The organism is Streptomyces sp. NPDC005931 (assembly GCF_042871235.1).
Classification (GTDB): Bacteria; Actinomycetota; Actinomycetes; order Streptomycetales; family Streptomycetaceae; genus Streptomyces.
Window position 1 is genome coordinate 57,442 of record NZ_JBIAIG010000018.1, and the last position, 57,671, is coordinate 115,112.

Sequence of the window (57,671 nt, forward strand, 5' to 3'; positions counted from 1 at the left end):
TGCTGGCAGGGGGAGCACAAGGACCGCAACTGCTGCCAGTGCGAGAAGTGCATCCGCACCATCCTCAACTTCAAGGTCAGCGACAGCCCGCTGCCACCGTCCTTCCCGCACGACGTCACCCCCGAGCAGATCCGCAGCCTGCGTGGCCTCGCCGAGGCGCACATCAACCCGCTGCGCCAGATCCTCGCCACGGCCCGCCGCCGCGAGGTGACGGCCGAGTGGGTGGCGGCTCTCGCCGACTGCATCGCCGCCAACGAGGACGAGCTCGCCCGGGGCGTCACCTACGAAGGCGGCTTCCCCCTGCTGGCATCCGCCCGGGGGGAACAGTGAGCGCGGCCCCGTACGCCGTCGTCGCCCGGTTCGACCTCAAGCCGGAGGGCGTCGAGGGCTTCGACGCACTTGCCGAGTGGCGCATCTCGCAGGCGGCGGCCAACGAACCCGGCCTGCTGGGCTACGCGGTGCACCGCATCGACGGCGAGCCGCTGGCCCGCGTGTTCTACGAGATCTACCGCGACGAGGCCGCCTTCAAGGAACACCGCGCCACGGAGCAGACCGCCGAGTTCGGGCGGCGCCACGTGCCCTTCGTTCAAGGCCCGCCCCGCATCGAGTTCCTGAACGTGCTGTTGAGCGCGAACGCGCTCGCCCCCCGCCCCTGACGGCCCGAAGCCCCTCGCAGACCATTCGAAAGCAGGACGCATGACCGCGCCCACGACCGTCTACCAGCCGCACCACACCGCCTTCTCCGTCGCCGACCTGGAGGCCTCCAAGGCCTTCTACGGCTACTTCGGATTCCGCCTGATCCTCGAGTGGACCAAGGAGGACAAGTCGCTGTCGATCACGCACCTCCAGCAGGAGGGCAGCGGCTACGTGCTGGAGCTGTTCCACTACGCCGCCAACGAGGACGGGCCGCGCCCGGCCTTCACCGTCGGCAACAACCTGCCGGAGGTCGGGGTGAAGCACCTCGGCTTCAGCGTCGCCGACCTGGCGGCGGCGCGCCAGGAGATCATCGACGCCGGCATCGGTGAAGTCACCGAGATCGCCCGCGGCCGCACGCTCGTCGACTACTTCTTCGTCATCGACCCGGACGGGATGTACCTGGAGTTCGTCAACGACTCCCGAGGTCTGGACCCGAGCGCGCCGCTGCTGCTCTCCGGCGCACAGAAGTAAGGAAGGGAACACCCGGACATGCCCGTCTCCTCGTTCATGGTGCCGCTCGGCACCCCCGCGCCCGACTTCGCGCTGCCCGCCCTGGACGGGCGGACCGTCTCGCTCGCCGACTACGCCGGCGCGCCCGCCCTGCTGGTCGCCTTCCTCTCCAACCACTGCCCGTTCGTGAAGCACCTGGAGAAGGCGCTCGGCGCCTTCGCGGAGGAGTTCCCCGAGCTCGCCGTCGTCGCGGTGTGCAGCAACGACACCTCCGTCGCACCCGACGACGGACCGGAGGGGCTGCGCGACCAGGTGGCCCGGACCGGCTGGTCGTTCCCCTACCTGATCGACACCGACCAGTCGACGGCACGGGCCTACCGTGCCGCGTGCACCCCGGACTTCTTCCTCTACGGGGCCGACGGCGCCCTCGCCTACCGCGGGTCCTTCGACGACTCGACGCCCGGCAACGGCCGGCCGGTGACGGGGGAGAGGCTGCGCGCCGCGGTCACCGAGACCCTGGCGGGCCGGCCCGTCCCCGAGCCGCACCACCCCAGCATGGGATGCTCCGTCAAGTGGACGCCCGGCAACGAGGCGGCCTGACCTTGAAGCCGAAGATTTCCGTGCTCGGTACGGGATACCTGGGCGCCACTCACGCCGCGGGCCTCGCCGAGATGGGATTCGAGGTCATCGGGTTGGACGTGGACGCGGCCAAGATCGACTCACTCGCCCGCGGCGAGGTCCCCTTCCACGAGCCCGGCCTCGACACCCTGATCCAGAAGCACACGGCCTCCGGCAGGCTGCGCTTCACCACCGCCTACGCCGAGGCGGCGGCCTTCGCCGACATCCACTTCCTCACCGTCGGCACCCCGCAGTCCGCAGGCGGCGCCGCCGACCTGCGGTACGTGGACGCGGCGGTGGACGCGCTGATCCCACACCTGACCCGGCCCTGTCTGGTCGTCGGCAAGTCCACGGTCCCGGTCGGCACAGCCGCCCGGCTCGCGGACCGGCTGGTCTCGCTCGCACCCGCCGGCGGTACCGTCGACCTGGCCTGGAACCCAGAGTTCCTGCAGGAGGGGCGCGCGGTGGCCGACACACTGTCCCCCGACCGGATCGTCGTCGGCGTGCGGACCGACGTCGCCGAGAAACTGCTCCGGGAGGTGTACGCGGGCATCCTGGAGCGGGGCACCCCGTTCCTCGTCACCGACCTGGCCACGGCGGAACTGGTGAAGGTGGCCGCCAACTCCTTCCTCGCCACGAAGATCTCCTTCATCAACGCCATGGCGGAACTGTGCGAGGCCACCGGCGCCGACGTCACGGCCCTGGCGCGGGCCATCGGCCACGACGCACGCATCGGTCCCCGCTTCCTGAACGCGGGCGTCGGCTTCGGCGGCGGCTGCCTCCCCAAGGACGTCAGGGCCTTCCAGGCCCGCGCACGTGAACTCGGGGGAGACGGTGCCGCCGGCCTGCTGGCCCAGGTGGATACCATCAACCTCCGGGCCCGGAGCAGGGTGCTGGACATGGCCCGCACCGCCCTGGGCGGCGGCCTGGCCGCGCGGCGGATCGCCGTCCTGGGCGCCGCCTTCAAACCGGACACGGACGACGTACGCGACTCGCCCGCCCTCGACGTCGCCACGGAGGCGGCGCGCGCGGGGGCGGAGGTGAGCGTCTACGACCCGATGGCCGCCGAGTCGGGCGCAGCCGCCCGGCCCGAGCTGGACTTCGCCCCCTCGCTGGAGGCCGCCGTCACCGGCGCCGACCTGGTCATGTTGCTGACCGAGTGGGAGGAGTTCCGGGCGGCCGATCCACGCCGGCTCGCCGCGCTGGTCGGCGCACGCCGGCTGGTCGACGGCCGCAACGCACTCGACCACAAGGCCTGGGCGGCGGCGGGATGGAGCGTACAGGCGCCAGGTCGAGCGCCGCTGGCCGGTGATCCCGCTCTGAACGATCTCGCTCTGAGCGATCGCGGGCCGTACGAACCCGGGGCCGCCTGACTCCGGAAGCGTTCCGATCCCCTTCCCGAACCCAAGGAGAACGACGATCCATGGCCGAGGCAGGCTTACCGCCCAGTGACCGGGTGCCTTCGATCGCCGAACGGATGAACGGGCTTACGCCCACGCGCCGTCACCGGCTGATCGTCGGCACGGTCGGGCTCGCGCTGTTCTTCGACATGTTCGAAATCTTCATGTCGGGTGTGCTGGGCGCCGTGCTCACTCAGCAGTTCGACCTCACCCGGACGCAGACCTCGGCCGTCCTGGCATCCGTCTTCGTCGGCATGTTCATCGGCGTGCTGGTCACAGGCCGGCTCGCCGACCGGTTCGGACGGCGTCGCGTCATGCTGGGCGCCGTGGCCGTCTACACCGTCTTCTCGGCGGTGGGCGCGATGAGCCCGGACGCCTCCATGGTGATCGGCGCCCGGTTCCTGGCCGGGCTCGGCATCGGCCCGGTGCTGCCGCTCGCCGATTCCTACCTCAGCGACATGCTCCCGGCCCGGTACCGGGGCAGATATACTGCCTGGGCCTACACTGTAGGCTTCGTGGGCGTGCCGACGGTGGGCTTGATGGCGCGCTGGGTCGTGCCCCTCAGCCCGCTGGGACTCGACGGCTGGCGCTGGCTCTTCCTCATCGGCTCGGTCGGCGGACTCCTGGTCCTGTCCTTACGGCGCACCCTCCTGGAGTCGCCGCGCTGGCTCGCCTCGTTGGGCCGCACCGCCGAAGCCGAGGCCGCCCTGCGGGAGTTGGGCGGGGCTCCGAAGTCCGCGGCGAGCCCCCCGACAGAGGAGAGCGCGGCGGGCGCCTCGCAGCACGCCGAGCCGGGCGCCGGGCGGGCGTTGGCCACGGGCGAGGCGGTTAGGGCCCTGCTGCGCAGCCCCGTCTACAGGCGCCGCGTCGGCATGATGACCGTCTTCCATCTCCTGCAGGCCTTCGGCGGCTACGGATTCGGCACGATGGCCCCCCTGGTGCTCGCCGCCAAGGGGTACTCCATCGTCCACTCGCTGCTGTTCAGCGCGGTGACCTTCCTCGGCTACCCGCTGGGATCGCTGCTCTCCCTGCCGCTGATCGAGCGGGTGGAGCGCAAGTACCTCATCGTCGGCGCGGCGCTGGCGATGGCGGCCTCCGGAGTGCTGTTCGGCAGCGCGGACAGTGAGCTCACCGTCGTGCTGGCCGGCCTTTGCTACACCGCCGTCAGCAACGTGTTCTCCAACTCGTACCACGTCTACCAGGCCGAGATCTTCCCGACCGCGCTCCGCGTCACCGCGGTGAGCTGGACGTACTCGCTCTCGCGGATCACCACCGCCGCGATGCCGTTCCTTCTCGTGCCGGTGCTGGACGACTTCGGGTCCGGCGTGCTCTTCACCCTGGTCGCCGTGACCCTCGGCATCATCGCGCTCGACATCGGGCTGCTGGGCCCCGCAACTACCGGGCGTGCGCTGGAGGCGGTGAACGAGTCCCTCGCTGCCTTCCATCCGGCCGCCGGCGCGCCCGGCGGGCGACGGAGAGCGAAATCGACGACCGGCCGATCCCCAGGAGATGAAGAAGGCCGTCATTCCTCCGAGAATGGTGTTGACGCGATGAAATCACCATGATGAACTCGTTCCACCGGGCGGGCTCCGCCCCCCGAGGATTCTCTTCAGGCTCCCTTCTTCATTGAGCGCTTCGCGCGCACCCTCCGAGCCTTCCCCGTGTGGGAAACACCCTCCTGAAACAGCATCACCCGATATTGCACGGGTGATTCCCCACGTGTTCCCCACGTCTGCCGCCAAGAAAGAGGAGAAATGAACCAGAGCACCGATACCAAGAAGTTCTCCCTCAATGCCGAGGAGCTCGAGAAGTTCCACCGGGACGGATACATCGGCCCCTTCGACCTCTACGAGAAGGAGGAGATGGAGGCCAATCTCCAAGCCCTCCGCCCGAAGCTGCTGAACACCAAGCGGGCCATCTACGGCGGCGGTCGGGCGGTGTCCGGCAACACAAATCTGGCGAATTACGACCGCCACCTGGACATCGACTTCCTCGCGGACCACATCACGCGTCCCGAGATCGTCGACCGGGTCTCCAGCATCCTGGGCCCCGACACCCTGTGCTGGCGCTCCGAGTTCTTCCCCAAGTACCCGGGCGACGAGGGCACCGACTGGCACCAGGCCGACAACTTCTCCAACGTCGCCGGCTCCAAGCACCCCCAGATCGTCTGGCCCGAGGACGCCGACTTCGGCGGCACGATCACCGTCTGGACCGCCTTCACCGAAGCCAGCGTCGAGAACGGCTGCCTCCAGTTCATCCCCGGCTCCCACCGGACGATGAACTACGACGAGTCCAAGACGATGGACTACAACCCCGAGGCCATCAACAACACGGAGAAGAACGGCATCCGCCGCGGCTTCTTCGGCCACGACTACCGCCAGCTCCAGAAGGACCCCGACTGGAGCCCGGACGAGTCCAAGGCCGTCTCCCAGGTCATGCGCCAGGGCCAGTTCATCGTCTTCTGGTCGACCCTGATGCACGCCTCCCACCCGCACAGCGGGCTCACGGACCAGATGCGCCTGGGTTTCGCCGGCCGCTACCTGCCGACGTCGGTGAAGGTCTACCCCTACTCCACCGAGCTGGAGGAGTTCGGCGGGCAGGCCAGCCTCGACCGGTTCGGCAACGTCCTCACCTCCGGTCGTGACACCTACGGGCACAACCGCTTCGTCGACCGCACGGTCAACGGCCACCCGTTCCGGACCAACTAGCAACCGAAAGGACCACCACCGTGTCGAACACCACGCAGAACACCCGGACACCCACCCGTGCGGATCTGGAGCAGTGGGTCGTCACTGCCTGCCGGGACCTCGGTCTCGCGGTGGAGACCGCTGCCGACGACTTCTTCGAGGCCGGCGGCAACTCATTGACCGCGATCCGGCTGATCGACCAGGCAGAAGAGACCTTCGGCGAGGACGCCCTGACTCCGGACGACCTCTTCGCCCGAAGCGGCGTCCAGGACATCGCCGCGTCGATCCTCCAGAACACCCGGCACTGAGGGAGACGGCCGTGCGGCCCGACAGCGACATATGGGCGCCGGTCCTGCGGCGCGCGGTGGGGACCCGCCGTATTCGGCTGATCTGCTTCCCGTACGCGGGAGGCGGCCCCGATCTCTTCAGAAGTTGGGCCGACGGCCTGGACCACGGGGTCGAACTGCTCGCTGTCAGGCTGCCCGGCCGTGGTCCCCGGCTGCGCGAGGCGATGTACGAAGACTGGGACTCCCTGATCTCGGACACCTTCGCCGCGCTCTCCGCGGCCGGACTGCTCGACGCACCCCACGCCTTCTACGGGCACAGCTTCGGAGGCCGGCTGGCCTACGAGATGGCTCATCTGGCGGCCGGCGTCCGCCCCGGCGCCACCCGGCGGCTGTTCGTGTCCGGCAGCCGCAGCCCCAATTCCCCGCAGGCCCGCCCCTATCTCCACGAGCTGCCACCCGACCGCTACCTCGACGCGGTGCGCGCCATGGGCGGTACACCGGCCGAGATCCTGGACGACAAGGCGATGATGCGGCTGTTCCTGCCGACGATGCGTGCCGACATGCGGCTCGCGGAGCTGTGGGACGACCGCCACGGCGCACCGGGGGTGGGCGTGCCCATCACCGCGCTGTACGGCCGCGACGACCCGGTCGACGGGTACGGCGGCATGCGCGACTGGGCGCTCTACAGCAGCCGCGACTGCGAACTTGTGGAGCTGCCCGGCGGTCACTTCTTCTTGGACACACACCGCGACCGACTGCTGGAAACGATCAACACGAGGCTGAAGGGATCCCGATGACCGCAGCGCACCGCCCGACGCCCACGGCACTGGCAGCCCACCGGACACTCAACCACGACACCACCAGCTCGTACCCCGAAGCCGGGGTCAAGGAGCTCTTCGAGGCCCAGGCGATCCGTCGGCCCACCGCCACCGCACTCGTCCACCCCGGCGGCCGCCTCGACTACCGCGGGCTGGACGGACTCGCCGACGGACTCGCCGCCCGGATGCGAGCGGCCGGCGTCCGCCCCGGCGACACCGTTACCGTGCTCATCGCCCGTTCCGCCGAACTGATCATCGCTCTGCTGGCCACGGTCAAGTGCGGGGCGGCCTATCTCCCGGCCGACCCCTCCTGGCCCGACGGACGCCTGCACACCCTGCTGGAGCAGACCGGAGGCCGGCACGTCCTGGTCCGGGCCTCCGAGGCCGACGCGGTCACCGCCCGGCTGCCGGGCCGGCACGTCGTCCCCGTGGGCATGGACCGGCTGACGGAGCGGCAGGAACCCTCGTCCCACCGGGGATCGCCCGACGACATCGCCTACATCAACTTCACCTCCGGCTCCACGGGCGCCCCCAAGGGCGTCCCCATCAGGCACCGGAGCATCGTCCGGCTCGTCCACGGGGCCCGCTACGCCCACCTGGACGAGAACACCGTCCTGCTCCAGCTGGCGCCGGCCTCCTTCGACGCGGCGACCTTCGAGATATGGGGCGCCCTGCTGAACGGCGGGACCTGCGTGCTCTATCCGGAGGCATTCATCCGGCTCAGCCGCCTGCGCAAGGTCCTGATCGAGCACCGGGTGAGCGTGCTCTTCCTCACCACCGCTCTGTTCAACACTGTTGTTGACGAAGCCCCGGACATCCTGGAGAGCGTCACCACCATCCTGACCGGCGGCGAGGCGCATTCCCTCACACATATGGCCGCAGCCCTGCGCGCGTACGGCCCCGACCGGATCGTCAGCGTCTACGGACCCACCGAGTGCACCACCTTCGCCACGTACCACCCGATCCGCACGCTCCACCCGGACGAGACCAGCCTCCCCATCGGCCGGCCCATCCAGAACACCCGCGCCTATGTGGTGCGCAACGGGCGGCTCTGCGAGCCCGGTGAGACCGGTGAGATCCTCCTCGCCGGCCCCGGCCTGTCTCCGGGCTACCTCGGGCCGGCGGGGACGAGCGCGCACCAGTTCACCGAGCTCGCCGTCGACGGCGTAACCGAGCGGGTCTACCGCACCGGCGACCGGGCCTACCTGTCCGAACGGGGCCACCTGGTGTTCCAGGGCCGCCTCGACGACCAGGTCAAGGTCAACGGCTTCCGTATCGAGCTCGGCGAGATCTCCTACCACCTCGACGCGCACGCCGCCGTGCGCCAGAGCTTCGTGACCACCCGGCCGAACGGGCACGGCGGACAGGAGGTCGTCGCCTTCGTCGTCCCGGACACGGCCGATCGCGAACCCGCCGAGTTCCGCGCCCACCTGCGCGACGCGCTGCCCGCCTACATGATCCCCTCCGTTCTGCGGCTGTGTGCGGAACTGCCCCTGACCTCGACGGGCAAGGTCGACCGCCGCGCGCTGCTCGCCACCCTGGACCCCCTTCCCACCCCTGCTGGAGTGGCGTCATGAGCACATCCCTCCCCGACCGGGAACTGGCACTCGAATTCCCCTTCCTCAGCTCCGCCCACGACGCGTTCCGCAGCGCGGTCCGGGAGCGGCTCGCCGAGAACGTCCTGCCGTGGGCCGACGCCTGGGAGGAACAGGGCCGCATCGGAGCCGACGGCTGGAAGGCGCTCGGCGCGGCAGGGCTGTTGGAGGCCGGCCATACGGGCGAGGACTTCCTCCGCAGCGCCATCCTCCTTGAAGAACTGGGGGCAACCGGCTACGCGGGCATCCGAGCCGCCGTCGGAGTCCACGCGTACATGGCGCTCTCCTACATCCTGCTGTTCGGCTCCGCCGAGCAACAGGCCGCCCACCTGCCGCCCGCCCACCGCGGCGAACGCGTCACCGCCCTGGCCATCACCGAGCCGGGCGCCGGCTCGGACCTACGTGACCTCAAGACATACGCCGCCCCGCGGGGCGACGACGCCGGTTTCGTCCTCGACGGCCACAAGAGCTACGTCGCCAACGGCACCGGCGCCGACCTGCTCGTCGTCCTGGCTCGGACACGCCCGCCGGCCTCCGGCCCCGCCGGCGGGCGGGGGCTGACGGGAGCGAGCATCCTGCTCGTCGACGCCGGGAGTCCAGGCATCACGCGGCGTCCTCAGCCGATGGCGGGCTGGCGCTCCGCCGACATGGCGACGATCACCTTCGACGGCGTCGAACTGCCAGCGGACGCCCTGCTCGGCCGCCGCGACCGGGCCCTCGGACAGCTGATGCGTGCCCTCGACTTCGAGCGCCTGGTCGCGGGCCTGCTGGCGGTCGGCGGCGCGCGCCACACCCTGCGCCTGGTCGACGCCCATGTCCGGACCCGCCGGGTCAAGGGCGTGCCGCTGGGGCAGCACCAGTCCGTGCGCCACAGGCTGGGCGAGTTGTACGGGGAGTTCGACATGGTGCGCCGGTACGCCTACCACGCGGCATGGCTGCACACGCGGGGACGGCTCGACACGCGCACCGCGTCGGTGCTGAAGCTGCGCTCCACCGAACTGGCCCTGTCCGCGGCCCAGGCCTGCGCCCAATACCACGGGGCCCAGGGCTACCTGGAGGGAGCAGAGACGGCCCGTGTGCATCGCGACGCGACAGCCGGCACGATCGCGGCCGGAGCCAGCGAGCTGATGCGCGACATGATCTTCGAGGCGTACTGAGATGGCCGGGGACCCCCCTGTGTCCGCGACCGGCACACCCTCCTCCACGGCTACGGTCACCTTCGCCGAGTCCGCCACCGGCACGGCCGCGGCCGACACGGCCACCGTCTCGCCCGAGGCCGGAGCCGGCGAGGCCCGCTCCGCGAGCGCGCCGCTGCTGAATGCCCGCCGGGCGGTACCGGTCGCGGTGACTGCCGTCGTCCCGCTCCTTGTCATCGCCGGCACCGTCCTGAACCTGCCCGGCGCCGGGGCGGCCTCCGCTGCCGCCTCGGGGCCGGCGCTCGGCGCCACCGGCCACTTCTTCCTCGCCGTCGCCGTCGTGCTGACCGCCGCCCATCTCGGCGGCGCGCTCGCCCGCCGCCTCGGTCAGCCTGCGGTGGTCGGGGAGATCTGCGCGGGCCTCGCCCTGGGACCCTCGCTCCTGGGCAACCTGGCACCCGGAGCCATGGCCTGGATCTTTCCGCAGAGCACGCTCGGCCCCATCGACGGGCTGGCCCAACTCGGCCTGGTTCTCTTCATGTTCGGGGTGGGCCAGGAGCTGTCCGGCATGCGGCTGCGCGGTGCGGCCACCCGGGCCCTCCTGGTCAGCCAGTCCTCTGTGCTGGTCCCGTTCGCCCTCGGCACGGTCATCGCCGTGCCCTTGGCGGAGCGTTACGCGGGGCCGAACGGCGGCGGCATCGTCTTCGTCCTCTTCATCGGCTGCGCCCTCAGCATCACCGCCTTCCCGGTGCTCGCCCGGATCCTCTCCGACCTCGGGATCTCCCGTACCGAGCCGGGACGCCTGAGCCTGTTCGCGGCGGCGGTCGGTGACGGGGCCGGCTGGCTGGTCCTCGCGGCGATCCTGGCCGCGGCGCACGGCTCCGACGCCACGCTGCTGCTGGTCAACGGTGTGGCCGCGATAGCGCTGGTGGCCGTGTTCCTCGGGCCCGTCAAGAGACTGCTGGCCCGCCGGGCCGCGCGTGACGGGGGCGGGGCCGGCACCGGCATCGGCCTCGTCGTCGGGGTCGCCGGCGCCGCGACGCTCACGGCAGCCCTCGGGGTGCACCAGCTGATCGGCGCCCTACTGGTCGGACTCGCCTGGCCGGTGGCCCGGACCGAGACCGCTGCGGACCGCCTGACGGGCACGGCCAAGACCGTCCTGCTGCCGTTTTTCTTCTTCGGCTTCGGCCTGACCGCGGACCTGAGCGCCCTGACGTGGGACGGCGGAACCGTCCTCGTCCTCCTAGGGCTGCTCGCCCTGGCCACCCTCGGCAAGGTCGCCGGACCCGGCCTGTGCGCCTGGCTCACCGGCATGCGGCGGCGCCCCGCGCTGGTCCTCGGCGTCCTGCTCAACTCCCGTGGCCTGACCGAGCTTATCGTCATCCAGATCGGCTACGACGCCGGGATCATCGACGGCCGGATGCTCGCCGTCCTCACCCTCGTCGCCCTCGGCACCACCGTGATGACCAGCCCCCTTCTGCGCCTGCTCAAGGCGGACGGACTCGCCGGCCGGACCACCTCTTCGCAGGCCGCGGAGGCCGGACCGCCGCCCGAGGGGTTCGCGTACCGGAGTTGAGCGGGGCCGGCGGTCGTCCGTACCCGCACCCTCACCGAGGTGCCGGCCACCCGGCACCGCAAATCGAAGAGACCGTTCCAGGAGAAGTCGTGAGATGCACCTTCGCGTCCGCCCTCGGCCAGATGTCGGACGATCTGGTGGCCAGCTACACGACACTCCCCGCGACACCTACCTCCGCCACGACCACTGCTTCCGGTTCCGCGCCTTCGGCGAGGCCCGCGTCAAGGGCGAGGCCTACCGGTGGGACGACGGGTCCGCGTCGTTCTTCCGGAGCGAGGCCGTCAACGGTTACGCGGGAGGTGTGGAACGCAGGTACGCCCCCTGCCCGAGGTCGGCCGTGCCTTCGCCGAGGCTCTGGTGAACTCCCCGGCGGCCCCCGCCCGGAGCTCTGCCCGGCAGAGTTGAACAGGCGCAACGTGACCGCCACCGGCACTCGGCCGACCGCATCACCGTCGAACACGCCCTCGCTGATCACAAACGCTGGAAGCATCTGACACGATGGACCCACCGCCGCGTCCGCCTGCCTGACACCTACCGCGCCATCGCCGGTGTCGTATTCGACTGCACCATCGACGTCTGAAGACGGGCCACGACCAGGCCAAACACGACCCACCCACTATCACGCACCAACTCGTAAGGCCGCCCCGCCCGCCCGTTCGAGAACCGCCTTCGAACCCTGCGTCGTGCTCGAAGAAGCAAGGAGCTCTTCGACGGCAAAGCCGACCTACGCGCCACGCTGATACACGCGGGCTACGGTCCGTGGTTGCACCCGTTTGAGCCTTGAGGTGTTGTCGACTGGCCATCCGGGCGGCGTTGTGAATGCTCCAATAGCCGAGGACCTGGCCCTGTCCCGTGTGGTCTCCCCCGTACGGATCGCCTCGGGGTGCGGCATATGACAGGTCTTGCAGATGCTGGTGGCGTCCGGAAGACGAGCGCGCGAGGCGGAGGAGGCGTCATGGCACCCCTGGCCCGGATCCCGCTGGACGGCGGGGGTTTCCTTCTGGTCGAGCAGCCGGCGGTAGGGGACGGTCCGGTGAAGGCCGGCCGCGTCGGCGATGCCGTGCAGGAGTTGCCGGTGACCCTGCAGGCGGCGCTGGAGCCGGTCACCGAGGCCGCGCGTGCCACTCTCGACCAGTTGCGCAAGGCCCGGCCGGATGCGGTCACCGTCGAGTTCGGTGTCGATCTCGCGTTGGAGGCCGGGGCCGTGATCACCAAGAGCCAGGCTAGCTGCCATCTGAAGGTGACCATGTCATGGCAGCACGACATTGCTGACCCGCCTGCGGGCGGGAGCACGGGCTGATTCCGGTGGTCGGCGGGGAGAGCAAGCCCGGCGGCGACATGGCAGCAGATCTGCCAGCTGCGGTGGCGCAGGTGCTCAGGCCGGACGGTGTGGTGGCGGGGGCGGGGTTCCTGGTGGCCGATGCGGTCGTGGTCACCTGCGCGCACGTCGTCACGGCGGCCGGAGCCGGGCCCGGGCAGAAGATCATGCTGGTCTTCCCTCACGTGAAGGGTGCGGGCCAGGTGGAGGGGCACGTGTTGGATGATCTGTGGCGCGGTGCCGAGGACGAAGATGTGGCCTTCATCCGGCTGAGTAGTAGGTCGGCGGGGATGCGGATGGTACCGCTGGGGTCTGCGGAGGGGTGCCGGGGCCATCAGCTGCGCTCGTTCGGTTTTCCCGCCCAGGCACCGCCGCAGGGACATTTCGGGTTCGGGGTGGCCGGTGAGCTGCTGCCGCGGCCGGACGGCGGGGGCGGGCATCTGCAGCTGACCGCCGCCAACGATCTGACCACGGGTTTCAGTGGTGGCCCTGTTCTGGACGAGGTGACCGGTCTGGTCATCGGAATGCTCACCGAGATCACCGCTCCGGACGCGTACGCGCGGGGGCAGGGCATCGCCTATGTCACGCCCACGCAGGTGCTGCGAGAAATCTGCCCGCAGCTGGCCGAGCGGGAGGTATGTCCCTACCGGGGACTGGAGCCGTTCACCGCCGAACACGCCCGCTGGTTCCAGGGACGCACGGAGGCGGTGCGGCAGGTTGTGGCGAACCTCACCCGGCAGCGGCGGCTGACGCTGCTGCTCGGGCCATCAGGGTCGGGCAAGTCGTCGTTGATCCAGGCGGGGGTGCTGCGCGCTCTGGCGGCGGGGGAAGTGCCGGGCAGCGACCGGTGGCTGCCCGTGCTCGCCCGGCCCGGGCAGGACATGCTCGGCGAGCTCGAGCGTGCCGGACTGTCCGGGGCGTGCGAGGAGGGGATCGAGGCGGCGGTGCGCCGTCGGCTTGCAGCCGAGCCCGGCTGTGAGCGCGTCCTGCTGGTCATTGACCAGTTCGAGGAGTTCTTCACCCAGCCGGGCAACGGCCAACAGCGCCTGCAGTCGGCCGTCGCCGACCAGCTCGTCGCAACGGTCGGCTCCCCCACCCCGCTCAGTGTGATCCTGGTGATGCGCGACGACTTCTACCCCCAACTCGCCGCGAAAGGACCCGGGCTGCTGGAGGCCGCGATGCCCGAACTGCTCAATGTGCCGGGCGCGTTGAGCCAGCAGGACCTGCACGACATCATCACCCTGCCCGCTTCGGATGTGGGGCTGCGCTTCCAGCCGGGGTTGCCCGAGCAGATCATCACCGACGTCCTGGCGACCACGCCCGAGGCGACGACCACCCGCCAGGCGCCCGTGACCGTGCTGCCCCTGCTGGAGATGACACTCAGCCAGCTGTGGCTGAGGCGGCAGGACGGCTACCTTACCCACGAGGCGTACCGCCGCATCGGAGGAGTCAGCGGAAGCGTCACCACCTGGTGTGACAGCGCACTGAGCGCACTGGGCCCCGAGGAGCGGATCATCGCGCAGCGGGCCCTGACGTCCCTGGTGCACCCCGCCGACCCCAGCCACAACATCACAGCCGTGCGCACCCAGGTCCCCCTGGACGAGCTGCGCGAGCTGGCGGCCGACCCGGGCGAGACCCCCAACGGCGAGAGGACGGTGGTCGACGACGTCATCGCCGCCCTCACCCACCATCGCATCATCACCACCCAAATCCTCCAGTCCCCGTACCACCCCAGCACCCGCCCCGGGGAGCCGGTGGCCGAACTGATCCACGAAGCGCTCATCCGTGACTGGGACGCACTGCGTCAGTGGGTCGACCAGGACCACCGCTTCCAGGAATGGCTCGACCACGCCCGCGAACGGCAAGCCCACTGGGCCACCGCAAAGAATCCGGAAGACCTGCTGGCCGGGACAGCACTCGCCGAGGGACTCGAATGGTCCGGGCGACGTCGTCTGCCGGCCGAGATCACGGCCTTTCTCACCGCCAGCAAACAGCGCCAACGGGCTGCCATCCGCCGCAGCAGACGACTGAATGTGATCCTCGGCAGCCTGCTGGCCCTCGCCCTCGTGGCCGCGGGAGGAGCGCTCTGGCAATGGCGGACAGTTATCGCCGCACGACAGGCGGACCTGTCCCGGCAGCTTGCCGCCCAGTCCAGCGAACTCCTCGGAACGAACCCGGAACTCGCCGCACTGCTGGCCGTCAAGGCGTACCGCACCAGCCACACGCCCCAAGCACTTGCCAGTTTGAACAGGGCTGCGGCTTTGCCGGCACATCGTCGTCTCTCCGGGCATACCGGTGAAGTGCAGGAAGTCGCGTTCAGCCCCGATGACCGTACCCTCGCGACCGCCAGCAGCGACAAGACCGTCCGCCTGTGGGACGTGGCCACTGGGAAAACCCACACCAGGCTTACCGACTACGACAAGCCGGTGACGTCGGTGGCGTTCAGCCCCGACGGCCGCACCCTCGCCACAGGAAGCGCCGACAAAACCGTCCGACTGCGGGACACGACCACCGGCGAAACCCGCACCACACTCAAAGAGCACACGGAGGCAGTGACGTCGGTAGCGTTCAGCCCCGACGGCCGCACCCTCGCCACCGGCGGTCTTGATGCAACCGTGCGTTTGTGGGACACAGCCACTGGAAAGGAACGTACCCGGCTCACCGGACATGATAAAGGGGTGAACGCGGTGGCGTTCAGCCTTGACGGCCGCATCCTCGCCACCGGCGGTCTTGATGCAACCGTGCGTTTGTGGGACACGACCACCGGCAAAACCCGCACCACACTCAAAGAGCACACGGAGGCAGTGACGTCGGTAGCGTTCAGCCCCGACGGCCGCACCCTCGCCACCGCCGACGATTACGACGCTTTTCTGAGAGATGCAGTCACCGGCAAGAAACGCACCCCGCTCGAAGGCTCAGGGCCCTTGGTGGGTTTCAGCCGAGACGGCAAGACCTTTGCCACGTCAAGTTACCTAGGCGTACAACTGTGGGACGCAGCCGCTGGAACGCCCCGAGCCACCCTCTCCGGACACTCAGGCGTGGTTCTCTCACTGGCCTTCAGCCAGGACAGCCGTGCCCTCGCCACCGCAGGGCGCGACAAGACAGTGCGCCTATGGGACGCGACCACCGGTAAGACACGCACCACACTCACCGGACACAACGGAGAGGTGTACGAGGTGGCGTTCAGCCCCGACGGCCGCACCCTCGCCACCGCCAGCGCCGACAAAACCGTCCGCCTGTGGAACACAGCCACCGGCAGGACCCGCAACACACTCACCGGGCATGATGGCGAGGTCAATACGGTGGCCTTTACCCCCGACGGCCGCATGCTCGCCACCGGCAGCGACGACAGGACCGTCCGCTTATGGGACACGGCCACAGGCAAGGGACGAACCACGCTCCTAGAACACGACAACGCGGTATGGCGGGTGGTCTTCAGTCCCGACGGCCACACCCTCGCCACCATCGGGGTTGACAGCACCGCACACCTGTGGGATGCATCCACGGGCAAGGAACACACCATCTTTGAAGGAGACGACACCGCAGTGAACGCGGTGGCGTTCAGCCCCGACGGCCACACCCTCGCCACCGCCGGAGACGACGGAACCATCTACCTGTGGAACCCAGCCACTGGCAAGGAACTCAACACGTTCAAAGGAGACGACACCGCAGTGAACGCGGTGGCCTTCAGCCCCGACGGCCGCACCCTCGCCACCGCCAGCGCCGACAAAACCGTCCGCCTGTGGAACGCGACCACCGGGAAAGAACTCCACACTCTAACCGCGCACACAGGAGCGGTGTACTCGGTGGCATTCAGTCCTGACGGCCGCACCCTCGCCACCACTGGGGAAGACGGAACCATCCGCCTCTGGGACACGGCAACCGGCAAGGAACGCACCAGCTTTACCGACCCCACGCGGGATACGTACTCGCTGGCCTTCAGTCCCGACGGTCGCACCCTCTCCACCTCCAGGGCCGACGGAACAGTTCAATTGTGGGACATCAATACCTCTCTCAAACCAGACAAGGCAATCAAGCACATCTGCCGCACCTTCAACCGCGAGCTCACCCCGGGAGAACGCACCGCCTACCTACCCGACAAATCGGACGATCCTGTCTGCCCCTCGGACTGAGGACTCGGACTGACAGCGGCCACACCAAAATCGCCGTCAATGCCCGTCCTTTGGGTGCCATCCGTGTGCTCTCTGGGACGAGCGACTCGCTGCCTCACCACATAAGACACGACGCCGGAGCCATCCCTTGGCCCGCTCGTGGATGCTGAGCATCAATCAGTTCAGTGAGCGCCAATCACGGGATACATGGCTTTCCCAAGTCAAGGCCCTTGTAGCAGCAGCCCGCGGAACGATCCGTCGCCCGCCAGACACATCAAGATCGCTACACCAGAGTGACATTCCCTGCTCGCTGCCATCATCCTCGCGAGCCGGCAACACTCGCCATGATCGATCGCGAACTCTCGGCCATCCCCAAAGACCGCCTCCAGAGGGCCCAGACGCTGCTCATAGCCGCTGGCACCGGCGACTCGGCGGCGAGCCGGGACACGTTCTGGTCCATGGTGCCTTCAATCGCCCGGTTGACAGCCCACTCGATCTGCCTCGGCTTCGGCTGGAACCCCTGCTTCTGCGGGTTGCCCCGCTCCACGGCGCAGGTGCGCTCCGACTCCGGCTCGGCGATGTTCAACCGGGACGCCTTGCCGCCGCCCACGGTGCCACCGCTTCCTGCGGCGGCGGTGTTCCGAGCGCCGGGGAGCGTCCTGAGCCGGCGTGCCCTGCCTGCTGGCCGTGGCGGCACCTTCGGCACTGTCCTCGCCGAGCCGATGCGGCCCCGCCCCGCCGACGAAAGGCTCCTGGCTGGACCTCCTGGACAAACCTGACGGTTCGGAGTTCTCGGTGAGGCACGAGGGTGGTGTCGTCCTCCTCGAACGGGAAGGTGGGTGCGTATCGGGGCAGGAGGCTCCGGGGGCACGCGGACGAACACCTCACTCGGCTTGACCCCGCAGGTGCACGAGGTGCTCGAGGTCGGTCTCCCGGTGGCCCTGCACCGGGATCTCGGCGGTGCCCTCGATCTCACACATGCGCCGACCTTGCGGGCCTGATTCCCCAGCTCTTGAGTGCCATGCATCACAGTCAGTTATGTTGTGCACAATTTAATTGCTGGCTAGTGTCTTGAGGGAACACACCCCACCAGGGAGGTCGCAGCATGGATCCCGTCCGCTACGAGGATTACCGTCCCACCGAACGTCCGACGTACCAGCAGGAGTTGGATGCGGTGGTCGCGCAGGTGGCGCAGCGCACGCGCGCCTCGGTGGAGCGCGAGGCCGTCGGCCACGCCGTCCGCACCGCCCATGGAAAGACCTACGGCCTCCTCAAGGCCACCGTCACGGTCGGTGACAACCTGGGCTTCTACAGCCAGGGCATCTTCACAACGCCCACCGTGTACGACGCCGTCGTCCGATACTCCAACGGTCTCGGTCACCAGCGCCCCGACCACCAGCTGGGCGCGGCATGCGGGATGGGTATCAAGCTGTTCGGGGTCCCCGGCCGCTCACTGCTGGACGACGAGCCGGACAGCGGTACCTTCGACCTCAACCTGATCAACAATGAGGTCTTCTTCGCGAACACCGCCTACGACTACATGGTCATCGAGGAGCTGTTCGCCGAGCTGCCCGAGGCCCTGGTCAATCCAGCCCGCCGCAAAACCTGGATGGCGGAGTTCCTGACCCGAAGGGGCACCCTCACCGATCCCGGCGGCTGGCTGTGGGACGAACTGTTCGCCATGCTGTCGTTCACTACCGTCCCACGCAGGAACCTGCTGTTGTACACCTACAACAGCATGGGAGCCTTCCGGTACGGCGACCACATCGCCAAGATCCGTACCGTGCCGACGGCCGAGTCGCTGTCCTCCCTCACGCATCAGATCGTGGACGTGCGCGCGGACAACGAGGCGTTCCGCCGCACTCTGGTGGCCGAGGCCGCGGAGCGGGACCACTCCTTCGAGCTTCAGGTGCAGCTCAACACCGATCCGGTCCGCATGCCGGTGGACAACACCTCCGTGAAGTGGCCCGAAGAGCTGTCGCCCTGGGTGACGGTCGCCCGTGTGGACCTCCCGCGCCAGGACATCGGCGGCGAGGACAACCTGGCGGCCGCCGACGCCACATCGATCACACCGTGGCGATCCCGCGAGGAGCACCGGCCCATCGGCGAGATCCAGCAGGTGCGGCAGGAGGTGTACCGGCGCTCCTCCATCGAGCGGCACCGCATCAACGGGCAAGAGCGGCACGAACCGGGCTCCAGTACGGAACTGCTCGGCTGAGCCGCCTCAACCGCATCCCGCCCCGGTCTGCGCGGTCGGGGTTCCGACGTCGTGCGGGGGCACACGGCGCATACCACAGGCGTCGTGGCCGCCGCCAGGGCAGAGGCCTACGTCGGGAAGCCGTCGTGGAACATCACCTGGCAATGTTTCCAAAAACGCCGGCCTGTCTGCGTGTTGGCGTCTCCGGGAGTCACGGGGGCGCAGTTGTAGCCGATGCTCGCGGCTACCGCCCGTCGGGCAGCCGTAGGTCATGCCTGGATCGCAGCAGTGCTCCGTCTGACGGCTCCCCTCTCAGGAACTCCGCACTCAGGAGAACGCCGACGCAGTGAGCAGAATCGGCGAGATCGCGATCGTCGCTGCCGTTCTGGACAGGGTTCGGCATAGTCCTCCGGCATCGCGGCAGAGCAGCTCCTGACGGTCGGCCTCAACGCCGGCAACCTCGGCATCATCAGCTACCACCGATCACCGCGCGCCTCAGCGACCCTCACGTGGGTTTCTGCGCACGCGGTCGACGAGGCGCGCGCCCGGCATGCCGAGCATCCGGCCCTTGTACGGGGCGAGGTGGCGGGGGAGACCAGCGACGGCCGACGTGCTGCCCTTGCCCGCGCAAGGTAACGGCTGACCGACGGCTCGACATCTCCACCCCCGGTGCACAGTGCAGATGTGATCGCCAGTTGTTCAGCCGCCGGACCGCCGTCGTTGATGCTCCATTGGGGAGGCGGCTGTGAGGACGCCGCCCCGGCGCATCTTCGGAGACAATTGATTCCCTGGACATCGGCACAGCCGGTCGCCACGCCCTTACTTGGGAGCGACGTCTTCCTCGACCTCCTGGAGGGTGGAGGCGTCGACGAGTCCGGTGTCCTCCAAGACCTCCATGTGGTCCAGGACTGTCTGGTTGGCCTGGCGGGCGTGGCGGCGGATGAGGTCGTTCTGGGTGGCGGCCCGAACCTCACCGATCGTGGCGAAGATCTTGCCGTGCGAGGCGCGAAGAACGTTGGCGAAGAGCTTGTCGAACTCCTCGCCCTGGGCGTTCTCCAGATTCCGGACCCACTGTTGCTGTTCCTCGGTGGCCTCGTTGGGAATTTCCACGCCGAGGATCTTGGCGTCCTCGCGCACGAGCTGGTCGAGCTTGCTGTGCCCGTCGAGCAGGTGGAGCCCGGCACGTTTGACGGCTTCGCTGGAGGCGTGGGTCTGGGCGAGGCGGCCGGCGGGGATCTCCCACAGTCCGGCTTGGCGTACCTTCACGAGGAACTCGCGGTCCACGTCCGTGACGGTCAGGTTGGCCGCGCCCTTCTGGTCCGTCGCCGACTGTCCGGCACCACCTGTGGCGACATGTCCCCCAGCGCTCTGGGCCTGTCCCGCGACCGTCGGGCTGGCTGAGGCTTCGTCGGTGCCCGCCCTGATCGCGATGACGGCCGCGGCTATCACGGCGAAAACCGCGGCGATAATCATGATCGTCCGCCTCGATGCCCGCGTGGGTACGGCATGTCGGTTCGAATGCATGTGTTCTCCCGGTCGGTAGAGAGGGATTCTCCAGGGCATGTGAAGCGGACGCCTTTTACGGATGGACGGCACGCAGCGAGAGATACGGATGAGCACGCGGGGACGTTCAAGGAACGGTCAAGAGGCCGCCGTTGGTGACATAGCGCCTCGTGCACATGGTGGGCACTTTCGGACGGCCTCTCGGGAACGCCCGCGCCACCGTCTCCCGGGCGGGAGTCCGGCCGTCTCCTGGGCGTCCTTCACCGACTGACCGACCGGACGGCGGCCGCCCCCTGGGGCGACTCGGCGACCGTCGTCCCGCCGCACACGCCTGTGAACCTTCGCGACACTGCGCATCCCCACCTAGGGCACCCGCCTCTGACGTGCGCAGAAGCACGATCCCAGGAGACGGGAGAGTTCATCGGAACTTCACGGCCGATCCCGTCCGGCGGGGATCCGCAAGCGATGTCGCGTCCCTCTGGTGGACAGCGGCGCCCCGTCACACGCCCTCAATGAGTGGGGGCGGCGGGGGTGATCGGCCGGACGTGTCATCGCCGTGTGACTCGGCGCCGCGGCGGGTGGTGCGGGGACGGCTTCCACGGTTACAGCAGGGCGGCTGGAACGGCGTCCTCGGTGGTCCAGTCTCCGTCGAAGAGCGTCGCGACCAGGCGGGCGTGTTCGGCGGGGAGTTGGCCGGTGCGGTGCTTGGTACGGGCTTGGCGAGCCAGGCGTCGATCTTGACGGTGTCGCGTCGACGGGGATGGTCTCGCGGGCAGCGGGGGTGCGGCCTTCGCGGTGGAGGAAGAGTTCCAGGAGCTGCACGGTCAGTTCGAAGGTGCGGCGTGTGCGGCGGGCCGGGGCGAGGGGACTGTTCTGGGGCGGGAGGCTCAGGGCGGTCAGCAGGCTGCTGGCCGGGATGGAGGCGTGGCCAGGTGGTGAGCCGGCGGTGCAGCCAGGAGCCGATCTTCACTCCGGCGAGGAGGGTGCCCGGGGTGAGGGCGGCCGGGTCGGCACCGGAGGCGAGGCGGAGCGCGCAGCAGGTGGTATTTGCGGTGCCAGTCCGCCCCGTGGGGCAGGCGCCAGTCGGGGTCAAGGGCGGTGAGGGCGTCCGCGCGGGCGGGTCGAGGGTGTTCTTGGTGGCGAGGTGGCGTTGTTCGGCGAGCCAGGCGCCGACGGGGGTGGTGGCGGGGGCGACGAGGTGGCCGTGGGTGCACAGGTAGTCGGCGGCCGCGGCGAGGCGGGAGCGCCAGGCGGCTTCGTGCTGCGTCAGCACCGCTCCAGCGGCCGCGGCCGGGCCCGGCGCGAGGGGGCGGGAGACGGACGCGGCGCGGCCGGACGGCCTCCCGTTCCGGCCGGATCTCCTCCCGCCACGCAACGGGCCGGGACGGCACGGGACGCGGGCTTTGCGGTCCGCCGGAATTCCGATCAAGGAATTCCTTTCGGTACGGCACCCGGCCGACCTCGCCATTCGCGGCGCGAAAAGATCGAATTCCCTTTCTCCGATCATGCACGACCGTTCGGCGCCGCTTCATCATCAGCGTGTCCTGATGCCGACTTATAGCCTCCCTTTTCCTCTGCTTCAGTAGACCGCGTTGTGTCCCGCACCTCACGAGGAGGCCACATGGCCGAAGTCAGAAAGGTCGCCCGACCCGCGGTCACCGCGTCGACGCGGCCCTGCGCGTTCGTCTCGCCCGACAAGGGCAACGCGCCGACCATCACGCCCGTGCGCAAGCAGGCCGAGGCCGGCACCGCCCCCGCCGAGCAGCGGAAAGAGTCCGCGTCCACCTGAAGAACGTCGCCGGGGTAACGCCCTCGCCCTCCCTGGACGGTCGACACGTCCACAGGCGGACGGGACTTCGGCGACACGACCCGGGCTCCGGGGCTGATCGGGGCCCGTACGGCGAACCGCCCCCGGGAGGCGGGGCCGAACCCGCCGGGATCGGTCCGCGTCCCGGGGGTCGGCCACCCGGGCCGCTCTCCACCGACGCCGTGCCGCACCCGTGCCGCGCTTCCCGGCCGGGCCGTCGATCACGGCCGCGCCACGCACCGAGCCGAAAGCCGTGAGACGCAGGGAGAAGTATTCAGCATGCAGAATTCGATGTATCAGTCGTCGCGTTATGTCCGCACCCTGCGCAGCGCGGGCGACCGGGATTTCACGTCCTTCGGGGGGCGTCTCGGCTCGTACGAGGGCGACGAGCGGACCATGGCCTTTCACTCGCTTTATGGGAACGCGCGGATCATCGACAAGGACGTGGTCGAACTCCTGCGGGACGCCTCCCAGGGGCTCAGCGTGGACCGGCTGCGGGAGCGCATCGACGACGACGCGCTGCGGGATCTCGTGGAGGCGCGGTTCCTGGTCGAGGCGGGGCACGACGAGGCCCGGGAGATCGACGGGCTGCTGAAGACCCGCCAGGAGGCGCTGGGGAGCGGAGTGTTCCACTCCTCCATCCAGCTCGTGCTGACCAACGCCTGCAACTTCTCCTGCCAGGGCTGCTTCGCGTACAACTTCGACGGGGGCGTCGAGGAGCGCAACACGTCCGGCGAGTCGGTGAAGCCCGGTCCGGTGCTCGTGGAGCTGCGCCGGTCCCGCGAGGACACCGGCCCGGTGACGGCGCGCCAGGACTCGGGGCCGACGCTGGCCCACGGTGACTGGAACCACGGCTCGGACTCGGGCCGCAACCCGTCGATGCACATGTCGCGCGAGGTGGCCGAGAAGACGATCAAGGAGGCCATCGCGCTGCGGAAGGCCAACGGCGGCGGCCACCTGAGCGTGTCCTTCTTCGGCGGCGAACCCACTTTGGCCCGGGGGACGATCCTGCACGTGCTGCGCACCTTCGGCGACCGCCACGACGGCGTCAGCCTCTCGTACGACATGACGAGCAACGGCTCCCGCATCGACGCCGAGCTGCTGGCGGCGCTCGCCGAGCACCGGGTCGACACCACGGTATCCATCGACTACCTGGTGCCGGAGACAGGTGAGTTCCGCGGCGGACAGCAGCAGCGCACCCCCTGGCCGGTGGTCCGCAAGGCCATCCTCGACATGAAGGCCGCCGGTGTCCCGGTCAGCATCACCACGGTCCTCTCGCAGTACACCTGGGACAAGTGGGGCACCCCGCTGATCGACTTCGTCGCCGAGACCGGTCTGGACACCCTGGACGTCATCGTCTCCTTCCAGGCCAACGAGTTCTTCCAGAAGCACAGCCCGCACGACGTGGCGCAGCGGCTGCTGGCCGCGGTCGACTACGGGCGGGAGCGGGGGGTGCAGCTCAGCGGCTACTGGTACCAGACCTTCCAGATGATCATCGATGAGGCCAAGTGGGCCGAGCAGGCCGACTACAAGACGTGTCCGGCCGTCGGCCGGCAGCTCTCCATCGAGCCCAACGGCAGTGTCTTCGCCTGCAAGGCCACCGCGCGGGTGCTGGGCACCATCGACGACTGGCGGGGCATCTTCGCCTCCCCCGCCTACCAGGACTACGGCATGCGCGCCTACACCAACGGGCCGGGCTGCCAGGGCTGCGAGCTGCAGGGCACCTGCTCGGGTGGGTCCGCGGGCGCGCTGGAGGAGGAGAACGGGTCGATCCAGGTGATGTCGCCCGGCTACTGCGCCTATATGCGCGAGGTGGTCCAGGGGCTTCTGGAGCGGCACCACGCGGCCGGCCTCGCCGCACTGTCATGAGCCTGCCCGCGAACGGCGCCGCCGGCGGGCCGGACATGGCCGGTCCCGCTGCACGGCGCCGCCCCCGGCCGACCGAGGAAGGGTGACCGGCTGATGGCGACGATAGGTCTGCACTTCGGGCACGACGCGGGCGCCGCCCTGACCGACGCGGACGGCTACCGGGTCGTCGAGGCCGAGCGGCGGCTGCGTCTGCGCCATGTGTGCGGGGGCAACGGCGACTTCCCGCGGGCAGCCGCCGGCTGGCTGGCGGAGCTGAGGGAGCGGGCGGCCGGCCCGGTGACGCGGGTCGCCGTGGCGGACTGGTACACCCCGGTGTGCCGGGTCCTGCCGCCGGCGCTGGTCGAGCTGGTCAACGAGGACGCGCGCTGGACGGCCACCGGCGGGGTCGGGCTCGCCGACGCGGTGACCCGGGTGATCAAGCCGGTGGACTGGCCGCTCGCCGAGGGCTTCGGGGACGTCACGCTCGTCGCCGTACGCCACCACTACGCGCACGCCGCGCTCGCCTACTACACCTCCGGTGCCCGCAAGGCCCTGGTGCTGGCCCTGGACGGGACCGGCAACTACGCGGAGTGCGGAATGGTCTGCCTGGGCGACGGCGACCGGCTGACCCCGGTGATGTCGTTCACCAACCGGGGCGGCCCCCGCTTCGGCCTGGTGTACGAGGCGCTGGCGCGGCGGGTGCACGGCAGCCAGTTCGACACCGGCAAGCTGCTCGGCCTGGCGGCGACCGGCGCGAGCGACCCGGCCCTGCTGCCGGTGCTGCGCGCCATGCTGATCCCGCAGTCCAACCGGTGTTCCTCGCCCGACCTGTTCGAGCCGCTGGACGAGGACCGGCTGACCGGGTCGGCGCTGCGCTACGCCGACACCTGGTGGGAGTACGACCCGGTCAGCGGCGGCTATCTGGACGCGGGGCTGGCCGATTCCTCCGACGACGACGTCGTGCACTCCTTCGGGTCGGTGTTCCCGGACGAGATCCGCACCCCGGACGGCCGTACGACCGTGGTGGGGACCTCACCCGACGAGCGGGTCTGCCGGGACCTCGCCGCCACCCTGCAGAACGCCGTGGAGCTGGACCTCGTCCGGCTGGCGACCGGCATCAGCGGGCGCTTCCCGAGCTACTCCACGCTCTGCTATGCGGGCGGCTGCGCGCTCAACATCACCGCGAACAGCGGCCTGGTGGAGTCCGGGCAGTTCACCAGGGTGTCCATCCCGACGTGCTGCGACGACTCCGGCGTGGCCCTGGGCGCGGCCCTGGCCGTGGCGGAGCCGTCCGAACGCCCGGACCTGACGGACCGCTCGGCGTGGGCACGGCTGGCGTACGCCGGGCCGCCGCTGGAGGGTTGCGACGACCAGGGCTGCGACGACCCGCTGCCGGACGCACCGGCGCGGGGCTCGGGGTCCGGGGCCGGGGTACGGGCGGAGTCGGGCGGGCTCGCCGCGCGACTGGCCGCCCTCGGGCTGTCGGGGCGCGACCTGGCCGACGACGACGCGCTGGTCCGGGCGGTCGCGGACCTGCTGGCCGACCGGCGCTGCGTGGCCTGGCTGGACGGCGGCATGGAGACGGGGCCCAGGGCGCTCGGCCACCGCTCGCTGCTGGTGTCGGCGCACTGGGACGGTGCCCGGCGGCACGTGTCGCAGACGATCAAGGGGCGCGAATGGTTCCGGCCGGTCGCGCCGGTCTGCCCCGAGGAGGTCGCCGACCGCTGGTTCAGCGGCCCGCTGGACCACACCGAGAGCATGCTGTTCGCGGTGCGGGTGCGGCCCGAGGAGGCGCACCGGCTGACTGAGGTGCGGCACATCGACGGCACGGCCCGGCTGCAGACCGTACGGCCGGACACTCACCCGCTGCTGCACCGGTTGTGCCACGCGGTGGGCGAACGGACCGGGCTGCCCGTCCTCATCAACACCAGCGCGAACGGAGGCGGCATGCCCATCCTGAACCACCTCGACCAGGCCCTGGAACTGCTGGCGGAGACCGAGCTGGACGCCGTGGTGCTGCCCGGCCGCCGCCTGATCGTGGAGTGATCCGCGCCCGCCGCCGCCCGCCCCGCGGGCGGCGGCGCCCACTCGCCCCGTCCCCCCGTACCGGCGTCCCCTGGAGAGTGCACGTGCCCGCCACCCCACCGCCCGCCACCCCTCTGCGCGACATCCGCAAGACGCAGCCACTGCGCGTCCTGTCCCCCGCCGACTGGACCCAGTGGACGGAGCAGGGCTATGTCATCGTCCGCCGGGCGGTGGCACCCGAGACGGTCACCGCGCTCGTGGACGGGCTGTGCTCCTTCCTCGACATGCGCCCCGACGACCCCTCGACCTGGACCTCGCCGCACACCGGCAACGACCGGCTGCCCGGCCACAGCGGACTGGTCGAGATGTACAACCACCAGGCCCAGTGGGACGCCCGCCAGACACCCCGGGTGCACGGGGCGTTCGCCGACATCTGGGACCGGGACGACCTGTGGGTGACCATCGACTTCGCCAACGTCAACCCGCCCAACCGGGGTGAGCGGGCCTTCGACGGATTCATCCACTGGGACGTCGACAGCTCCGCCGACCCCGCGCCGGTGACCTGTCAGGCGGTGCTCTCGCTGACGGCGGGCGACGAGGAGATCGGCGGCTTCCAGTGCGTGCCGGAGATCTTCGCCGAGTGGGAGAAGTGGCTGAGCCGCCAGCCCGCCGACCGCGACCCGATCACCCCCGACATCACCGGCTACCCCATCACCACCCCCGAGGTGGCACCCGGTGACCTCATCATCTTCAACAGCATGCTGCCGCACGGCGTCCACCCGAACGTCTCCGAGCGGCGGGTGCGCATGGCGCAGTACCTGACCATGGCACCCGCGTGGGAGGAGAACACCGCGCTGCGCGAGGCGCGGGTCCGCTTCTGGCGGGACCGCGTCCCGCCGCACCCGCCGGAGGGCGGGGTGCGTAAGGACGAGGCCGAGCTGTACGGGCCGGCGCGGCTGACGGAGCTGGGTGAGCGGCTGCTCGGACTGCGCGGATGGCACGGAGGGAGCGTCGTTGGCTAGCGCCACCTCGCCCGGGACCCGCCCGGCGGGAGGGGCGGAGCTCGGCCGCCCGTTCCGCTGGCTCTGGGGCTCGGCCGCGGCCTCCAACGCGGGCGACGGCATCACCCGGACGCTGCTGCCGCTGCTGGTCGTCGCGCACCACCCCGACCCGGCGGCCGTCGCGGGCCTGACCGCCGTGAACATGCTTCCGTGGCTGCTCTTCGCCCTTCCGGCGGGCGTCCTGGTGGACCGGGCCGACCGCAGGCTCGTCCTGCTCGCCAGCAACGCGGTCCGGGCCGCGGCGCTGGCCGGCGCGGCCCTCCTGCTCGCCCAGGACCGGCCGCTCGCGCTGCTGTACGCCCTCGCCTTCGTGCTGGGCATCGCAGAGACGCTGGCCGACACGGCCGCCCCCGCCCTGCTGCCGCGCCTGGTCGACGAACGGAGGCTGGAGCGGGCGAACGGCCGCCTGTCGGCCGCGCAGATCGTGCTCGGCGAGACGGCCGGGCCACCCCTGGCGGGGCTCCTCGCCGGGCTCGCGGCCGCGGTGGCGCTGGCCGCGGGCGGCGGGCTGTACGCGCTGGCCGCGCTGCTCCTGCTGGGCCTCGCCCCCCTGCCCCGGACCGCGGGCGCGCCCCGGCCGAAGGCGGGCGGCGGTCTGTTCCGGGACGTCCGGGAGGGCGTCGGCTTCGTCCTGCGCCACCGCACCCTGCGGCTCACGCTGACGGCCAGCGCCCTGTACGGCCTGGTCTACTCCGCGACCTTCTCGATGTTGGTCCTGCTCAGCGACCGCACGCTGGGCCTGAGCGGCACCGGGTACGGACTGCTGCTGGCCGCCGGGTCGGTGGGCGCCGTCGCGGGCAGCTGGCTGGCGCCCCGGCTGGCCGACCGGCTGCCCCCCGTACGGCTGGCCCGCTGGTCCCTGGTCGCGTCCGGCGCCGCGTACGCCGCGCTGGGCGCCGCGCCCGTGCCCGTGCTCGCGGCGCTGGCCCTGGCCTCGAACGGCGTCTTCATGATGGGCTGGAACATCCCGGTGATGTCGCTGCGCCAGCGGCTCACCCCGGAGGACCTCCAGGGCCGGGTGATGAGCGTCTCCCGGCTGTGCGCCTGGGGCAGCATGCCGGTGGGCGCGCTCCTCGGCGGACTGCTCGCCGAACTCCTCTCCGTCCCCGCGGTGTTCGTCGTCTGCGGCACCGTCCTCGCCGTCGGCGCCCTGCTGCTGCTCGCTCCCCTGCGCGACGATCCGGCCGGCCCCCGCGCCGAGCCCCCGCCCTCCCGTCCGACCGACCTACCCGACAAGGGGTGACCATTGGACACGCAGCTCTACGACACCGTGATCGTCGGTGGCGGCCCGGCCGGCCTGAACGGAGCGCTCTACCTGGGCCGTTCACGCCGCCGGGTGCTCCTGATCGACTCCGGTGACGCCCGCAACATGGCCGCGGGAGTGATGCACAACGTCCTCACCAACGACGGTGCGACGATCGCCGACTTCCGCGCCCGCTCCCGGGCCCAGCTGACCGCGTACGACGTGTCGTTCCGGGACGACGAGGTGGTGTCCGCGACCGGCGAGGGCAACCATGTGGTGGTCGCCACCAAGGAGTCCGGCACTTTTCGCGCCCGCACCCTGCTGTACGCGGCGGGGGTGCGCTCCGTCCTGCCCGCCGTACCGGGCATCGCGGACCTGTGGGGGAAGACGGTGTTCGAGTGCCCCTACTGCCACGCCTGGGAGGTCCGCGAGCGGCCCTTCGCCGTGTACGGCGAAACGGTGCCCAGCGAATGCCTGGCGTCGACCCTCACGGTGTGGTCCGATGACATCACCTATCTCTCCGGCCGGCGTGAACTGCCCCGGGACGAGCGGGACCGGCTGGCCGCGGCCGGGGTGCCGGTGCGTGCGGGCGGGGTGGCGCGGCTGGAGCCGCACCCCCAGGGCGTGCGGGTCGCGTTCGAGGACGGCGGCGCGGCCGCGTACGGGGCGCTGTTCCTGCACCTCGACATGGAACCCCGGACGGAGCCCCTGCGCCCCTGGGTCGACGCGCCGGACCTGGAGTCGGTGCAGACCGACGACCGGGGCCGCACCAGCGTCCCCCGGCTGTACGTGGCCGGTGACCTCGGGCGCACCATGCAGCAGGCGGCGATGGCCGCGGCCAGCGGCGGACTGGCCGCCATGGCCGTCAACGCCGACCTGATCCGGGAGGACCGGCCCGGATCCCTCCCGGCGCCGCCGCCTCCGCTCCCGGCCCCGGGGCCGGGCCACTGACCGGCGTCGCACCCCCGTCGCGTCCCCCTCCACCGGGCCCTGCGCGTCACTTCCGCGCACCCCTCCGCACCCGTTCCCGCCCCGCCTCCGCGCCCTCCGCCCCGACCGAAGCGCCCACCCCCGGGCCGCTCACAGGCTCACCACCGGGCCCGGGACCCTCACACGCCTACCGACGGGAGCCACCCGAGCGATGACGTCACCCCGCGCCACGCACACCCCGCACATGGAGCACTACACGTTCGTCCTGGAGGACCAGCCGTATCTCGGTTACTTCCAGTACGGTGGCGAGAAGACCCCCGTCTACACCACCGACCGGCACGGCTTCCGGGTCACACCCGGTCCCGGTGGGCAGCGGGCCACGGTTGGCGACGACCGGCCCGAGGGACCCGTACGGGTGCTGGCGGGCAGTTCCGCCGTGTTCGGCGTCGGCGCCACCGGGGACGCCGCCACCATCAGCGCCCGCCTGTGGAACGCGCACGCGCCGCGGCTGCCCTGGCTGAACTTCGCCGGGCAGAGCCACAACTCGGCCCAGGAGCTGCTGCTGTGCGCCCTGTTCCAGCACGAGCTGCCGCCCGTCGAGGACATCGTCCTGCTGTCGGGCGTGAACAACCTGGTGCTCAGCAGGCTGCCCGAGGAGAAGCAGGGCCGCCACGGCGCCTTCTTCGACTGCGGTCCCGCCCCGGACGTCGTCCCCCCGCCGGAGCGGCGGGTCGCCCACGCGACGGAGCTGACGTTGCGTCACCTGAGCGGCTGGAAACTGCTCGCGGACGGGCTCGGGGCGCAGCTGACGTACGTCCTGCAACCGCTCGCGCCGTGGGTGCGCGAGGAGCCCCTGCCCCGGGAGCGGCTCCTCTTCGAGGAACTGGACGAGGTGTCCAACTTCCGCCGGTTCCACCATGACATCTCGACGATGGCGGTCGGCCGCTCCTACGCCGAGCGGCTCGCGACCGGGTGCGCCGCGCTGGAGGTGCCGTTCCTCGACATGAACACGGCGCTCGGCGAGGCAGCCGCGCCGGAGGACTGGCTGTTCATCGACCGGGTGCACTGCACGGACCTGGGGTACGACCTGGTGGCCCGGCAGCTGGCGCACCGTCTGGACCTGACGTGACGGGCCCGGGTCAGGATCAGGAGCACGGGGCGGGCCCCCGCGGGGCGGTCGGTCGCCTCGTGGCCCGGCTGCGCGCCCGGCACCGCGGCGGGGCGTCGACCGGCGCCCGGGACCAGGCGGATCCTCCGCCCGTGGCGGACCGGACGGCCGAACCGCCTCCGGCACCTCCGGCGTCCCCGGCACCGCGCGGGTTGCGGGCGCAGCCCGAGGACGACGCCTCCGTCTACCCGCTCTTCTGACGTGGCGACGCGGACTGGTGGGGGCCGGACCGGAGGGGACGGGACCGGGGGGAACGGGGGCGACGGCGCCGGCCGGGACGGTCCGGTGCTCGGGATCTCCGCCTACTACCACGACAGCGCGGCAGCGGTGGTGATCGGGGGCGTTCCCGTGGCGGCGGCGCAGGAGGAGAGGTTCAGCAGACGCCGCCACGACCCCGGGTTCCCGGCGCGGGCCGTCGCCTACTGCCTGGAGGAGGCCGGACTGCGCCCGGACGAGCTGGCGGCCGTGGCGTTCTACGAGGACCCGGCGCTGAAGTTCCGCCGGGTGATGGCCACCTGGCTGGCCACGGCGCCCCACGGATTCCCGGTGTTCCGCCGGTCCTTCCCGCAGTGGGCCGGCTGGAAGCGGCACGCCCTCGACGAGGTGCACGCGCGGCTGCGGGAGCTGTCCGGCGGGGGGCCGCTGCCGCCGGTGGTGGCACACCGGCACCACGCCTCGCACGCCGCCTCCGCGTTCCTGCCCAGCCCGTTCCCGTCGGCTGCGGTGCTGTGCGTCGACGGGGTCGGCGAGTGGGCGACGACGACGCTGTGGCACGGCAGGGGCACCGAACTCGTGTCGCTCGCCGAACTGCGCTTCCCGCACTCACTGGGTCTGCTGTACTCGGCGTTCACCCACTTCTGCGGCTTCAGGGCCGACTCGGGCGAGTACAAGCTGATGGGGCTCGCGCCGTACGGCAGGCCGCGCTGGGCGCCCCTCATCCGGGAGCGGCTGATCGACGTCAAGGCGGACGGGTCGTTCCGGCTCGACCTGCGCCACTTCACCTTCCAGTACGGCCGAACCATGACCGGCCGGGCCTTCGAGGAGCTGTTCGGCGGCCCCCGACGCACCCCCGAGGGGCCGCTCACGGAGCGGGAGTTCGACCTGGCCGCGTCGGTCCAGGCGGTGACCGAGGAGGTGGTGACGCGGCTGGCCCGAACGGCGCTGGAACGCACCGGCGAGCGACGGCTCTGCCTGGCCGGTGGCGTGGCGCTCAACTGCGTGGCCAATGGGCGGCTCATGGACGAGGGCGTCTGCGACGAGCTGTGGGTGCAGCCGGCTGCCGGGGACGCCGGTGGCGCGCTGGGGGTGGCCCTCGCGGAGTCGTACGGCCGGGGGGCCGCGCGTACGCACGTGGGCAGCGGTACGGACGCGATGGCGGGCGCCCTGCTCGGGCCCGCGTACGACACGGCGGAGATCACCCGGTTCCTGGAGCGGCGAGGCTGTCCGGCCGTGCGTCTGGCGCAGGCGGAGCTGGTCGAGCGAGTGGCCGCGGAGCTGGCGGCGGGAAAGGTGGTGGGCTGGTTCCAGGGGCGTATGGAGTTCGGTCCCCGAGCGCTGGGCAACCGGTCGATCCTGGCCGATCCCCGTGATCCCGGCGCCCAGTCGGCCCTGAATGCGAAGATCAAGTTCCGGGAGAGCTTCCGGCCGTTCGCCCCGGCGGTGATCGCCGAGGACGCCAAGGACTGGTTCGACCTCGACGGAGAGAGCCCGTACATGCTGCGGACGGCGCGCGTCGCGGCCGCCCGGCTCCGGGAGTGCGAGCAGGAGGCCCGGGGACTGACGGGGCTCGACCTGCTACGGGTGCCGCGTTCGGTGATCCCGGCGGTGACGCATGTGGACGGGTCGGCCCGGGTGCAGACCGTCTCCGCCGCTCACAACCCCCGCTTCCACGCGCTGCTGTCCGCGTTCCGGCGGCGGACGGGCTGCCCGGTGCTGGTGAACACCTCCTTCAATGTGCGCGGCGAGCCCATCGTGCGCGACCCCGAGGAGGCGTACGCGTGCTTCATGCGCACCCGGATGGACCTGCTGGTGCTGGGCGACTTCCTGCTGGACAAGCGGAACCAGCCCGTGTGGCGGGAGGAGGACGACTGGCGTGCCGCGATCCCGCTGGACTGAACGCCTGGGGGAACTGGGCCTGGCCGTGCTGTACTTCGGCGTGCTGACCCCCCTCGGCTGGTGCGTCCGCACCGTACGGGACCCCCTGCGCCTGTCCTGGGACCCGCACCGGGCCGGCTATCTGGAGCCGCCGGACCAGGACCGGCCCCGGTCACCAACAACGCGGCGCGGCTGAGCCGTTGTCGCCACCGCCGCGCGTCAGGGGATCAGCGGTCGTCCGGCGTGGTGGCCGTGGTGACCACCACCCGGCGGGTGCCGAGGGTGTGGACGCGGGAGACGGCGCCGGCGAAGCCGTGCGCCGTGATCCAGGCCTCGGCGTCCTCGGCGCCGGCCGGAAGCGGGACGTCCGCCGCGAGGAGCGCCGAGAACCGCTCGGAGGGCCGGAAGTGGGTGGCGGACGGAAGGGTGAACCCCACGCGTCCCCCCGGGCGCAGCGCGCGCCGCCAGTCGTCCAGCACCCGTGCGCCCAGGAAGTGCAGCGAGGAGGCGCACAGGACGACGTCGAGGGAGTGGTCGGCGACCGGCAGGGGGACGGCGTCGGCGAGGCGCCAGTCGATCGCGGCGGCCACAGCGGCGGAAGCGGCACGCGACCGGCCCGCCGCGATCATGCCGGGCGACACGTCGACCGCGAGGACCGGCGGCGCGGCGGAAGGGCGGCTCCGCGCGAGTTGCAGGGCCACCGCACCCGCTCCGCAGGCCACGTCGGCGACGGCTTCGGCCGGTCCGGCGCCCACCAGGTCCAGCAGGGCCCGCGCGACCGCCTCGTGGTGGTCATGGTCGTAGCCGGGCGCAAGGTCGTCGAAGACCCCGGCCAGGGTTGCGCTCCGCGTCATCGGGCGAGCCTACGCACCCGCGCCCCTCCTGGCGACACGATCCGCCCCCCTCCTGCCGAAACGGCCCCGCCCTGCGCGGAGCGACCCGCCGGGGGGCGGGCCGCAATACTCGCTGACGAGCGCCCGCACCTGGGGGCCGAGCCCGTACTCCGGGAACCCTCCTGGGGCTCCACGGGGGCAACCTGCGCCGGATCCTCATGGATGCGGGCCATGCACATCACTGTGCCGACACGGCTGCTGCGGAAGATCTGGGTGCCGCTGTTCAGGGCACGCACGATGCCGAGGGCGTCATGGGAAACACTCACGGTCTTGCGGTGGGACGGTGACGAGTGCTTCTGCAGTACGGGTGCCCTATGCGGAAAGTGACGCAGCCGGTGCGTTCGACTCGGGTGCCTGTCCCGGACAAGTGGCCTCGCCCTGTCCGGGACAGGCACCTGACCGGGCCGGACAGCACTGGGGCTGTCCGGGACATACGGTTTCATTGTGCTGCCGCTCCGGCATCCGCAAGCTGTTCCCCGTCAGAGCGCTCACGTCACAGCGCACAGCTCACACAAGGGAGCAGCAATGAGGAAGTCGGGTCTGGCGTCGCGGATTGGGACAGCCGGCGTCGGGGTGGCCCTGGCCGCCGCAGCCACCGTCGCCTTTTCGGGCACGGCGCATGCGGAGGATGTCTACGGCAGGAGCACCAATCTCTGCGCGGACGCCAGCGGCACCTACAACTACGTCTGGACCGGCAATGCCCAGGGGCGTGACACCTACAGCGCCTACTTCAACATCACCGTCCGGGACAAGTGCACGGGCGACGGCTGGGCAGGCGGCCTGTACCTGAGCTACTGGAAGTACCAGAACGGCCAGTGGAAGTGGTTCTCCCACCAGCGGGTCAAGGTCAACGGAACGTACACCACCCCGCTGCACAACGTGGACGGTGTACAGATCAACGTATGCAACTACTACCCGGAGAGGGCACCCGCCGGCTGCAGCCGCGTCTGGTGACCTTTCCTCCCACGTGGGGTATGAGAGTCGCACCCGCCGTTGAACGACAGGCCCTCGCGATGTTCGAGGAACGTTCCGGCCCCTGCCGCGACTGCCTTGTTCGATGGCCGTAGAGGGCTGACGAACAATGGCACGCCCCTTGCAGTCAGTGGTGAAGCCCGAGGGACGAACCCGCCCTCGGTACCTCGTCTGGCACACGGACCCAGAAGGAGAAACAATGCGTCGACGCGTTTCGCTCGCCAGTGCAGTACTAGGGGCCACTTTGCTGGCCGGCGGTGCCGCCTTACCCGCCCATGCCGCTCCGACGGCGACCTGGCAGCCGACTGGCGAGTACTACTCCACAGCGTCTCGCTGCTGGGCCGACGAGGACTACTACCTGTCGGCGTCCAACGTCTACGACTACGACTGCCGCAAGTCGGGACGTCTCTGGAAGGGCATGGTCTACGCCGACTGACGGTCCCCGAACGCGACGCTACGAGCCCGGGGGAAGACCCGTTGGTACAGCGGGCCCCCGGGCCCTCAGGGGTCGGCGCCCACAGCGCGGGGGGGGCGCCGAGCCCGGTGGCGCAGTTCTGCTGCGTCAGTGACAACGCCTCGGCGTGACCGAGCCCGAGCCGGTCCCGGACCTGCCGGGCGATGTCCGTCGCCGGCGGTGCCACCTGGTGGATGGCCCGGGCGTGGATCACGTACCGCACCCGATGCGGCTCGGCGAGCCCGGTCACGATGTCCCGGGCCGCCGACACCACCCTGTCCACCAGGGGCAGTTCCTCGTCCAGCCGCAGGGTGTGCAGACCGTGCACCCTGCGGAACAGCGCAACCTTCGCCCGGTGGGCACTTCGGTGTCCTCCGGGTCCCAGCCGTCGAAGGCACGCAGATGGCCGCCCGCTCGGGAACGAGCTGCCGTCGTCGACGGTGGCCAGGGGGACTGCGGCGGTCCCGGCTCCCATGCCGGGCATCGTGGTCAGTACCTGGGAAAGAGGGTGGACCTCAGCAGGGCCTCGATCCGGGCTTCCAGAGCCCGGCGTTGGTCATGGACGGCGGCCGGCGACTTCGCCGGCGAAGGGACGATCACGTCGAGAGTGCCGGTGCCCGGGACGACGACGGTCCGCTCGTCGAGCGCGGCGAAGATGTCGTCGACCAGCCGCTCGACCATGCGCGGTGCCCTCGGCGGGACGACCTCGACCAGCCTGCGGCGGCCCTCCCCGACGCGCAATCGACCAGGCGCGCGCCCTCCCCGCCCGCCCACGCCGCAGGCGCCTATGCCTCGCGTACGGCGTTCAGGCAGCGGGCGGCGTGGGCGTGCAGGGCGTCGGCGAGCTCGGGTGGAGCGTTGGTGAGGGTGAAATCGGCGTCGACCGAGGTGATCATCCAGGCGAGGTCGCGCGGGGTGTCGGCGCCCAGGTGCAAGAGGCAGTTGTCATCGTCGACGGGTTCGATGACGCCCATGCCGGGCCAGACCCGGTCGGTGACCGCCGCGGCGGGCTCGTGCAGGGTGATGGTGGCCTGGAACGGCCAGGTCCGCGACGACAGCTGGTGGGCCAGATAGGTGGCCACGTCGGTGTCGGGGAGTTCTCGGGGGGTGAACCGCGGTCCAGTAGGCGTGCGTGGGGTGAGTCTGTCGACGCGGAAGGTGCGCCAGGCGGTGCGGTCGGTGTCCCAGGCGACCAGGTACCAGAAGCGGTTGAAGCTGACGAGGCTGTGCGGCTCGACCAGGCGGGTGCTGGGGCTGCGGCGAGGGCTGATGTAGTCGAAGCGCAGCCGCTCGCGTCGGCGGCACGCCTCTGCAATGGCCATGAGGGTGTCCGGGGAAACCTGGGGAGCCGGGGCCGCGCCGGCCCGGACGGTAGCGGTGTGCAGGGTGGTGACTCGGTACCGCAGCCTGGGTGGGAGCATCTGCTCGAGCTTGGTGAGCGCGCGCATCGAGGCGCCCTCGATGCCCACGACTGATCCACCGGCCGCTGTGCGCAGACCGACGACGACGGCAACGGCCTCGTCGTCGTCGAGCAGCAGCGGTGGCAGCGCGGTCCCGGCTCCGAGCCGGTAGCCCGCAATGCCCTGGGTGGCGTGCACCGGGTAGCCGAGCGCGCGCAGCCGCTCCACATCGCGGCGCAGGGTGCGTCGGCTGACGCCGAGGCGTTCGGCGAGTTCGGCCCCGGACCAGTCGCGGTGGGTCTGCAGCAGGGAGAGCAGCTTCAGCAGCCGCCCGGAGGTGTCCAGCATGCCGCAAGACTGCCCGAAGGTGAGGACCGAAACTGACCTAAGCGAGTCCTAGCGTTGCAGCCATGGAGAACACGACAGCCAGCAGTATCCGCTCCTTCCGCATCGACATACCGCAGGCCCAGCTCGATGATCTGCGAGCCCGCCTGGCCGCCACGCGCTGGCCGGATGAGCTGCCCGGTGTCGGCTGGAGCCGCGGCGTCCCGGTGGCCTACCTGAAGGGCCTGGCCGAGTACTGGCGCACCGCCTACGACTGGCGGGCACACGAGGCGGAACTCAACACGTTCCCTCAGTACATGACCACCATCGACGGGCAGAACATCCACTTCCTGCACGTACGCTCCCCCAGGGTCGACGCCACGCCCCTTGTGCTGCTGCACGGCTGGCCGGGCTCGGTCGCCGACTTTCTCCAGGTCATCGGGCCGCTGTCCGATCCCGAAGCGCACGGCGGCGATCCGGCCGATGCATTCCACCTGGTCATTCCCTCGCTCCCGGGGTTCGCCTTCTCCACGCCGCTGGACGGGCCGGGCATGGACACGGCTCGGATGGCCGGGGCGTTCGCCCAGCTGATGGCCCGCCTCGGATACACGAGCTACGGCGTTCAGGGGTACGACACCGGATCATGGGTCGCCCTGGAGATGGGCAAGCAGGCACCGGACCACGTGAGGGGCGTCCACGTCAACGCGACGGTCACGTTTCCTGCCGGGGTGGAGGGCGAGATGGACGGCCTGACGGAGGGCGAGCAGCGACGCTGGCAGCGGATGCAGAATTTCAACGACGGTTACTTGCAGTGCAACTCCAAGCGTCCGCAGACCGTCGCCTACGCCCTCACCGACTCTCCTGTCGGCCAGTTGGCTTGGATCGTGGAGAAATTCAAGGAGCTCACAGATCCGGAAGACGCACTGCCCGAGGACAGTATCCACCGGGACCGCATTCTGACCGAGGTCTCGCTGTACTGGCTGACCGCCACCGCCGCCTCGGCCGCTCAGGTTTACTACGAGGAGATCTCCGCGAGCACCTGGAGCGAAGGCGCAGCAGACGACGGGACTGTCCCGGGCGCCGGGCGCGACACCGGGTGGAGCGACGGTCAGAACGGCTGGGCAGCCAGTCCGCGGGGGACCGTGCCCACCGCCGTACTGGTCTCCGCCCACGATGTGACCATCCGCCGCTGGGCCGAACGCGACCACAACGTCGTGCGATGGACCGAACTTGACCGGGGCGGCCACTTCCTCGCGATGGAAGCCCCGGAACTGCTCGTCAGCGACGTCCGCGAGTTCTTCGGAAAGCTGCGCTGAGAGGAAAGCGCCCGAACCCTCAACGGCCGGGCGTGACAGCCGCTCCTTTTAGGCACGCAGGCGGCACGTACCGAAGCCGACCAGTTGACCATGGGCCAGCTTTGAGCGCAGTGTGAGCCATGCGGTGAACGCAACACGCCGGTGGGGGCGTCAACCCGCCCACTGCTGTCACGTCACGCATCTGAAGATGCCGCTGGGCGGCGTGGCCCCATCTCGGCAACTCCTCCCGGTAACGCCTCTGACCCGTGACCCGCCCGGTCGGGCGGGTCACGGAGAGGACGGTACTGAATGGCCGCTGGTGACAGGGGAAGCACGGGCGGCACGGGCGGCGTGCGGGACGGCTGACCCGATAGGCGCGGACGCGGGCGGCCTCGTAGGGGCCTATGTTCGCGCCTTTCAGGGGCGTCGCGTTGACGTAATGGCCCAGGAGTCGTGGCGTCTTCCGGTGGTGCAGCGGCAATGGTGCGGGGGACGTCGTGGGCAGAACGGACGTCGTCGCACGCCGTGAGACTGGCATGCTCAGCTTCGCAGTGGTCCTTCGCACCGGTAGTCCGAGGTGCCTGTCCCCCGGTCGGACCAGATCTCCACCTCGCCGAACGAGCAGTTCATGTCGGCGAAGTTGGTCGAGGCCGTGGAGGTGCGGTCGAGCAGGAAGTGATCGACCGTCTCGGACATGTCCCGGAAGACCCCGTCCGGGCTTCCGGCGTCTTCGAGGCGGGCGGTGACCCTGCCGGTGCAGACGAATCGCCGCATGCCCGGGTCACCGTTGTCGGTGCAGACCGGGGTCACCCCCGTCGCCGCTGCGAAGGCGGAGCCCACCGCCTCGGCGGTGGCGTCCCTCAGCCGGTCGTTGGGCATGTACCGGGTGTTCGGCACGAAGAGGTCGTCGACCTCGGCGATCCGGGCGTCCAGGAAGGCGTCGTAGCCCCGCTGGACCGTGGCGTCCCGGGCAAGCCCGTCGCGCCAGGCGTCGAAGGCCGTCGGGTCGTCGGCCCGCAGGTGTCGGTACATCTCCCGCAGCATGGTGGGGCGTTCGCTCCACAGGTAGGTGAAGAACGCACCCGCATAAGCGTAGAAGCGGAAGCCGTCACCCTCGTAGGTGGCATGCAGCAGCCGGTCGACGTCCATGCGCGGGCGGCCGTTCGCCGTGTCGGCGATGATGCTCCGGATCAGTGACCTGCGTGCGGCGACACCGTCGTCGCGGGTGGCCCCGCCGAAGAACTCAGCCGTCCCCTCGTCCATGGCCGTGGTGCGGTCCCGCTCGTACCAGGGTCCTTCGCCGAAGTAACCGGGCACGGCGAACCGGCCGTTGAGGTAGTGCACGTACTCGTGCCGGAACAGCTCTTCCAGGGTGAGCGAGGAGTCCTGCGGGACGCGGCGCTGGTACGTGTAGAAGGTCGCGTTGCGCTCGATGTAGATGCCGCCGTTGTCGGTATCCATGCCGGTCAGCAGCGGATGGTAGTTCTCGTAGTCCGCGCGGGAGGCGTACAGGACGACGGCGAGGCTGGTGTTGGTGTCGCCGACGATCGGCTCCTCGGTGCCCAGCACCCGGTGGAACTGGGTTTTGACCTGCTTGCTCGCATAGTAGAGCTGGTCGACGGTGGGGCGGTCGAGGCCGGTGCGCACCTTGATGGCCCCGTTGTCGTAGCGGTACGTCCGGGGAAAGATCTCCCGCTCGATGTCGTCCTTGCAGACGGAGTAGGGCTTGCAGGCTCCGTAGAAGTCGAGCCAGGACGCGAGCCGCGCCCAGGGCGCGCTGCCGCGACCGAAGTTACGGACGACCGGGGCGAGGAGCGCACCGAGGTCCGGCACGATCGTGGGTGTCAGGGGCGCGATCTGCCCGAGGCGGCCGTACTCGGCGAGGGCGTCGCGCGCGACCCACTCGTTGGGCGTGCCCTTGAGGTGGGTGTAGGTGGAGAACTCGCGGAAGGCTTGGCGGTAGCGGGCGTTGCGTGCGACGAGCGTGTGGAAGGCGGTGTCGTTGTTGCCCGGGTAGACGCCGAGGTGGTTCACGGAGAGCGCGGCGAGGGTCGCTCCTCCCCAGGAGGGGTCCTTGTAGGTGGTGGTGTGGTACGGGTTCATGGTGGCCAGCACCTTGCGTATCAGGTCGAGTTGCGAGTGGCGCAGTCCGGTGGCGCTGCCCGCGTAGAGCGCCTCGCGCAGCGACTCGGCGTTGGTGCGCGTCGCGTCGAAGGACCGGCGGGCGGTGCCGAAGGCGTGGATGGCGCGGCGCATCGCCTCGGTGGTGGGCGGGTCGGTGAGGTCGATCTCGCTGCGGGAGAAGTCGTGGTAGGCCACCGCGTGCAGGTATGTGAGCATCTCCAGCAGGTGGCTGCCGTTCCTGCCGTCGTGGGTGGCGGCCAGGGCGGAGGTGCGGCGGGAGACGGCCTGGACGTGCGCATCGGACATGGCCGGCGCGAGACGCGCGTCCCAGGTCCAGATGAGGTCGCGCAGGCAGCCGTCGGCGGTGACGGCCGGGTCGGCGAGGAAGTCGGCTAACTGCTCCGGTCCGAGACGGGTGACGTCGTCGAGGGTGCACGCGACGGCCGGGGAGGACGCGGTCTCTGCGTCCTCCCCGGCCGCCGTGGGGGGAGTCGGCGTGTGGGGGCCGGGGACGCGGGTGCCGGTGCGCGCACCGGGCGCGGGTGCCGGTCGCGGCGTGGGCCGTGGTGTGGTGGCGAGACGTTCGACCTCGTCGTGCGGGTGGCCATTGGCGGGGACAGCTGGGCCGGTGAGGGTGCGGGGTTGGAGCGGCGTGTGCGCCTCGGCGGTGGGCGCGTTGCAGACGCCGGTCCCGAGCAGCGTCACCGTGGCGGCTGCGGCGAGGAGGGCTCTGCGGAGGGAACGGCGGCTGCCGTTGGATCGCTGGGACACCTGCGGCTCCTGTGTCGGAGGCGGGGGGAATGGGTCCTTGCAGCGGTGCGCACGGCGAGCGGCAGGACTTCTGACAGATACATGCCACTACCGTGTGACGTGCAACATAGTAATGTGACATTGCACTGACAATCCCTCAGTCGGCACGGGATCCGGAGGGCTGCATTCCTGGGGCACCGGAGGACGCCAGCGACGCCGTCCGGAGGCTGTCGGGCTCGCCGTCCGGCAGGAGCTTGGTCACCAGTTGTCCTGCCGCCGGTGGCAAGCAGCGCAGCCGCCATGACGCGGCGTACCGCCCGCCGTACCAGCCCGGCCAACCCCCTCACACCGACCGTCCACGACTCCTGGGGCGGCACGGCCAAGCGTCGAGGTGCCTTCGCGGACGAGCTTCTCGAGCGAGCAGGCCTCTGGCCGGGCAGCCCGGCCCGCGGGCGGCCGGCTTCCGGCGGGCCCGTTCCGGGTGCGGCGCGGCCGGTGTCCGGACGACCTCAGAAGTTGGAGATCACATTCGTCAGGACCTTGCTGATGGTCTTGGGGTCGCGCGCGTTGTAGGCGCGGGCATGGGTGAGTGCGGCGATTTCCTGGAGGGGGGTCCTGCCTTTTGTGGCCTTCTCGTCGGCAGTGCTGCTGTAGGCGATGGTGAAGACCCGGACAGCCGGTTCATCGGGGTCGCCGATGCGGCCGAGAAGCGTTTCGAGCGGAGGCGGTGTGTCCTTGGGTTCGTTACGGCCGTCCGTCAGGACCACGACGGCGTTGATGGCGCCCGGGTCGTAGTCGCGGCGCAGTTCCCTGACGGCGTCGTCGATGACGTCGTAGAGCGCGGTCGCGCCCTCGGGCTTGAGTCTTTGTATGCCGGCCTCGAGGTCGTCCCGGTGGGTCTTTCCTGCGCCGGTCGTGGCGCCCATGGGTGATGGCGCTTGGTGGACCTTGCGGCTGTCGGAGAAACTCCACAGGCCGACCCTGTCCTGGTCGGTGAAGCCGTCGAGGAGCGGTCCGTGCGCGTCCTTGACGAGGTCGAGCTTGCTCGGTTCTTCGGGGAGCCGGTCCGGGTGGTTGCCGGTGCCCTGGTTCATGGAGCCGGAGGTGTCCATGAGGATCAGCACGTTGGCGGGTTTGCGCAGCTCCCGCCAGGTGACCAACAGCTTGTCCAGGACATCGGGTGCGGGCGCCGCCAGTTGTTCGGGGGCGGCGCCGGGCTGAGCACCGTTGTGCTGGGTGATCTGCGCGGTGGCCTTGGCCGGGTCGATGCGGAAGCCCAGTGCGGTGAAGCGTTCCTGGGCGTGAGTCCCGGCCAGGTAGGCGCGGAAGTCCTCGGCGACGGCTTCCTGCGCGGTCCGCAGGCCGTTGAGCGGAATGTAGGGGTGATCGCTGTAGAGGGTGCCGTCGTTGGGGTAGAAGGCGACGAGCTTGGTGTGCGGGGGCTTCTTCCTTTCACAGCCGGGCTCGACCGAGTCGCTGCCGCAGGGGTAGCCCTTGTTGTAGGCGATGACGGCGGTCTCCTCGACGGTGACCGCGGAGATGTAGGAGGTGCTCTGGTTGCTGTCGTCGGCGCGGCGCAGGTTGGCCAGGAAGGTCAGGGTGGTGTCGCCGTAGTGGACCGTGGCGTTTTCGATGTCGCGGACGCGCTTGCGGTTCTGTGTGTCCATCAGGTGCTTGGCAGACATCTCGGCCGAGGTGCCGGTCTTGGTGAAGAACGCGGCGACGGTGGCGTTCAGTCCGGAGGTCGAGTACTCGGGGTTGGTCTTGCCGAGCTTGAAGGCACCCCACTCAGGGTGGCCGTGATCCTTCCAGAAGTCCGGACGGCCCGCGAACGACGCGAGATCCTTCCACCCGATCCTCTTGGTGGGCCAGCCCAGCGCCCTGGCCATCGGCTCGGGCATGGCGATCGTCAGCGGGCTGGTGGCCATGGAGGGGCCGGCCGTCGCAGGAAGCCGGTCGAGCGCCTTGTCCTTGGCGCGCTGCCGGGCGATCGGCAACCAGATCCTCGAGGCCGGTGACCATACGTCGGGCTGCGGGCCGTCCGTCTTCATCCATCCCCGGGCCAGCGTCTGCATGGCAGTGCCCGAATCGATGCTGTCCACCGCGACCTGCACACACTGACCGTGACTGCGGCGCTTTCCGTACCTGCGTGCCAGCTCCTTCAGGACGGCGGACTTGTCGGTCGAGGAGGCGATCCGCAACGTCTCGGTGACCTGGCCCGTGCAGGCGGGCAGCTTCGCGTCCGGCGGCTCCGGGGCAGGAGCGTCATCGCCGTTCAAACCCACAACGCCCGCCGCCGCGACCAGCACCAGCAGGCCGACGGCTGCGCCTGCCATCCGCTTGCGCCGCCACCACCTCGGCCTGTGCCGCGGCTCCGGCGTCGGCTCCGGAGGGCGAGCAGGCCCCGGCTCCTGGGCAGTGTCGTCATGCGAGGCGCCCTCGCTGATCCCCACGTGGGTGGCCTGCGACGGCGTGTCGGCCGGTCTCCCCTGCCGTCGTAACTCCCGGTCCGTGGCGCTCGGTCCGGGTGTTTCGGGGAGGTTTTGAAGCGAGGACGGGTCGGGCGCCGCTGCCGCCTTCGGCCGCTCGGTCTCCGGCAGGGACGTCTGCCGGCGCCGAGCGGTGCGGCACGCTTCAAGAGTGCTCCACCGGTCCAGCCACGGCTCCAGTTCGGGGTCCTGCCGCCCGGGCGGGTCCGTCTCTGCGCCGCCGTCGTACGACAACAGCGTGCGCACCAGCCACAGCAGCCGGTCCAGTGAGTTCGGGCCGCTCTGCCCGGCGAACATGAGACTCATCGATGCCTTCGACAGCGCCGACGACTCCCCGAACAAGGAGACCCCGCGGCTGCGGATCCGGTCGTAGGAAGGAGCGCCGCGCCGCCGCTTCAGCTCGGTGAGCGCCTCACCGAGCTCGCGCAGCGCTGCCTGGTAATCAGCCACTCTGTCCCCCCAATCGCACCGTGCACAGCAGAGTAGGACAGACCGAACCGGACAGCGCCGGCCTTGTCGGAACACGGTGGAACACGGCTGAACACGCCGACGGCTGTACGGCGGCACTCCCATCTTGATCGGAGTACACCGGAGTTGTTCGCTTCGTGCAGGTCAGCGCCGTGTTCGGTGCAACGGTGCTGGCATGACGCACACAACGCCGCCGGCAGACTCCGGCCCGAGCGGCTCCGCCCCGGAACCGCCGTTCCTGTCCCTGCACACCACCGTCGTCCTGCTCACCGCGCTTGTCATCGGGCTGGTGGCGGGCGGCCTGGCCGCGCTCACCGGCGCACCTGTGGCGGCCGCCGTGCTCACCGGTCTGACCGCGGCGGGCTCGGCCGTACCGGCACTGCGCTCGCTGATCGGCCCGCCGGAGAACTCTTCACAGTGAGCGGAAGAGATCGCCTGCTACCTCGCCTGCGCACCCGTCGGTACAGTAGTTCCCGAGCTGGCCCGCATAACAGGCAGCCGGGTGCGCGATCGAAGCGTGCTTGCAGATCGCGAAGAACGCATGCAGCACCGACGCCCTCGACGTGCTGCTCCCGGCGAGCCGGCTCGGAGCACCGAGCCACGGGCGAGTCGGGGCTCACTGGCACGCGGCCGGGAGTAGGGCAGGTACGCCTCTCTGCTCCCCCCTCACCTCTCCCTCTGCGGCGCAGCCTCGGACTGGGTGGAATGATCACCTTCGTCGGTCTGGCCCGGGACTCGTTGCAGTTCGAACCCTGTCGCCCGAGGGCGTCCAGCGCGGCGACATGTCGCTGCGTGTCCGCAACGCCCCTGTCACCGCTGGGCCACGCCGATGAGCTACCGCTCGTAACGTCCCGGTTGATCGCTGACCGGGTCGTGCGTGGTCCACATCCAGAAGGAGACGTCCGATGAGACCCACCGCATCCCCTCCCGGTCGCGGGGAGCACCAGGCCTACGTCGAGGTGTGGAACGACACCGTGGATCTGCGTCATCTGAGCGCATCATTGCTGATCGGTGTGACCACTGGCCTGCCGCTGTTCCTCATTTCGCGCGCAGTGCTGCGCGGATGGCTGAACCTTCGGCCCCTGGCCGACGGCTGCGCACTGCTGATGGGACTGACGGGCTGCCTGGCGGCAGGGGCTGTCTGCGCACGGCTCTTCCCGCCCAAGCGCCTCTTCGCCGACGAAAACGCGACAGCGTCCACGGCGATGCGGCGCGCGGCCCTGGCCGAGTTGACCCGGGACTCCGACACGACGACGCCCGCCCAGCTGCCCGCCGGCGTACGCGGTGAGCTGCAGGAACTCGGCCTGATGGACGACCAGGAGGACTCCGGGACGGACACCGGCACGAAGAAGGGCGTGGATCACGATGACCACTGACCTGTTATGGGCCCTGGCCATGGGCATGGCGGGTGCTCTGGTCTTCGCGGGGATCGGCTTGGTCTCCGGGTCGGACGAGACCTCGACGCTCGGCCCACTCACCTTGCTGGTGGTGCTGCTCGGCGTCCCGCCCGCTGGTGTGATCACCTTCTTTCTCGCAGCGGCGGTGTCCAAGCACATGACTCACGCGATCCCCACCACACTGCTCGGGATACCCGGCGATACCACGGCCGTGCCGCTGCTGGAGGACGCCCGGGCGATGCGCCGCATCGGCGCCCCACACATCGCCCTGCGCAAGGCCCTGGCCGGTGGGCTGCTCTCCGCCACCATCGCCGTCCCGGTCGCAGTGGGCGTCGCCGTACTGCTGGCGCCCTTCGCCGAGCCGGTGCAGGAGGTCGTGCCCTACGTGTTCCTGGTCGGCGCGCTCCTCGTGGCGTATTTCTCACCCGGCCGCTGGACCGCCGTGGCCGGGCTGGTCCCCTTCGTGCTCGCCCTCGCGGCGCTGAGCACCGTCGCCCGGAGCGCTCTGGACAAGCCGCTGAGTATCGCCTTCTTCCTCGGCATTGCGACCGGGCCCCTCGTGGTGGACCTCCTCATCGCTTTGTCCCCCTCCGGACGCGATGCGCTACCGCGTGGTGGAGGCAAGGCCTTCTCGCTGGCCCCGGAAGCCGTCCCCCCGCACGGGTGGTCCGCCAGTCCCTTCCGCATACTGACCCGAGGGCAGACCGGTGCCACCGCGGCCACCGCAGTGGTGACCTCGGCGACCTTCATGCTGAGCCCGGTGGCCACCGCCGTCATGGCCGGCCAAGTCGTCGGCTCCCGGCTCAAGCACCCCTACCAGCGGCTGAGCACCCTGATGGCAGTCAAGAACGGCACCACGGAGTCGACGTACGTGGCCGAGACCCTGATCCCTCTGATCGCCTTCGGTCTGCCCCTCAGCCCCGTCGCCGCAGGACCGGCTGCGGCGTTGTTCCACGCGCCCCCGGTCTTCACCGTGGACGGTGGCATACACAACCTGCACACCCTGCTGTCCCCCCGGCAGTTCCTCGTCTTCGGACTGCTGGCCGTCGCCATCGCCGCGCTTACCGTCTATCCCCTGGCGATCAGGTACGCCCGCACAGCCAGCGCCTGGGTGGCACGCAGGATCAGTCATGAGGCGCTCATCGGGACGTTCGCCGGGCTGATCTGCGTGGTGGCTTGGTACGAGGGCGGGGCCATTGGACTGATCATCACGATCGCCGTCGGCGGACTGGCCGGAGCCTTCAACCGGCTGCTCGGCATGACGTCCGGTGCGCAGTACATGGCCTTCTACGTCGCCACCCTGTTCGTCCCCTTGTTCCTCCCCGCCTGACGGACACCCGACGGCCGCCAGGCCGAAGCCTTCCGCATCCCGACCGCTGCGAGAAGCCGAGTTCGTCCGCCGGAGGTCCGGCCACCATCGAGGCCGCCCGCTCGCTCGACTCGACGGTTCGCGAAGCTGCTGAGCGTGCCGCGAGCCGTTGCCGGGCCCGGCAGGCACGGTGCTGGATTCTGTACGCGCGGCGTACCGGGATCCAGTCGCGTGGTGCCCCAGGAACTCGGCTTCGACCTTGGCACGGACTGTCGGCGACGCCTGGAGGATCGCCACACGGGCGTGAGCGACGCGGCTTCACCAGTCCCTGCTCAGCGTGCCGTCAGTGCGGCCACAACAGGGAGAGCCAGAGGGCTCGCTCGGCGCCGCTCACGCCGCCAACCGCACAAGCGTGGCCTGGTCCTGGACGAGGTCGTCGGCCCCGCCATGGCATGGGGGGCGACGCGGCTGCGGCCAACAGGTCTCGCCGGACAGGCCCGCCGCCCCATGTCGCTGCCGGTCCGCCCAGGCCGGCGCCGCCCGCCCCCCTCAGCCCGCCGCCCCACCGCCGGGCCGGGCTTCCCCCCGCCGGGACGGCTCCACTACATCGCCCGGCAGGAGCCGCATCAAGCCGGTCGCGAGAAGGCGGTCGTGCAGATAGACACGCTCCCCGCGGGCCTCCACCTCACGGGTCAGCTGCGCCAGAGTCGTGACGGCCTCGGCGGTGCGGCCCACGTGGTACAGCGCCTCGGCCAGGAAGCCCAAGTGCAGGGGGAGCCGGATGAAGGTCCCGGACGCGGTCAGGCCGGTCACCCCGGAACGCAGCAACGCAATGCCCCGCTCCCCCTCGCCGCCGTGGGCGACCGCCCAGCCCTCGCAGACACTCAACATGGCCCGCCAGTAGTGCAGCCCGTACCGGCCGGCGACCTCCCGGCCGAGTTCACCGGAGCGCCGGGCCGTGTGGACGTCCCCTTCAAGGCCGGCCAGCACCGCGTCCACGTACAGGGCGAAAGCCCGATCGTTGGGCCGGCTGTCACGAGAGGTGAGTGCCAGCAACTCGGCCCGGCGCGTCGACGCCGAGGCCGTGTCCCCCAGGAGCCAGTGCGTGAACGCGTCGTACGAGCGGCAGGAGATCCTCGGGTCGTGCTGGAAGTGCCGGGCCACGCGCCGTCCGCCCTCCTCACCCAGCGCGTCGGCCCGGTCCACCGCGTCCTCCAGCTGGTCCAGCGCCTCGGGCAGGCTGCCCCGTACGTGCAGGACTATGCCGCGTCCGTACCGGGCCCCGAGGTAGGCGACCGGGTCCTGCGGACGGCCCGGCATGGCGCGAAGCCGGTCCGAGAACCGCAGAGCCGCGTCGTACCGGCCCGTCACCAGGTTGGCCGTGCAGAGCGACCAGAGCACGGTGGGCTGGTCCGGTGCGCCCGTGACGGGGTTGAGTGCTCTGCTCCGGGTGAAAGCAGCCTCAGCCCCGGCGTCACCGTATCCGCGGGTGGTTGCGAGCGTCTGCCCGAGCTGGATGTGCAGCCTCTGTTCCAGGAGTCGCGCGGAGGAGTCTTCCCCCGGCAGCAGCCGCACCAGGTCGATGGCCCGACGCAGCCAAAGCTCGGCCTGCTCGTAGGCGAGTCGCAGCTCCGCCTCCTCCGCGGCCCGGCACAGGGCGGGCAGGGCCTGCGCCGGGGGGAGCGCGTGCGAGGCCTCCCAGGCGTGGTGGGCAAGCCGCTCGACGCCCTCGTACCGGCAGCCGGGCGCCTGTGTGCCCCTGGTCGCCAGGGTCTGCGCGACCAGGGCGTGCAGCTCGGACCGCCGGTGCAGGGTCAGTTCGCCGTACAGAGTCTCCCGCACCAGGGCATGGGTGAAGTGCAGCTGCCCGGGGCGCGCCGGGTCCTCGGCCAGCAGCTGGGATCGGATCGCGGGTTCGAGTTCCTCACCTGCCGCCCCGGTGCGGCCGGCGACCTCCGTCAGCAGCCGCAGGTCGATCTCCGACCCGATGACGGCGCACAGCCGTAGGAGGTCACGGGTGGCTGTCGGCAGGCTCTCGAACCGCCGCGTCAGCACCTCTTTCACTCCCGACGGGATGCGGGTGAGCATCATCCGGGCTGCTTGCGGGTCGTGCAGTCGGGAGGCGTCGCCGAGGAGAGACATCAATTGGTGGACGAAGTACGGGTTTCCCCTGCTGCGTTCGTGGAGGTACTGGATCGTTTCACGAGCGACGCCCGGCCCGGATACGGCGGAGACGATCACCCGTACCGCATCCTCGGGCAGGCCCATGAGCCGTACCGTCTCCGTGCGGGGGCTCCACAGGGTCGCTCCGAGGGCCTCGCCCAGTGCGGCATCACGCTCGATCTCCCAGGTCCGCGCGCTGACAACGATGCCCAGGCATCTGCCGTTCAGCCGGCTCGTCAGCAGACGCAGCAGGTGCAACGAGGGGGCGTCCGCCCAGTGCAGGTCCTCCAGAAGCAGCAGCAGGGGGAAGGCGTCCGCGAGTGTCAGCAGGGTTTCGCACACGGCGTCGTAGGTGCGGAAACGATCCGCCGCAGCGTCCGGGCGCCGGTCCCGCCGACCGTCGGCGTCGCTGCCGTCGGGGCGGCCGTCGAAGAGTGGCGCGAGGAGATCACCGAAGCTCCGAGTGACGGACCGGTAGGCGTCCGCCCGCGACGCTGCCAGCTGCCGCAGAACCTGCGTCCACAGCCAGTACGGCGGGGCGTCCCGTCCGGCGAAGCAGTGTCCCCTCACGACCTCCAGGGGCTCGTTGCGCAGCCGCTCGGCGACCTCGCCCAGCAGCCGGGACTTGCCGATGCCGGGTTCACCGAGGACTGCGGCCAGCCGTCCGTTGCCGCACAGAACGTCTGACACGAGCACGCGCAGGGCCGCCAGTTCGTGGTCACGGCCGACGAAGGGCCGCTGCCCCGGCTCGGGCGGCAGAGTCCCGGGGAAGGGTGCTGCCGGAGCCACGGGTGTGCCGGGCTCGGCATCGGGTGAGGGAGCAACGGGCTGGGCCGGATGAGCCAAGGACGAGCGGCGCCACGGCCCGGCGCCGCCCGGCGGCTGGGGCCATGCAGGTCCACGACCGGCCAGGGATCCGTACGCCTCGCCACCGGAGGCGGGAGGAGACGCCGTACCGAAGGCGGCGAGTTCCCGTGCGGGAGCCCCCGGGAGCGCGGCAGCGCCCCGGCCTGCCCCGTCACGCGTCACCGACGCGGACGACTGCTCGATGTCGAGGGCTCCGTCCGCCGCCGGTCCGCCCTCTCTCGCCCCCGACGGACCGGCTCCCGTCCGGCCGGTGCCTGACGTACCGTCATTCAAGGGTTCGACGGCGGAGTTTGAGGTTCCCGCAGCGTCCCCGGGCAGGATGTTCTCCCGCAGGGTGTGCGGCAGGTCCGCCAAGCTTCCGGACACGGGGCCTGTGGTGCCGGGCCCCGCGGTGCCGGGCGGCCGAGCGGGGCGGGCGGGCAGTTCCTGGCGCAGGATCGCACGGTGGATCCGCTGAAGCTCCTCACCGGCGTCGACGCCCAGTTCGTGTGCCAGCCAGTCCCGGGTGCGCGTGTACACGGACAGTGCGTCGGCCTGCCGCCCCAGGTAGTACTGGGCCGTCATGACCAGCGCGGCCAGCCGCTCACGTCCCGGGTGCGCCTGCACCTCGGCGTCGAGGTCGGCGACGGGCTCCGGATCGCCGAGGGTGAGCAAGGCGTCGGCCCACGTCTCGAGCGCGGAGAGCCGGACCCTGGCCAGGCGTTCACTCTCCTCGGCGAGCGGCGGATAGTCGATCAACTCCTCGTAGGGGGCGCCCCTCCACATCTCCAGGGCGGCGCCCAGCCGGTCCCTGGCCCCTGCATGCCGCCCCTGACGGTGCAGTCGGCGCCCCTCCGTCACCGCGTCCTCGAAGCGGTGCACGTCCACTTGCTCCCGTGGGAGGTCCAACACATAACCGCCGGAGACACGGCGGACGATCCTGGTCCGGTCGTCGTGCGAAAGGTGCTGCGCCAGGGCGCGCCGCAGGTGCGAGATGTAACTGTGCAGGGAAGCGAGGGCGCGTTCCGGGAGGCGGTCGCCCCACAGCTCGTCCAGCAACTGCTGGGTGGGTACCACGTGCCCGATCCGCATCAGCAACAGCGCGAGGAGAGCCCGGCGGCGCGGCGGGCCCAGTTCGACCTCGCGTCCGTCGGCGTCCGCGGCCATTCGTCCGAGCAGACGCAGTCGCAGACCCTCACCGTGGGCGTGGGCGACTGCTTCTGGGAGCCGGGTGCCATTCCGCGCGAGTGGGTTCTGACGGTCCCCGGGAACCGGCATCAGTTCTCCGCTTCAATTTCTCGGTCGTCCCGCCGTACGACGCACGAACCCCTCACCCCCGTCCAGCAACCTGATCATGACACAGGCGGTAAGGGGAGTCCAAGCGTGCTTCAAGTTCGCGGCAAGAATGGCGAATTTGCTGCCACGCATGCGGTCGAGGAACCGGCAAGGCGCCTGTGACACGTTGGTTCCGGGTCCGCGGCCGGTGCCTCATTTCCCGTGCCGCCACTCACCTGATCGCGCAAAAATTCCGGCGCCAGGGCACGACAAGGAGAGGATTCTTGATGTGGACACACCGAATGCCCATTCCGGCAGTGGGGCAGTCGCAATGAAGAGGCCGGTCATGCAGGCCCGTGGGGACCGGTCGGTCGTACGGGTCGCCCTGCACGCCTGCGACCACATCACGTACACCGGGCTGGCCGGGTATCTGGAGGAGGACTCCCGCCTGTCACCGGCCGGTACGCCCGAAGGGGACGAACAGATCCGGGCGGACGTCACCGTCCTCGCCGCCGAGACCGTCACCGCCGAAACCCTGAGGGTGCTGCGGGGACTCGCGGCACAGGGCACGACCGGGCCGTTCCTGCTGATCGTCGGCTCGCGCTGGAAGGCCGACATCGCGCTGGCCGTCGAATGCGGCGTGCGGGCGGTGCTCTGGCGGCGGGACACCACGCGTGAGGCATTCACCCGCACCCTGCTCGACCTGCGGGAGGGGGCCGGAGCGTTGCCGCCCGACCTGCAGGGCCGGCTCCTCGACCAGGTCCAGCGTACCTACCGCGACGTGCTCATTCCCCAGGAACTGGCGACCGAACGGCAGTTGACGATGCGGGAGGCCGACATTCTGCGGCTCATCTCCGAGGGCTGTGATCTCGCCGAGATCGCCGAGAAGTTGGCCTATTCCGAGCGAACCGTGAAGAACATTCTCTACCGCATGATGGGTCGGCTTGAGGTGCGCAACCGTGCCCATGCCGTTTCTTACGCCATACGTTCCGGTTTGATTTGAAGCGTGGGCACGTACGGGCACCGACGGGAGAACAACGGGCACTTCCGACCCCGGTACCTGGCGGCCGAGTGGTCCCGCTCGGCACTCTTTCCACGACGGTGCGCGTCCTCGCCGGTCTTCCCGGCGACGGTCTCCCCCGCCCGCGGCCCGCGCCGCCGAATGGCCCCTCCCCCTTTCCGAAAGGCACTCCCGATGACCGGCTCCGCTCTCGCAGGAAGCGAGGAATGGATACGGCATGTCCTGGCCACCCACTGGGGTGGCACGTGGGGCGAACGTGCTTTGCGGCCCCTCACCGTCGCCGGGACGGCCCCCCTCACACACACGGCGGGACTGTGGACGGTGGACGGCCCGGAGGGCGAGCACGTCATGAAGGTGCAACTGAACCGCGATGCCGTCCGTGCCGAGCGGTTCGACACCCTCAAGAACCGGATTCTCACCCACTGCCGACTACGCGGTGTCCCCACCCTGCCGGTGATCCCGGCGGTGGATGGCAGACCCGGCGTCCGGCACGACGGCCTCGCCTGCGAGCTGAGCCCCCGCAGTGCCGGCTCGGCCGTCACCGCCGGCAGCGAGGAACACGCTGCCGCCATCGTCCGCGCCGGTCTGGATCTGCGCGAGGCACTGGACGCAGTGCCGCCCGGTGTGGCCGAGGAACTCGCCACCGTGCGCCTGCCCACCCTGGTGGAGGAGGAGCGCTGGCCCGCGGCGCTCGACGACGCCGAGACACGGCTGTTGCCGAAGGCGGAGGGCGGTGCCGGACACTGGCACCGTGCGGCCGCCACCGCTCTGCGTCAACTGGCCGCCGCGGCCCCACTGCTACGGCGGACATCGTCCTCCGTCACCGGCCCGGAGGCCGCCCGGGGAAGGGCCGTGGTCCACGGCGACCTGCACCTGCAGCACTTCCTGCTCGCCCCGCGAGGCCCCGCACGCGTCGAGGCGGTACTGGACTTCGACAACCTGCACGTGAACGACCGGCTGCTCGACCTCGCCTGGCTCGCCGACACAGCGGTCTGCGCAAGCGGGGAGGAGGACCCCGCCGGGGCCCGTGCGGCCATCGGCCACTTCCTGGCCGAAGCGCGCGGGCGAGGGCTCCTCGCACCCGGCGAAAAGGAGCGGCTGATGCCGCTGCTGATGGCTCACTCGCTGCCCGTCGTCGTGGACATCGCCAAGGACATCCTCGAACGCGGCATTTTCTCGCCCCAGTGGCTCGAGTACTTCGCACTGTTGTCGCCCGGCCGCAGACTCGCCGTTCACCGGCTGCTCGTCGCGGCCCCGGACTTCTGATCCGTCCGGATCCGAGCACGCCTGCCCCGGACTCCTCCGTCGAGTCCCGGACCAGACCCGTGCCCGTGCCCGTGCCCCCACCAGTTCGCGCATGGCCCGCAGCCCCGGCTCCGTCCTGCCGCCGAGCACACGCCCTGCTTGGCCGGTGCGGGCTCGCCGCGCCGGACATCACGTCGACCACGCACCGCCCCGATGACCCGATCGCCGACCGGTAACCCGGCCACCCGACAGTGAGGAACTGCCCATGAGCACCGTCCATCCGCCTGCCCCGTCCGTCTGGCCGCCCGACCTCTCGGCGTTCTGCTTCGAGGTGCCGCACTCCCAGGAGTCCCTGCTCTTCGAGTCCGGCAAGGGCGTCCGCCTGACCGACGCGGCCGGCCGCGGCTATCTCGACGCCCTGTCCGGTGTCTTCGTCACCTGCTTCGGATACGACTGCGAGCCCATCGTCCAGGCCGTCACCGACCAGTTGCGCACCCTGCCGTTCAACCCACCGCTCCACGGCACCAACCGCTCCGCACTGGAACTGGCCCAGGCACTGGTCGACCTCGCCCCCTCCGGCATCACCGCGGCGAAACTCGTCAACGGCGGCTCCGAGAGCGTCGAGGCCGCGATCCGGCTGGCACGGCTGTACCACCGCGCCCACGGCAACCCCGGCAAGGTGAAGATCCTCAGCTACTACCACGGCTACCACGGGGCTACCTTCGGTTCCCTGTCCCTCACCGGCCGGCCCGACGTCACCCGCTTTGGTCCCGGCCTCCCCGGCGTCGTTCACGTCTGGCCGCCGGACTGCCTGGAGGCGTTCTGGAACGTCCCGGCGACGCAGTCGGGTGAGCTGGCCGCCGCCATGATCGAACGGACCATCGAGGCGGAGGGCCCGGACTCCGTGGCGGCCGTCGTCCTGGAGCCCGTCATCCACCTCCGCGGCATGGCGATGCCGACGGCGGACTACCTGCCGCGCATCCGCGAGGTGTGTGACCGCCACGGAGTGCTGCTGGTCTTCGACGAGATCGTCACCGGTTTCGGGCGTACCGGGCAGCCCTTCGCCGCCGACACCTTCGGCGTCACACCCGACATCCTCTGCGTCGGCAAGGGCATCTCCGGCGGGTACGCGCCGCTGGCAGCCGTGCTCATGGCCGAGCACGTAGCCGCTGTCCTCGGCGAGGCCGGCGGTCCCGTGTCGTTCGCGCCCTCCCACACGTACGCCGCCAATCCACTGGCGTCGGCCGCCGGTCTCGCGGCGGTCACCCTGTTCCGGGAGGGCCGGTACCAGGACCGGGTCGGCCGTTTGTCCGCCTACCTGGAACCCCGGCTCAGGGACGCCGTCGGCGACCGGGGCACCGTCCGAGCGGTCGGCCTGCTGTACGGGGTGAAGCTGGCCGGCGGCGAGCACGCCGGTGAGCGGGTCGTCTCCGCGTGCCTGCGGCGCGGGCTCATCCTCCGGGGGCAGGACGACTGGGTGGTCCTGGCGCCCGCGTTCGTCACCTCGACGGCGGAGGCCGACGAGATCGCCGGCGTGCTCGGTGAAGCCCTGGACGAGGTCTGCGGGGCCGGACGGTGAACGAACTGCTCGACCTCTTTGCCGAGCCGGTGCTCGCCGCACTGCCCCGGCTGACCACGGCGGAGAACGCCGTGGTCCGGCGCGAGCTGGAAGAGATGCAGCGCGGCGACCACGGCGGCACTGCGCTGCTCGACGGACTGCGCAAGCTCGCCGCGCAAGTGCCCGAACGGCTGTACACCGACAGCGCGGACGTCCTGCTGCGCATGCACGAGATCGCCGGTTCGGGCAACCACCAGAGCAACCTGTCGTCGCTGCCGCTGGTGCGCGCCTGCTTCGCCCTGAACCTCGTCGACGACGACGGTGGGGGTCCCGCCGACCTGATCGTGGGCCGCGGTCACATCGCCCCTGCCTTCTACGCCGAGAACTATGTGCGCGGCACGCTGCCGTTCACCCCGCTGGCCACGCTCCATCAGGGCGGCCTCACCGGCGTCGTCCACCGCGACCTGGGCTTCGGAAACACCATGCGCTACAGCCTCGGTGTCGGCGTGGCCCAAGCGGTTAGCCTCGCCTGGGACTTGACCCGCCGCGGCGAGAGGCGCAAGGTCGTGTGCCTCGCCGGTGACGGCGAACTTCACGAGGGCGTCACGTTCGAGGCGCTGCGCTTCGCACACGACGCGGGCCTGGACAACCTGGTCCTCGTCGTCGACGCGAACGCCAAGGGCATCGAGCCGCTGGCCAAACCCGTCAACACCGGATACCTGTCGGCGTACCTGGGACGTCTCGTCGAGGCCGACGGCCGCGACGAGTGGGCCGTGGAGGCGGCCCTCGGTGCCTTGCTCGCCCTGCCGGGCCCCGCCGTCTTGGTGTGCAGGACCCGCAAGGGCGACCACAGCTTCAAACCGGCCGCAGCCGTCGGAAGCGGAACCTCGCTCCCCCGCGCGCCGTTCGCTTCGGCCACCGGACAGATGTTGGCGGCGCACCGGGAAAGCACCGGACGCGAGCCGGCCGTGTTCACGGCCGACATGGCCGCCCGCTTCGGACTGCGCGGCCACGTCCCCTACACCAACACCGGTCTCGCCGAGACGCTGACGGTGGGCATGACTCTCTCGCTGCCCGAGGACACCCTCAAGGTCGTGGCCACCGACGCCATGTACTACATGGACTCGCTGAGCATGCTCACCGAGGCGACCACAAGCGCACGCAACCTCCTCGTCCTCGCCGGACGCAGCTGGGGGGCGTGGGGAGGCGCCCACAACGCCGTCAATCTGCTCGGCCTGCTGCTGCACACCCGCGTGTACGAGCCGGTCACCGAGGCCGAGTTCGCCGCGTGCCTCGACCGGCTCGGCCGGAATCCGGCCACCACGCACGTCCTCAGTATGGTCGACGCCCGGTTCGAGCCTCCCGCCCGCGACTGCGCCGCCGACGTCGACGGGTCCGTCTGGGTCACCCCGCCCGGCGTCAAGGGGGACGGCGGGCACACCGGACGACCGGACGTCGCCGTCGTCACCTTCGGCTACGCCGGCGTCCTCGTCGCCGAGGCCAACCGGGACCTGGGTGTCCCGCACCTGCACTGCGCGGCCCTCGAACCGCGGCTCGACCACGGGGTGCTCACCGCCCTGGCGGGCTGCGAGCGTCTCCTGAGCGTCGAGTACAACGGCGCGGAGGGCGGCTTCGGCGAACGTCTGCGCTCCCGGTACCTGCTCCCGGTGGACGTGCACGCCGTGCGGCGTGACATCGCCAACCGGGTGCACCCCCGGCAGCTGGCACTGCACGGCATGGACCCCGGCCGGCTGCGCGAACGGCTCGCCGCGCTGCTGGCGACCGACAGCCGGGAGGCAGGGCGTGCGCCTGCACACGCATGACTACCGCACGCCGGACGCCACAGGCATCGTCGACGGCGCCATCCTGATGCACCGGGAGATGTCGGAGCTGCTGTCCCGCCACGGCTCCGTCACCCTGCACGACCTGACCACCGGCCCCGGCTGCGTCAGCGGCGTACGCGGCGACGAGGTCGTCTACGCCGGGTCAGGGCCGTATGCGTTCCTCTACCATCACTGGCGGCAACGGCACGGCGGCGACCATCGCATCGTCCGCGAGGTCCACACCGCCCTCTGGTCGGGCTACTGGGCCCAGGAGGAGATGTGCGCGCCACTGACCCGCCCGGGCGACCTCGTGCTGTTCCCCACCGAGTACACGCGCCGGCTGTTCCTGCGCCACTTCCCCTCGCTCACCGAGGAGGGGACCGCCGTCTCCTATCCCATGCTCGACCGCCTGCCGCGCCGCGCGCCCCGCCCGCTCCCGGAGCCGGACCGCCCCCTGCGCATCGGCTACCTCGGCGCGCTGTCCCGGGCAAAGAACTTCGACCAGGTGCTGTCGGTCTTCGCCCGCTGTCACCGGGAGACCGGCGGCAGGGTGAGCCTGCTGTGCGCGGGCAAGCCGAACGCCGCCCGCTGGGAGGCCGACCGCGTCCGTGCGGCGCTGCGCGAGGCCGGCACCTCCGACGCGTCCGTACGTATCGAGGGCATCTGGCCGCAAAGCCGCCTGGCCGCCTTCTTCGACGCGATCGACGTGCTGCTCTTTCCCAGCACGGCGTCCCGCGAGACGCTCGGCCGCGTCGTCCTGGAGGCGCTCACCCATGGCGTACCGGTGCTGGCCGCCGACGTGGGCCCGGCCGTGGAACTGCTGCCGGCCGGCAATCTCCTGCCCACCACGCTGGAAACGGAACGCACCTTCGACATGGGACGCGTCGGCCCCCTCGGGCGGGTGGACGAGGAGGAACTCGTGTCGAGACTGCTGACCCGGGACATAGCACCCGCGTCCCTGCGCACCGAGGCCCCCTATACGGAAGAGGCGTTCCTGAAGGCGCTCGCCGGTAACCCGGTCCCCGCCGTCACCGCCCATGACCACACCCTCGCGAACGCGGTCCGGGTCGCCCCCCGCACCGATGGAACGGACCCGGCCGACGACACCGAACGGGCCACACAGCTGTTCCGGGACTTCTTCGAACGGCGCGACGACAAACTGGCACGAGCCCTCGACGCGCTGGCCGCCCGAACCGGACACGACGACCCCGCACTGCGGCGCATCGTCGCGGCTCCCCAGCGCAACCTCGCCGACTACCGGGCCTTCCCGCGCCTCCTGGACGCCCTCGTCCTGCC

44 protein-coding genes and 1 pseudogene (2 of these 45 only partly in view) are annotated in these 57,671 nt (G+C 70.6%); 36 read left to right on the plus strand and 9 right to left on the minus strand.

What is annotated here, in order from left to right; all coding sequences use genetic code 11:
* From ACFYOV_RS29845 to ACFYOV_RS29915, 15 genes are all read left to right on the plus strand, one after another.
* Positions 1-330 carry the final stretch of a hypothetical protein gene (locus ACFYOV_RS29845; protein WP_389092913.1) on the plus strand. It extends 852 nt beyond the left edge of the window, so the window shows 330 of its 1,182 coding nt (coding positions 853-1,182); its start codon lies off the left edge, out of view; the stop codon is at positions 328-330.
* On the plus strand, positions 327-656 hold the full coding sequence (locus ACFYOV_RS29850) for a putative quinol monooxygenase (RefSeq protein WP_389092916.1): 330 nt from the start codon (positions 327-329) through the stop codon (positions 654-656). Before ACFYOV_RS29845 ends, ACFYOV_RS29850 begins: the two co-directional genes overlap by 4 nt.
* A 40-nt stretch (positions 657-696) precedes the next feature.
* Entirely contained in the window at positions 697-1,167 is a 471-nt protein-coding gene (locus ACFYOV_RS29855) for a VOC family protein (RefSeq protein WP_389092918.1), read from the plus strand.
* Positions 1,168-1,185: 18 nt separating this feature from the next.
* Positions 1,186-1,746: a thioredoxin family protein gene (locus ACFYOV_RS29860; protein WP_389092920.1), complete on the plus strand. Its 561-nt coding sequence runs from the start codon at positions 1,186-1,188 to the stop codon at positions 1,744-1,746.
* A gap of 2 nt (positions 1,747-1,748) precedes the next feature.
* Entirely contained in the window at positions 1,749-3,137 is a 1,389-nt protein-coding gene (locus tag ACFYOV_RS29865; RefSeq protein WP_389092923.1) for a UDP-glucose dehydrogenase family protein, read from the plus strand.
* A gap of 50 nt (positions 3,138-3,187) precedes the next feature.
* Positions 3,188-4,729: an MFS transporter gene (locus tag ACFYOV_RS29870; protein ID WP_389092925.1), complete on the plus strand. Its 1,542-nt coding sequence runs from the start codon at positions 3,188-3,190 to the stop codon at positions 4,727-4,729.
* Between the two features lie 189 nt (positions 4,730-4,918).
* Entirely contained in the window at positions 4,919-5,872 is a 954-nt protein-coding gene (locus ACFYOV_RS29875) for a chlorinating enzyme (RefSeq protein WP_389092928.1), read from the plus strand.
* Positions 5,873-5,892: 20 nt separating this feature from the next.
* Positions 5,893-6,159, plus strand: a complete 267-nt coding sequence (locus ACFYOV_RS29880) for a phosphopantetheine-binding protein (RefSeq protein WP_389092930.1) — start codon at positions 5,893-5,895, stop codon at positions 6,157-6,159.
* A gap of 11 nt (positions 6,160-6,170) precedes the next feature.
* Positions 6,171-6,935 (plus strand): thioesterase II family protein, encoded by a 765-nt coding sequence (locus ACFYOV_RS29885; protein ID WP_389092932.1) that lies wholly within the window; start codon positions 6,171-6,173, stop codon positions 6,933-6,935.
* The gene (locus tag ACFYOV_RS29890) at positions 6,932-8,533 is read left to right on the plus strand and encodes an amino acid adenylation domain-containing protein (protein WP_389092935.1); all 1,602 of its coding nucleotides are present in this window, start codon (positions 6,932-6,934) and stop codon (positions 8,531-8,533) included. The genes ACFYOV_RS29885 and ACFYOV_RS29890 overlap by 4 nt, the downstream gene beginning before the upstream one ends.
* Positions 8,530-9,708 carry an acyl-CoA dehydrogenase family protein gene (locus tag ACFYOV_RS29895; protein ID WP_389092937.1) on the plus strand — a complete coding sequence of 393 codons (1,179 nt, stop codon included), beginning with the start codon at positions 8,530-8,532 and terminating at the stop codon, positions 9,706-9,708. The genes ACFYOV_RS29890 and ACFYOV_RS29895 overlap by 4 nt, the downstream gene beginning before the upstream one ends.
* 19 nt (positions 9,709-9,727) lie before the next feature.
* On the plus strand, positions 9,728-11,263 hold the full coding sequence (locus ACFYOV_RS29900; RefSeq protein ID WP_389092938.1) for a cation:proton antiporter: 1,536 nt from the start codon (positions 9,728-9,730) through the stop codon (positions 11,261-11,263).
* 94 nt (positions 11,264-11,357) lie between these two features.
* A complete protein-coding gene (locus ACFYOV_RS29905) occupies positions 11,358-11,624 on the plus strand; it encodes a 2OG-Fe dioxygenase family protein (RefSeq protein ID WP_389092940.1) in 267 nt (88 codons plus the stop codon).
* Positions 11,625-12,218: 594 nt separating this feature from the next.
* On the plus strand, positions 12,219-12,563 hold the full coding sequence (locus ACFYOV_RS29910; protein WP_389092941.1) for a CU044_2847 family protein: 345 nt from the start codon (positions 12,219-12,221) through the stop codon (positions 12,561-12,563).
* A 38-nt stretch (positions 12,564-12,601) separates the two neighbouring features.
* Complete coding sequence (locus tag ACFYOV_RS29915) at positions 12,602-16,714, plus strand: trypsin-like peptidase domain-containing protein (RefSeq protein WP_389092944.1); 4,113 nt, start codon at positions 12,602-12,604, stop codon at positions 16,712-16,714.
* A 295-nt stretch (positions 16,715-17,009) separates the two neighbouring features.
* Here the strand turns inward: ACFYOV_RS29915 and ACFYOV_RS29920 are convergent, their stop codons facing one another.
* A complete protein-coding gene (locus ACFYOV_RS29920) occupies positions 17,010-17,279 on the minus strand; it encodes a hypothetical protein (RefSeq protein WP_389092946.1) in 270 nt (89 codons plus the stop codon).
* 519 nt (positions 17,280-17,798) lie between these two features.
* On the opposite strand from ACFYOV_RS29920, the gene ACFYOV_RS29925 reads away from it, so the two are divergent.
* A complete protein-coding gene (locus ACFYOV_RS29925; RefSeq protein WP_389092948.1) occupies positions 17,799-18,911 on the plus strand; it encodes a catalase family protein in 1,113 nt (370 codons plus the stop codon).
* 798 nt (positions 18,912-19,709) lie between these two features.
* On the opposite strand, the gene ACFYOV_RS29930 is transcribed toward ACFYOV_RS29925, so the two are convergent.
* Entirely contained in the window at positions 19,710-20,363 is a 654-nt protein-coding gene (locus ACFYOV_RS29930; protein WP_389092951.1) for a DUF4142 domain-containing protein, read from the minus strand.
* Between the two features lie 529 nt (positions 20,364-20,892).
* Positions 20,893-21,900 carry a Helicase associated domain protein gene (locus tag ACFYOV_RS29935; RefSeq protein ID WP_389092954.1) on the minus strand — a complete coding sequence of 336 codons (1,008 nt, stop codon included), beginning with the start codon at positions 21,898-21,900 and terminating at the stop codon, positions 20,893-20,895.
* 114 nt (positions 21,901-22,014) lie between these two features.
* On the opposite strand from ACFYOV_RS29935, the gene ACFYOV_RS29940 reads away from it, so the two are divergent.
* From ACFYOV_RS29940 to ACFYOV_RS29980, 9 genes are all read left to right on the plus strand, one after another.
* Complete coding sequence (locus tag ACFYOV_RS29940; protein ID WP_389092956.1) at positions 22,015-22,182, plus strand: hypothetical protein; 168 nt, start codon at positions 22,015-22,017, stop codon at positions 22,180-22,182.
* A gap of 297 nt (positions 22,183-22,479) precedes the next feature.
* Positions 22,480-24,069, plus strand: a complete 1,590-nt coding sequence (locus tag ACFYOV_RS29945) for a radical SAM protein (protein ID WP_389092959.1) — start codon at positions 22,480-22,482, stop codon at positions 24,067-24,069.
* Positions 24,070-24,162: 93 nt separating this feature from the next.
* A complete protein-coding gene (locus ACFYOV_RS29950) occupies positions 24,163-26,094 on the plus strand; it encodes a carbamoyltransferase C-terminal domain-containing protein (RefSeq protein ID WP_389092961.1) in 1,932 nt (643 codons plus the stop codon).
* A gap of 83 nt (positions 26,095-26,177) precedes the next feature.
* Positions 26,178-27,095, plus strand: coding sequence for a phytanoyl-CoA dioxygenase family protein (locus tag ACFYOV_RS29955; RefSeq protein ID WP_389092963.1), 918 nt, complete (start codon positions 26,178-26,180; stop codon positions 27,093-27,095).
* Positions 27,088-28,377 carry an MFS transporter gene (locus tag ACFYOV_RS29960; RefSeq protein ID WP_389092964.1) on the plus strand — a complete coding sequence of 430 codons (1,290 nt, stop codon included), beginning with the start codon at positions 27,088-27,090 and terminating at the stop codon, positions 28,375-28,377. The genes ACFYOV_RS29955 and ACFYOV_RS29960 overlap by 8 nt, the downstream gene beginning before the upstream one ends.
* Positions 28,378-28,380: 3 nt before the next feature.
* Complete coding sequence (locus ACFYOV_RS29965; protein WP_389092967.1) at positions 28,381-29,328, plus strand: NAD(P)/FAD-dependent oxidoreductase; 948 nt, start codon at positions 28,381-28,383, stop codon at positions 29,326-29,328.
* A gap of 190 nt (positions 29,329-29,518) precedes the next feature.
* Entirely contained in the window at positions 29,519-30,436 is a 918-nt protein-coding gene (locus tag ACFYOV_RS29970; RefSeq protein ID WP_389092969.1) for an SGNH/GDSL hydrolase family protein, read from the plus strand.
* 324 nt (positions 30,437-30,760) lie between these two features.
* Positions 30,761-32,590, plus strand: coding sequence for a carbamoyltransferase (locus ACFYOV_RS29975; protein ID WP_389092972.1), 1,830 nt, complete (start codon positions 30,761-30,763; stop codon positions 32,588-32,590).
* Positions 32,568-32,765, plus strand: a complete 198-nt coding sequence (locus ACFYOV_RS29980) for a hypothetical protein (RefSeq protein ID WP_389092974.1) — start codon at positions 32,568-32,570, stop codon at positions 32,763-32,765. The genes ACFYOV_RS29975 and ACFYOV_RS29980 overlap by 23 nt, the downstream gene beginning before the upstream one ends.
* 31 nt (positions 32,766-32,796) lie before the next feature.
* On the opposite strand, the gene ACFYOV_RS29985 is transcribed toward ACFYOV_RS29980, so the two are convergent.
* Positions 32,797-33,423 (minus strand): class I SAM-dependent methyltransferase, encoded by a 627-nt coding sequence (locus ACFYOV_RS29985; RefSeq protein ID WP_389092976.1) that lies wholly within the window; start codon positions 33,421-33,423, stop codon positions 32,797-32,799.
* Positions 33,424-33,987: 564 nt separating this feature from the next.
* Here ACFYOV_RS29985 and ACFYOV_RS29990 point away from each other — a divergent pair.
* On the plus strand, positions 33,988-34,416 hold the full coding sequence (locus ACFYOV_RS29990; protein ID WP_389092978.1) for a hypothetical protein: 429 nt from the start codon (positions 33,988-33,990) through the stop codon (positions 34,414-34,416).
* A 217-nt stretch (positions 34,417-34,633) separates the two neighbouring features.
* Positions 34,634-34,870: a hypothetical protein gene (locus tag ACFYOV_RS29995; RefSeq protein ID WP_389093032.1), complete on the plus strand. Its 237-nt coding sequence runs from the start codon at positions 34,634-34,636 to the stop codon at positions 34,868-34,870.
* Between the two features lie 423 nt (positions 34,871-35,293).
* On the opposite strand, the pseudogene ACFYOV_RS30000 reads toward ACFYOV_RS29995, so the two are convergent.
* A pseudogene (locus ACFYOV_RS30000) lies at positions 35,294-35,614 on the minus strand (IS110 family transposase); the annotation flags it as partial.
* A 59-nt stretch (positions 35,615-35,673) separates the two neighbouring features.
* Positions 35,674-36,636 (minus strand): helix-turn-helix transcriptional regulator, encoded by a 963-nt coding sequence (locus ACFYOV_RS30005; RefSeq protein ID WP_389092980.1) that lies wholly within the window; start codon positions 36,634-36,636, stop codon positions 35,674-35,676.
* Positions 36,637-36,698: 62 nt separating this feature from the next.
* On the opposite strand from ACFYOV_RS30005, the gene ACFYOV_RS30010 reads away from it, so the two are divergent.
* A complete protein-coding gene (locus ACFYOV_RS30010; RefSeq protein ID WP_389092982.1) occupies positions 36,699-37,928 on the plus strand; it encodes an epoxide hydrolase family protein in 1,230 nt (409 codons plus the stop codon).
* A gap of 519 nt (positions 37,929-38,447) precedes the next feature.
* Here the strand turns inward: ACFYOV_RS30010 and ACFYOV_RS30015 are convergent.
* Both ACFYOV_RS30015 and ACFYOV_RS30020 read right to left on the minus strand, forming a co-directional pair.
* Complete coding sequence (locus tag ACFYOV_RS30015; protein WP_389092983.1) at positions 38,448-40,802, minus strand: collagenase; 2,355 nt, start codon at positions 40,800-40,802, stop codon at positions 38,448-38,450.
* Positions 40,803-41,290: 488 nt separating this feature from the next.
* Positions 41,291-43,720, minus strand: a complete 2,430-nt coding sequence (locus tag ACFYOV_RS30020; RefSeq protein ID WP_389092985.1) for a substrate-binding domain-containing protein — start codon at positions 43,718-43,720, stop codon at positions 41,291-41,293.
* 193 nt (positions 43,721-43,913) lie between these two features.
* Here ACFYOV_RS30020 and ACFYOV_RS30025 point away from each other — a divergent pair, with 193 nt between their 5' ends.
* The 3 genes from ACFYOV_RS30025 to ACFYOV_RS30035 all read left to right on the plus strand — a co-directional run bounded on the left by ACFYOV_RS30025 (position 43,914) and on the right by ACFYOV_RS30035 (position 46,465).
* Positions 43,914-44,159: a hypothetical protein gene (locus ACFYOV_RS30025; RefSeq protein ID WP_389092987.1), complete on the plus strand. Its 246-nt coding sequence runs from the start codon at positions 43,914-43,916 to the stop codon at positions 44,157-44,159.
* Between the two features lie 484 nt (positions 44,160-44,643).
* On the plus strand, positions 44,644-45,114 hold the full coding sequence (locus ACFYOV_RS30030; protein ID WP_389092989.1) for a hypothetical protein: 471 nt from the start codon (positions 44,644-44,646) through the stop codon (positions 45,112-45,114).
* Complete coding sequence (locus tag ACFYOV_RS30035) at positions 45,104-46,465, plus strand: tripartite tricarboxylate transporter permease (RefSeq protein ID WP_389092991.1); 1,362 nt, start codon at positions 45,104-45,106, stop codon at positions 46,463-46,465. Before ACFYOV_RS30030 ends, ACFYOV_RS30035 begins: the two co-directional genes overlap by 11 nt.
* Positions 46,466-46,993: 528 nt before the next feature.
* Here ACFYOV_RS30035 and ACFYOV_RS30040 read toward each other — a convergent pair.
* Complete coding sequence (locus ACFYOV_RS30040; RefSeq protein ID WP_389092992.1) at positions 46,994-50,620, minus strand: BTAD domain-containing putative transcriptional regulator; 3,627 nt, start codon at positions 50,618-50,620, stop codon at positions 46,994-46,996.
* 454 nt (positions 50,621-51,074) lie between these two features.
* On the opposite strand from ACFYOV_RS30040, the gene ACFYOV_RS30045 reads away from it, so the two are divergent.
* The 5 genes from ACFYOV_RS30045 to ACFYOV_RS30065 all read left to right on the plus strand — a co-directional run.
* Positions 51,075-51,731, plus strand: a complete 657-nt coding sequence (locus ACFYOV_RS30045; protein WP_389092995.1) for a response regulator transcription factor — start codon at positions 51,075-51,077, stop codon at positions 51,729-51,731.
* Positions 51,732-51,923: 192 nt separating this feature from the next.
* The gene (locus tag ACFYOV_RS30050; RefSeq protein ID WP_389092997.1) at positions 51,924-53,015 is read left to right on the plus strand and encodes a phosphotransferase; all 1,092 of its coding nucleotides are present in this window, start codon (positions 51,924-51,926) and stop codon (positions 53,013-53,015) included.
* A 244-nt stretch (positions 53,016-53,259) separates the two neighbouring features.
* Complete coding sequence (locus tag ACFYOV_RS30055; protein ID WP_389093000.1) at positions 53,260-54,573, plus strand: aspartate aminotransferase family protein; 1,314 nt, start codon at positions 53,260-53,262, stop codon at positions 54,571-54,573.
* On the plus strand, positions 54,570-56,375 hold the full coding sequence (locus ACFYOV_RS30060; RefSeq protein WP_389093002.1) for a 1-deoxy-D-xylulose-5-phosphate synthase N-terminal domain-containing protein: 1,806 nt from the start codon (positions 54,570-54,572) through the stop codon (positions 56,373-56,375). The genes ACFYOV_RS30055 and ACFYOV_RS30060 overlap by 4 nt, the downstream gene beginning before the upstream one ends.
* A protein-coding gene (locus ACFYOV_RS30065) for a glycosyltransferase family 4 protein (RefSeq protein ID WP_389093005.1) crosses the window boundary here: on the plus strand, positions 56,356-57,671 show its 5' portion. 76 nt of this gene lie beyond the right edge of the window; 1,316 of the gene's 1,392 nt are visible here — the first part of the coding sequence; it begins with the start codon at positions 56,356-56,358; its stop codon lies off the right edge, out of view. Before ACFYOV_RS30060 ends, ACFYOV_RS30065 begins: the two co-directional genes overlap by 20 nt.

What these genes read in the sequence shown, in the direction of transcription:
- ACFYOV_RS29855 (WP_389092918.1), top strand. Translation starts at nt 697, where the DNA reads ATGACCGCGCCCACGACCGTCTACCAGCCGCACCACACCGCCTTCTCC.
- ACFYOV_RS29860 (WP_389092920.1), top strand. Translation starts at nt 1,186, where the DNA reads ATGCCCGTCTCCTCGTTCATGGTGCCGCTCGGCACCCCCGCGCCCGAC.
- ACFYOV_RS29870 (WP_389092925.1), top strand. Translation starts at nt 3,188, where the DNA reads ATGGCCGAGGCAGGCTTACCGCCCAGTGACCGGGTGCCTTCGATCGCC.
- ACFYOV_RS29875 (WP_389092928.1), top strand. Translation starts at nt 4,919, where the DNA reads ATGAACCAGAGCACCGATACCAAGAAGTTCTCCCTCAATGCCGAGGAG.
- ACFYOV_RS29890 (WP_389092935.1), top strand. Translation starts at nt 6,932, where the DNA reads ATGACCGCAGCGCACCGCCCGACGCCCACGGCACTGGCAGCCCACCGG.
- ACFYOV_RS29895 (WP_389092937.1), top strand. Translation starts at nt 8,530, where the DNA reads ATGAGCACATCCCTCCCCGACCGGGAACTGGCACTCGAATTCCCCTTC.
- ACFYOV_RS29905 (WP_389092940.1), top strand. Translation starts at nt 11,358, where the DNA reads ATGCACCTTCGCGTCCGCCCTCGGCCAGATGTCGGACGATCTGGTGGC.
- ACFYOV_RS29910 (WP_389092941.1), top strand. Translation starts at nt 12,219, where the DNA reads ATGGCACCCCTGGCCCGGATCCCGCTGGACGGCGGGGGTTTCCTTCTG.
- ACFYOV_RS29915 (WP_389092944.1), top strand. Translation starts at nt 12,602, where the DNA reads ATGGCAGCAGATCTGCCAGCTGCGGTGGCGCAGGTGCTCAGGCCGGAC.
- ACFYOV_RS29925 (WP_389092948.1), top strand. Translation starts at nt 17,799, where the DNA reads ATGGATCCCGTCCGCTACGAGGATTACCGTCCCACCGAACGTCCGACG.
- ACFYOV_RS29930 (WP_389092951.1), bottom strand. Translation starts at nt 20,363, where the DNA reads ATGATTATCGCCGCGGTTTTCGCCGTGATAGCCGCGGCCGTCATCGCG.
- ACFYOV_RS29935 (WP_389092954.1), bottom strand. Translation starts at nt 21,900, where the DNA reads ATGATCGGAGAAAGGGAATTCGATCTTTTCGCGCCGCGAATGGCGAGG.
- ACFYOV_RS29940 (WP_389092956.1), top strand. Translation starts at nt 22,015, where the DNA reads ATGGCCGAAGTCAGAAAGGTCGCCCGACCCGCGGTCACCGCGTCGACG.
- ACFYOV_RS29945 (WP_389092959.1), top strand. Translation starts at nt 22,480, where the DNA reads ATGCAGAATTCGATGTATCAGTCGTCGCGTTATGTCCGCACCCTGCGC.
- ACFYOV_RS29950 (WP_389092961.1), top strand. Translation starts at nt 24,163, where the DNA reads ATGGCGACGATAGGTCTGCACTTCGGGCACGACGCGGGCGCCGCCCTG.
- ACFYOV_RS29970 (WP_389092969.1), top strand. Translation starts at nt 29,519, where the DNA reads ATGACGTCACCCCGCGCCACGCACACCCCGCACATGGAGCACTACACG.
- ACFYOV_RS29985 (WP_389092976.1), bottom strand. Translation starts at nt 33,423, where the DNA reads ATGACGCGGAGCGCAACCCTGGCCGGGGTCTTCGACGACCTTGCGCCC.
- ACFYOV_RS29990 (WP_389092978.1), top strand. Translation starts at nt 33,988, where the DNA reads ATGAGGAAGTCGGGTCTGGCGTCGCGGATTGGGACAGCCGGCGTCGGG.
- ACFYOV_RS29995 (WP_389093032.1), top strand. Translation starts at nt 34,634, where the DNA reads ATGCGTCGACGCGTTTCGCTCGCCAGTGCAGTACTAGGGGCCACTTTG.
- ACFYOV_RS30005 (WP_389092980.1), bottom strand. Translation starts at nt 36,636, where the DNA reads ATGCTGGACACCTCCGGGCGGCTGCTGAAGCTGCTCTCCCTGCTGCAG.
- ACFYOV_RS30010 (WP_389092982.1), top strand. Translation starts at nt 36,699, where the DNA reads ATGGAGAACACGACAGCCAGCAGTATCCGCTCCTTCCGCATCGACATA.
- ACFYOV_RS30025 (WP_389092987.1), top strand. Translation starts at nt 43,914, where the DNA reads ATGACGCACACAACGCCGCCGGCAGACTCCGGCCCGAGCGGCTCCGCC.
- ACFYOV_RS30030 (WP_389092989.1), top strand. Translation starts at nt 44,644, where the DNA reads ATGAGACCCACCGCATCCCCTCCCGGTCGCGGGGAGCACCAGGCCTAC.
- ACFYOV_RS30035 (WP_389092991.1), top strand. Translation starts at nt 45,104, where the DNA reads ATGACCACTGACCTGTTATGGGCCCTGGCCATGGGCATGGCGGGTGCT.
- ACFYOV_RS30040 (WP_389092992.1), bottom strand. Translation starts at nt 50,620, where the DNA reads ATGGCCGCGGACGCCGACGGACGCGAGGTCGAACTGGGCCCGCCGCGC.
- ACFYOV_RS30045 (WP_389092995.1), top strand. Translation starts at nt 51,075, where the DNA reads ATGCAGGCCCGTGGGGACCGGTCGGTCGTACGGGTCGCCCTGCACGCC.
- ACFYOV_RS30050 (WP_389092997.1), top strand. Translation starts at nt 51,924, where the DNA reads ATGACCGGCTCCGCTCTCGCAGGAAGCGAGGAATGGATACGGCATGTC.
- ACFYOV_RS30055 (WP_389093000.1), top strand. Translation starts at nt 53,260, where the DNA reads ATGAGCACCGTCCATCCGCCTGCCCCGTCCGTCTGGCCGCCCGACCTC.